This window comes from Nonomuraea aridisoli (genome assembly GCF_003236395.1).
Classification (GTDB): domain Bacteria; phylum Actinomycetota; class Actinomycetes; order Streptosporangiales; family Streptosporangiaceae; genus Nonomuraea; species Nonomuraea aridisoli.
Genome location: NZ_POUD01000034.1, coordinates 1 through 47,782, shown reverse-complemented (window position 1 = coordinate 47,782; position 47,782 = coordinate 1). Strand labels below are relative to the sequence as shown.

Annotated in this window: 43 protein-coding genes, 6 tRNA genes and 1 riboswitch; of the genes, 25 read left to right on the top strand and 24 right to left on the bottom strand. The window is 72.1% G+C overall.

The window, feature by feature from the left end; genetic code table 11:
* The 3 genes from C1J01_RS11335 to C1J01_RS52025 all read right to left on the bottom strand — a co-directional run.
* A partial coding sequence (locus C1J01_RS11335) for a DUF4132 domain-containing protein (protein WP_146615558.1) occupies positions 1–1,641 on the bottom strand: 1,641 nt, incomplete at its 3' end.
* Between the two features lie 79 nt (positions 1,642–1,720).
* A complete protein-coding gene (locus C1J01_RS11330) occupies positions 1,721–2,872 on the bottom strand; it encodes a DUF4132 domain-containing protein (protein WP_146615557.1) in 1,152 nt (383 codons plus the stop codon).
* The gene (locus C1J01_RS52025) at positions 2,857–4,137 is read right to left on the bottom strand and encodes a hypothetical protein (RefSeq protein ID WP_146615556.1); all 1,281 of its coding nucleotides are present in this window, start codon (positions 4,135–4,137) and stop codon (positions 2,857–2,859) included. The genes C1J01_RS11330 and C1J01_RS52025 overlap by 16 nt, the downstream gene beginning before the upstream one ends.
* A 173-nt stretch (positions 4,138–4,310) precedes the next feature.
* Here C1J01_RS52025 and C1J01_RS11320 point away from each other — a divergent pair, with 173 nt between their 5' ends.
* Positions 4,311–5,060, top strand: a complete 750-nt coding sequence (locus C1J01_RS11320; protein ID WP_111178884.1) for a crotonase/enoyl-CoA hydratase family protein — start codon at positions 4,311–4,313, stop codon at positions 5,058–5,060.
* Positions 5,061–5,280: 220 nt separating this feature from the next.
* A complete protein-coding gene (gene ligD, locus C1J01_RS11315; protein ID WP_111178883.1) occupies positions 5,281–6,465 on the top strand; it encodes a non-homologous end-joining DNA ligase in 1,185 nt (394 codons plus the stop codon).
* A 95-nt stretch (positions 6,466–6,560) separates the two neighbouring features.
* Here the strand turns inward: ligD and C1J01_RS11310 are convergent, their stop codons facing one another.
* Together C1J01_RS11310 and C1J01_RS11305 are read right to left on the bottom strand one after the other, a co-directional pair.
* On the bottom strand, positions 6,561–7,991 hold the full coding sequence (locus C1J01_RS11310; protein ID WP_111178882.1) for an NAD(P)/FAD-dependent oxidoreductase: 1,431 nt from the start codon (positions 7,989–7,991) through the stop codon (positions 6,561–6,563).
* A gap of 60 nt (positions 7,992–8,051) precedes the next feature.
* Complete coding sequence (locus tag C1J01_RS11305; protein WP_111178881.1) at positions 8,052–8,948, bottom strand: SDR family oxidoreductase; 897 nt, start codon at positions 8,946–8,948, stop codon at positions 8,052–8,054.
* Positions 8,949–9,035: 87 nt separating this feature from the next.
* Between C1J01_RS11305 and C1J01_RS11300 the strand changes: the two genes are divergently transcribed.
* On the top strand, positions 9,036–10,802 hold the full coding sequence (locus tag C1J01_RS11300) for a thiamine pyrophosphate-dependent enzyme (protein ID WP_111178880.1): 1,767 nt from the start codon (positions 9,036–9,038) through the stop codon (positions 10,800–10,802).
* On the opposite strand, the gene C1J01_RS11295 is transcribed toward C1J01_RS11300, so the two are convergent.
* Positions 10,771–11,544: an IclR family transcriptional regulator gene (locus C1J01_RS11295; protein ID WP_111178879.1), complete on the bottom strand. Its 774-nt coding sequence runs from the start codon at positions 11,542–11,544 to the stop codon at positions 10,771–10,773. The two genes, C1J01_RS11300 and C1J01_RS11295, sit on opposite strands and share 32 nt — an antisense overlap.
* Positions 11,545–11,614: 70 nt before the next feature.
* On the opposite strand from C1J01_RS11295, the gene pobA reads away from it, so the two are divergent.
* Both pobA and C1J01_RS11285 read left to right on the top strand, forming a co-directional pair.
* Positions 11,615–12,769, top strand: coding sequence for a 4-hydroxybenzoate 3-monooxygenase (gene pobA, locus C1J01_RS11290; RefSeq protein ID WP_111178878.1), 1,155 nt, complete (start codon positions 11,615–11,617; stop codon positions 12,767–12,769).
* 39 nt (positions 12,770–12,808) lie between these two features.
* A complete protein-coding gene (locus tag C1J01_RS11285; RefSeq protein WP_181448696.1) occupies positions 12,809–13,120 on the top strand; it encodes a DUF6401 family natural product biosynthesis protein in 312 nt (103 codons plus the stop codon).
* Between the two features lie 95 nt (positions 13,121–13,215).
* On the opposite strand, the gene C1J01_RS11280 is transcribed toward C1J01_RS11285, so the two are convergent.
* Entirely contained in the window at positions 13,216–14,049 is an 834-nt protein-coding gene (locus C1J01_RS11280) for a mechanosensitive ion channel family protein (RefSeq protein ID WP_111178891.1), read from the bottom strand.
* Positions 14,050–14,210: 161 nt separating this feature from the next.
* Here C1J01_RS11280 and C1J01_RS11275 point away from each other — a divergent pair, with 161 nt between their 5' ends.
* Positions 14,211–14,594 carry a VOC family protein gene (locus C1J01_RS11275; RefSeq protein WP_111178890.1) on the top strand — a complete coding sequence of 128 codons (384 nt, stop codon included), beginning with the start codon at positions 14,211–14,213 and terminating at the stop codon, positions 14,592–14,594.
* Between the two features lie 5 nt (positions 14,595–14,599).
* On the opposite strand, the gene C1J01_RS11270 is transcribed toward C1J01_RS11275, so the two are convergent.
* The 7 genes from C1J01_RS11270 to C1J01_RS11245 all read right to left on the bottom strand — a co-directional run bounded on the left by C1J01_RS11270 (position 14,600) and on the right by C1J01_RS11245 (position 18,007).
* A complete protein-coding gene (locus C1J01_RS11270) occupies positions 14,600–14,809 on the bottom strand; it encodes a GNAT family N-acetyltransferase (RefSeq protein WP_220039853.1) in 210 nt (69 codons plus the stop codon).
* A gap of 264 nt (positions 14,810–15,073) precedes the next feature.
* Positions 15,074–15,259, bottom strand: coding sequence for a hypothetical protein (locus C1J01_RS49065; RefSeq protein ID WP_146615555.1), 186 nt, complete (start codon positions 15,257–15,259; stop codon positions 15,074–15,076).
* A 256-nt stretch (positions 15,260–15,515) separates the two neighbouring features.
* Positions 15,516–15,590: transfer RNA gene (locus tag C1J01_RS11265), tRNA-Val, on the bottom strand.
* Between the two features lie 19 nt (positions 15,591–15,609).
* Positions 15,610–15,681: transfer RNA gene (locus C1J01_RS11260), tRNA-Gly, on the bottom strand.
* 49 nt (positions 15,682–15,730) lie between these two features.
* A tRNA-Cys gene (locus C1J01_RS11255) sits at positions 15,731–15,801 on the bottom strand.
* Between the two features lie 15 nt (positions 15,802–15,816).
* Positions 15,817–15,888, bottom strand: a tRNA-Gly gene (locus C1J01_RS11250).
* Between the two features lie 94 nt (positions 15,889–15,982).
* Positions 15,983–18,007, bottom strand: a complete 2,025-nt coding sequence (locus C1J01_RS11245) for an N-acetylmuramoyl-L-alanine amidase (protein WP_235854378.1) — start codon at positions 18,005–18,007, stop codon at positions 15,983–15,985.
* A gap of 220 nt (positions 18,008–18,227) precedes the next feature.
* Here C1J01_RS11245 and C1J01_RS11240 point away from each other — a divergent pair, with 220 nt between their 5' ends.
* The 9 genes from C1J01_RS11240 to C1J01_RS11200 all read left to right on the top strand — a co-directional run bounded on the left by C1J01_RS11240 (position 18,228) and on the right by C1J01_RS11200 (position 27,356).
* The gene (locus C1J01_RS11240; RefSeq protein ID WP_111178876.1) at positions 18,228–18,503 is read left to right on the top strand and encodes a hypothetical protein; all 276 of its coding nucleotides are present in this window, start codon (positions 18,228–18,230) and stop codon (positions 18,501–18,503) included.
* 10 nt (positions 18,504–18,513) lie between these two features.
* Positions 18,514–20,334: a glutamine--fructose-6-phosphate transaminase (isomerizing) gene (gene glmS / locus C1J01_RS11235; RefSeq protein ID WP_111178875.1), complete on the top strand. Its 1,821-nt coding sequence runs from the start codon at positions 18,514–18,516 to the stop codon at positions 20,332–20,334.
* A 69-nt stretch (positions 20,335–20,403) separates the two neighbouring features.
* Complete coding sequence (locus tag C1J01_RS11230) at positions 20,404–21,225, top strand: SAM-dependent methyltransferase (protein ID WP_235854377.1); 822 nt, start codon at positions 20,404–20,406, stop codon at positions 21,223–21,225.
* Between the two features lie 97 nt (positions 21,226–21,322).
* Positions 21,323–22,294 carry a Bug family tripartite tricarboxylate transporter substrate binding protein gene (locus tag C1J01_RS11225; RefSeq protein WP_111178874.1) on the top strand — a complete coding sequence of 324 codons (972 nt, stop codon included), beginning with the start codon at positions 21,323–21,325 and terminating at the stop codon, positions 22,292–22,294.
* 4 nt (positions 22,295–22,298) lie between these two features.
* A riboswitch (cobalamin riboswitch) is annotated at positions 22,299–22,496 on the top strand.
* A 121-nt stretch (positions 22,497–22,617) separates the two neighbouring features.
* The gene (locus C1J01_RS11220; RefSeq protein WP_111178873.1) at positions 22,618–24,786 is read left to right on the top strand and encodes a ribonucleoside-diphosphate reductase subunit alpha; all 2,169 of its coding nucleotides are present in this window, start codon (positions 22,618–22,620) and stop codon (positions 24,784–24,786) included.
* Positions 24,787–24,799: 13 nt separating this feature from the next.
* Positions 24,800–25,795, top strand: a complete 996-nt coding sequence (locus C1J01_RS11215) for a ribonucleotide-diphosphate reductase subunit beta (protein WP_111178872.1) — start codon at positions 24,800–24,802, stop codon at positions 25,793–25,795.
* Positions 25,796–25,807: 12 nt separating this feature from the next.
* Positions 25,808–26,893 (top strand): mechanosensitive ion channel family protein, encoded by a 1,086-nt coding sequence (locus tag C1J01_RS11210; RefSeq protein WP_111178871.1) that lies wholly within the window; start codon positions 25,808–25,810, stop codon positions 26,891–26,893.
* Positions 26,894–27,086: 193 nt separating this feature from the next.
* Positions 27,087–27,162 (top strand) — tRNA-Pro (locus tag C1J01_RS11205).
* A 120-nt stretch (positions 27,163–27,282) separates the two neighbouring features.
* A tRNA-Leu gene (locus C1J01_RS11200) sits at positions 27,283–27,356 on the top strand.
* A gap of 1 nt (position 27,357) precedes the next feature.
* Here the strand turns inward: C1J01_RS11200 and C1J01_RS11195 are convergent.
* Both C1J01_RS11195 and C1J01_RS11190 read right to left on the bottom strand, forming a co-directional pair.
* Complete coding sequence (locus C1J01_RS11195) at positions 27,358–27,999, bottom strand: LysE family translocator (RefSeq protein WP_181448695.1); 642 nt, start codon at positions 27,997–27,999, stop codon at positions 27,358–27,360.
* Between the two features lie 163 nt (positions 28,000–28,162).
* Positions 28,163–29,659 carry an alkaline phosphatase PhoX gene (locus C1J01_RS11190; protein ID WP_111178869.1) on the bottom strand — a complete coding sequence of 499 codons (1,497 nt, stop codon included), beginning with the start codon at positions 29,657–29,659 and terminating at the stop codon, positions 28,163–28,165.
* A 231-nt stretch (positions 29,660–29,890) separates the two neighbouring features.
* Between C1J01_RS11190 and C1J01_RS11185 the strand changes: the two genes are divergently transcribed.
* A complete protein-coding gene (locus C1J01_RS11185; protein ID WP_111178868.1) occupies positions 29,891–31,243 on the top strand; it encodes a TrkH family potassium uptake protein in 1,353 nt (450 codons plus the stop codon).
* On the opposite strand, the gene C1J01_RS11180 is transcribed toward C1J01_RS11185, so the two are convergent.
* Complete coding sequence (locus tag C1J01_RS11180) at positions 31,230–31,898, bottom strand: SdpI family protein (protein ID WP_111178867.1); 669 nt, start codon at positions 31,896–31,898, stop codon at positions 31,230–31,232. The genes C1J01_RS11185 and C1J01_RS11180 overlap by 14 nt on opposite strands.
* 150 nt (positions 31,899–32,048) lie before the next feature.
* Between C1J01_RS11180 and C1J01_RS11175 the strand changes: the two genes are divergently transcribed.
* Entirely contained in the window at positions 32,049–33,269 is a 1,221-nt protein-coding gene (locus C1J01_RS11175) for a sensor histidine kinase (protein WP_111178866.1), read from the top strand.
* A complete protein-coding gene (locus C1J01_RS11170; RefSeq protein ID WP_111178887.1) occupies positions 33,269–33,916 on the top strand; it encodes a response regulator in 648 nt (215 codons plus the stop codon). Before C1J01_RS11175 ends, C1J01_RS11170 begins: the two co-directional genes overlap by 1 nt.
* Positions 33,917–33,945: 29 nt before the next feature.
* On the opposite strand, the gene C1J01_RS11165 is transcribed toward C1J01_RS11170, so the two are convergent.
* From C1J01_RS11165 to C1J01_RS11150, 4 genes are all read right to left on the bottom strand, one after another.
* The gene (locus tag C1J01_RS11165; protein ID WP_111178865.1) at positions 33,946–35,397 is read right to left on the bottom strand and encodes an oxygenase MpaB family protein; all 1,452 of its coding nucleotides are present in this window, start codon (positions 35,395–35,397) and stop codon (positions 33,946–33,948) included.
* Positions 35,394–36,131 carry a polyprenyl diphosphate synthase gene (uppS, locus tag C1J01_RS11160; protein WP_111178864.1) on the bottom strand — a complete coding sequence of 246 codons (738 nt, stop codon included), beginning with the start codon at positions 36,129–36,131 and terminating at the stop codon, positions 35,394–35,396. The genes C1J01_RS11165 and uppS overlap by 4 nt, the downstream gene beginning before the upstream one ends.
* A 71-nt stretch (positions 36,132–36,202) precedes the next feature.
* The gene (locus tag C1J01_RS11155) at positions 36,203–37,444 is read right to left on the bottom strand and encodes a cation:proton antiporter (protein WP_111178863.1); all 1,242 of its coding nucleotides are present in this window, start codon (positions 37,442–37,444) and stop codon (positions 36,203–36,205) included.
* 45 nt (positions 37,445–37,489) lie between these two features.
* Complete coding sequence (locus C1J01_RS11150; RefSeq protein WP_111178862.1) at positions 37,490–38,779, bottom strand: ArsB/NhaD family transporter; 1,290 nt, start codon at positions 38,777–38,779, stop codon at positions 37,490–37,492.
* Positions 38,780–38,975: 196 nt separating this feature from the next.
* On the opposite strand from C1J01_RS11150, the gene C1J01_RS11145 reads away from it, so the two are divergent.
* Both C1J01_RS11145 and C1J01_RS11140 read left to right on the top strand, forming a co-directional pair.
* Entirely contained in the window at positions 38,976–39,707 is a 732-nt protein-coding gene (locus tag C1J01_RS11145) for a class I SAM-dependent methyltransferase (protein WP_111178861.1), read from the top strand.
* 75 nt (positions 39,708–39,782) lie between these two features.
* Entirely contained in the window at positions 39,783–40,190 is a 408-nt protein-coding gene (locus C1J01_RS11140) for an archease (protein WP_111178860.1), read from the top strand.
* On the opposite strand, the gene C1J01_RS11135 is transcribed toward C1J01_RS11140, so the two are convergent.
* Positions 40,191–41,606: an RtcB family protein gene (locus C1J01_RS11135; protein ID WP_111178859.1), complete on the bottom strand. Its 1,416-nt coding sequence runs from the start codon at positions 41,604–41,606 to the stop codon at positions 40,191–40,193.
* 169 nt (positions 41,607–41,775) lie between these two features.
* Between C1J01_RS11135 and C1J01_RS11130 the strand changes: the two genes are divergently transcribed.
* The 5 genes from C1J01_RS11130 (at position 41,776) to C1J01_RS11110 (ending at position 45,949) form a co-directional block, all read left to right on the top strand.
* Positions 41,776–42,180 (top strand): hypothetical protein, encoded by a 405-nt coding sequence (locus tag C1J01_RS11130; RefSeq protein WP_111178858.1) that lies wholly within the window; start codon positions 41,776–41,778, stop codon positions 42,178–42,180.
* Between the two features lie 39 nt (positions 42,181–42,219).
* Complete coding sequence (secD, locus tag C1J01_RS11125; RefSeq protein ID WP_111178857.1) at positions 42,220–44,463, top strand: protein translocase subunit SecD; 2,244 nt, start codon at positions 42,220–42,222, stop codon at positions 44,461–44,463.
* A 77-nt stretch (positions 44,464–44,540) separates the two neighbouring features.
* Entirely contained in the window at positions 44,541–44,843 is a 303-nt protein-coding gene (locus C1J01_RS11120) for a GNAT family N-acetyltransferase (RefSeq protein WP_220039852.1), read from the top strand.
* Positions 44,803–45,189, top strand: coding sequence for a VOC family protein (locus C1J01_RS11115; RefSeq protein ID WP_111178856.1), 387 nt, complete (start codon positions 44,803–44,805; stop codon positions 45,187–45,189). Before C1J01_RS11120 ends, C1J01_RS11115 begins: the two co-directional genes overlap by 41 nt.
* A 76-nt stretch (positions 45,190–45,265) precedes the next feature.
* Positions 45,266–45,949, top strand: coding sequence for a response regulator transcription factor (locus tag C1J01_RS11110; RefSeq protein ID WP_111178855.1), 684 nt, complete (start codon positions 45,266–45,268; stop codon positions 45,947–45,949).
* Between the two features lie 3 nt (positions 45,950–45,952).
* On the opposite strand, the gene C1J01_RS11105 is transcribed toward C1J01_RS11110, so the two are convergent.
* Together C1J01_RS11105 and C1J01_RS11100 are read right to left on the bottom strand one after the other, a co-directional pair.
* Positions 45,953–46,714, bottom strand: coding sequence for an FHA domain-containing protein (locus tag C1J01_RS11105; RefSeq protein ID WP_111178854.1), 762 nt, complete (start codon positions 46,712–46,714; stop codon positions 45,953–45,955).
* Positions 46,715–46,720: 6 nt separating this feature from the next.
* A partial coding sequence (locus tag C1J01_RS11100) for a DUF3558 family protein (protein ID WP_146615553.1) occupies positions 46,721–47,782 on the bottom strand: 1,062 nt, incomplete at its 5' end.

Below are 47,782 nucleotides of genomic sequence, written 5' to 3'. Positions count from 1 at the left end.
GAGCGCTAGTCTCGTGGGCTCGGAGATGTGTATAAGAGAAAGGCCCGCCATGACGCGCTTGGCCTCCCCCTCGCCGCCGCCGTCCCACGGCCCGACGTAGTCGGCCTGCCAGCCGCGTTGCTTGAACAGCGCGTACAGCCTGGGGTAGTCGACCACGTGCCCCGCGAACCGGTTGGAGTGGACCTCGGTCGCCTCCTCGGCCGGCGTCAGCAGGTAGACCTCGCGGAAGGCCTGCTTGAACGGCTGGCGCAGCTCCTTGCCCTGCACGGCCTCGCGCCAGGCGTTCACCTCCTCCACCGAGGCGCGGGCCGGATGCCACAGCCGCACCGGCCCGTCGGGCACGCCGAGCCCCAGCTCGCTGCGCCACTGCCCGGGCGAGACCTCGAACTCCCAGATCAGCCGCTCGGCCGCCGGCTGGCCGGCGAGCTGGTGGTAGGGCGGCGTGACGTCGCTCGCGTAGCCGGCCTCCAGCGCCCTGACGAGGGTGGCCTGCTGCTGCCTGACCTGCTTGGCCAGCTCGCGCAGCCGCTTGACCTCGTCGCCGTGCTCACGCCTGACCGCCGCCGGGACCGCCTTCAGCCGCTTGTCGCCGTGCCACCACGACAGCTCGACCTCGCCCTCGGTGGAGATCACCGCAGTGTGCTCGCCGAGCTGCCGCCGCACCCGCCCGTCGGGCACCCGGAAGGCCACCTCGAGCCGGTTGGCCAGCGCCGCCTCGACGCGCTTGAGTATGCGGTCGAGCTGCTTGGGCACCCCGCCGTGCCGGGTCGCCGACCGCGCCGCCCGCAGCGCCGCGATGGCCTCGGGCGTCGGGTACGCCTCCACCGCGTGGGCGATCGCGAACAGCACGCCCTGCGACGGCAGCGTCTTCGCCTGGGTCGGCGCCACCACGACCTTGCGCAGCAGCGCGTCGAGCAGCTCGGGCAGCCATGGCTCGTCACGCAGGAGCGCCACCCTGGCGGCCAGGCCGATGGTGGACTTATCGGCGGCCTCGAACGCCTTGTCGGCGCGGTAGGGGATCTCCCCGGCGTGGATCGCGGTCAGGCGCGCCTCGGCGGCCTCCAGGGTCGCCCGGGCGAACTCGGCGTAACCGGGCACGTCGCCGAGCCGTTCCATGGCACCGGGCAGCGACGGGAACCCGTGGAACATCCGCTCCTCGGCGCACTCGGCGAACAGCGCCCGCCGCGTCGCGTCCCAGCCGAGCAGCAGCTCCACCTCGGCGACCGCGATCGGCCCGCGCCCGTCGCGGACCCGCTCGGCCACCTCGGCGTCGAGCCCGGCGAGCCCGGCCGCCGCCAGCAGCGAGAACGGGTGGGACAGCCGCTCCTGGCCGAGCACGAACCGCACCAGCGCGCGGGCCGGATCGGCCAGCCGCTCCGGCGGCGCCCCCTCGGGACAGCGCACCAGCGCCCCGGCCCCCAGGCACAGGTCGGCCCCGCGCCGTTTCTCCAGCCCCTCCGCCAGCGCGTGGAACAGGTCGACGCAGGCGTCGGGTGTGAACAGCGGCTGCCCGAACCTCGCCGAGCTGGTGTTGTCCCGCTCGCGGCCGCGCCGGTAGGCCGCCGGCAGGAGCGTGCCCATGTCGTACACCAGGCGGGTGGCCTCGGAACGCTCCTCGGCGCCGGTCGTCACATCGGGCACGTTCTGCTCCTGGGGGAAGTGGGGGGAGAGCCGACGAGCGAGATCATGCCGGACGCCACCGACAGAACCGCGGGGCCGCTCATCCCCGGATCTGCCGGGTGATCGTCGGGTCGCCGATGGCGGTGTCGGCGGCCAGCAGGAACGCCTTCGACAGGATGACCGAGAGCAGGCCGCCGTCCTCCTCGAAGGGCAGGAACACCTGGTCACGGCCGGGGCCGGGGACGATGCACAGGTAGGCGTCGTCGGGCTCCATGAGGATGTTGCCGGAGCCCAGATGGATCTTGTACGTGCGCAGGTCGCCCCGGACGACGAGGAACCGGTCGCTCAGCTCGCACCGGTCGGCGATGGACAGGCGGAGCAGCAGCCGGGCCACCGCGTCACGCCGCACCCGAGCACTCTCACCGAGATCACCGAAGCCGTACGACTCCCAGTAGGCGCCGTGGCCCGCCGGGTCGAGACCGGTGGAGGTGACGCCGACGGCCAGGTCGGCGTCGCGCAGCGTCTCCGACAGGACGAGCGGCGGCACCTCGCGCAGCGGCACCGGCCGCCCGCCGGCCGGCAGGAAGCGAAGCGCGTCGCTCACGCAGACGGAGGCGGTGGCGCCGTAGCCGTCGCGTTCGAAGGAGTGCTCGTCCAGAAAGAACGACCAGGTCGCGCGGAGCCCGCCGGGAAGCTCCCTGACGGCCTCGGCCTGCGACGACCCGCCGGCGGCGTCCCAGTGGCCCAGCGACAGGCCCGTCCAGCCGCGGCCGGTCAGCAGGGCCTTGGCCTGGCCGTAGCGGAGCAGGTGGTTCGCGAAGCGGAGCGAGTGGTCGTGCGTCTCCTCCTCGGCGGGGGTGAGCAGGTAGACCTCGCGGAAGGCCTGCTTGAACGGCTGGCGCAGGCCCGACGCCATCAGGTGGTCGCGCCAGGCGCGCACCTCCTCGGCGGTGTGCGCGATCGGATGCCACAGCGTGACCGCCGCGTCAGGACCGGGCCGGACGCGCCCGCCGTCGGGCCCGGCGAGCTCCCACGCGTCGCCCGCCCGCACGGGCAGCCCGGCGGGCCCGCCGGCGACCTGCCAGATCAGCGCACGGCCGAACGCCCCGGTGACCGGATGGTCGAGGTAGAACGCGCACACCTCGTGCCACTCCCAGACCCGCCCGGTGGCCAGGGCCCGCTCGACGCGGAACCGCTCGGCGGGCAGCGTCTTCCGCAGCTCCTTCGCCGTCGCCCTCAGCTCGGCGAGCAACTCCTTGTGCGCCTCGCGGACGGCCTTCGGGACGGTCTTGCGCGTGCCGTAGGTGATCGTGCCGTCGAGGGACAGCCGCAGGCCGTGCTCGGTGCGGGCGTCGTCGGGACCGAGCCCGACGTGGGCACCGTACGCTCCAGCAGCTGCTCGGGGGAGAGGCCGGTCCGCTCGGCCACCGCGTCGAGCGTCCGGGAGACCCTGGACAGGATGCTCTTCTTGCGGACCTTCGCCTGGACGCGGGCGAGGTGAGCGACCACCTCCAGGCCGCCGCGCCGGGCCAGCCCGCCGATCGCGGCGTTGGCCACCAGCTCGCTGCGGGAGTCGGCGCCCGACCCGCCGACACCGGTGCCGGCGGCCAGGGCGATGTCGCCCAGCAGCGGCACCACCCAGGGCTCGTCGACCAGGTCGAGGGTCCAGAGCATGCCGCGCAGCAGCACGGCCGTGCGCTCGTCGAGGTAGGTGACGACCCGGCGCTCGTAGCCGCCGTAGCGTTGGAGCACGACCGTCTCGCGGTGCGCCGGGAGCCGGCCGAGCACGTCCTTGATCAGGGCGGCGGCGCCGGGCGTGAGCAGCTCCGCGGCCCGCGCCGTCCACTTGGCGGACGGGTTGCCGGTCGTCGCGGTGACCCAGTGCCGCGCGAGCGGCAGCGACGCCGGGTCGCCGAGACGGCGGCCGTACTCCTCGCGCACCAGTGCGGCGAAGGCGTCGCCCTCGGGGACGAGGGAACGCGCGGCGTCGGCGGGGTCGCCGGTCGGGTGCTCGGTCAGCAGGCCGTCCAGCACCCGCTTGGCCTGCCAGGAGGAGGCGTAAGGCGTGCCGTCGAGCTCCCGCTGGGCCTGCCGCAGCAGCGCCAGCACCGGTTCGCGCTCACCCGGCGGCAGGTGTTGGACCGCGGAGACCGGGATCCGGTAGAGGAAGTCGGTGCGCCGCCGGCTTTCGGGTGCCCCGAGCGTCGTGGCCCACAGCAGGCGCAGCTCCTGCGGCGTCCACCGCAGCCTGCGCCGTGCCACCGCCATCGGCACCGACTGCACCAGCGGACTGCCGTCCGTCGTGCGCAGGCGCAGTTGCGTCCACAACCCCATGGTCCGCCACTCGGCGTCGCGCCACCTTCGCGCCCGCCTCCCCAGCGCGGTGTCGTCGGGGAAGACGTAGGACCCCACGGGGACGTACGTCTCGTCGAGCTCACGGAACGCCTCCAGCGTCGCTGGGTCGAGCTCGTCGAGCCACCCGCGGAGCCCGGCCGGAAGGCCGTCGAGAACGCCCATGTCAGGCCTCCGCCGGGGGAGGTGACGCGACAGATGTCATCGGAACGCCTGTTCTTCGAGGGGTCAGGTGATGGCCGAATCTCTACCAGGGCCGGACGACAAATCGACGGAGCGCTGCTGGCCGGGCCCGGCGGGCGAATGTACGCTCGGCACGTTTCCCCGAGGAGGGCCGCATGACCGTACGTGTCGAGCGCGAAGGACCCGTCACCACCGTCGTGATCAGCCGGCCGGAGGCCCGCAACGCGGTCGACCGCAAGACGGCCGAGGCGCTCGCCGACGCCTTCCGCGCCTTCGAGGCGTCCGACGCCGCCGTGGCGGTGTTGTGGGGCGCGGGCGGCACGTTCTGCGCGGGCGCCGACCTCAAGGCGCTCGACAACCACGTCGGCGAGGAGGGCGACGGCCCGATGGGCCCGACCCGGATGCGCCTCGGCAAGCCGGTCATCGCCGCCGTCGCCGGCCACGCCGTGGCGGGCGGCCTTGAGCTGGCCCTCTGGTGCGACCTGCGGGTGGCCGAGGAGGACGCGGTGTTCGGTGTCTTCTGCCGCAGGTGGGGCGTGCCGCTCATCGACGGCGGCACCGTACGGCTGCCGCGGCTCGTCGGCGCGTCCCGGGCGATGGACATGATCCTCACCGGCCGCGCCGTCGCGGCCCCCGAGGCGTACGCGTGGGGGCTGGCCAACCGGCTCGTCCCGAACGGCACCGCGCGGCGGCACGCCGAGAAGCTGGCGCGCGAGATCGCCCGTTTCCCGCAGCTGTGCCTGCGCGGCGACCGCATGTCGGCGCTGGAGCAGGAGGAGCTGACCGAGGCCGAGGCGATGCGGAACGAACTGCGCCACGGCCTGCTGTCGCTGCCCGACGCCATGGAGGGCGCCGCCCGCTTCGCCCGCGGCGCCGGCCGCCACGGCCGCTTCGACGACGCCTGACCCTTTACGGGGCGGGCCTCACACGGCCGCTTCGATGGCGTCTCACCCTTTACGGGCCCCGCGCCCGACGACGTTCGCCCCTTACGGGGCCGCTCTACGCTGCGACTTCGACGACGTCTGACCTTTACGGCACACGGCCGCTTCGCCCAGGCACGGCGGAGCGGGGATCGGCGTGGCGCGGGGGCCGGGGGTTGTCGGTGGGGCCACGTATCGTGACCGTATGCCTGACATCGAGGTCGCCGGCCGCGAGGTGCGCATCACCAGCCCCGACAAGGTCGTCTTCCCGCAGAGCGGCCACACCAAGCTCGACCTGGTCCGGTTCTACCAGGCCGTCGGCGAGGCGGCGCTGCGCGGCGTCCACGGGCGGCCGATGGTGCTCAAGCGGTTCCCGCACGGCATCGACGACGAGCCGTTCTTCCAGAAGCGGGCCCCGGCCAAGCGGCCCGACTGGATCGAGGTGGCCGAGCTGAAATACCGCTCGGGCCTCAGCGCGCAGGAGGTCGTCTGCACCGACCTGGCCCAGCTGCTGTGGGTGATCAACCTCAACTGCGTCGACCTCAACCCCCACCCGGTGCGCGCCGACGACCTCGCCAGGCCCGACGAACTGCGCATCGACCTCGACCCGGTGCCGGGCGTCCCGTGGGCGGACGTGCTCGCCACCGCCCAGGTCGCCCGCGAGGTGCTCGCCGACCACGGCCTGGTCGCCTGGCCCAAGACGTCCGGCTCGCGCGGCTTCCACGTCTACGCCCGCATCGAGCGGCGCTGGCCGTACGCGAAGGTGCGCAAGGCGGCCGAGACCGTGGCCCGCGAGGTCGAGCGGCGCGCGCCCGACCTGGCCACCAGCCGGTGGTGGAAGGAGGAGCGCCACGGCGTCTTCGTCGACTTCAACCAGAACGCCTACGACCGCACCGTGGCCTCCGCCTACTCCGTGCGCGCCGTGCCCGACGCCCGCGTGTCCACCCCGCTGACCTGGGACGAGGTGCCCGGGTGCCGGCCGGAGGCGTTCACCATCGAGACCGTGCCCAAGCGCCTGGCCGAGACCGGCGACCCGTGGGAGGACATGGATCTCCACCCGGGCGGCCTCGACGGCCTCCTGGAGCTGGCCGAGGAGCTCGGGCCCGCGCCCAAGCCGCCCAAGGGCGCCGGGCGCAGGCAGCAGACCAAGCCGCTCATCGAGATCGCCAGAGCCGAGCACAAGGACGAGGCGATGGCCGGGTTCGAGCGGTGGAAGGCCCGCCATCCCGAGGTCGCCGCCCGCCTGGAGCCCGCCGACGTGCTGGTCGACGGCATGCGCGGGCGCAGCAGCCTGTGGTATCGCATCCGCGTCAACCTCCAGCACGTTCCGGAGGCCGAACGGCCCCCGCAGGAGCCGCTCGAAGTCGACTACGACCCCTGGCGAGGCTGACCCACCGCCCAGGGCCGGCCCCGGCGGACCGGGGCGATGCCGCTCACGGCCGGGTCCGGAGGACGTGGTTCACGGTCGGGGCAGGTGGGCGGCGTTCATCGGCCGGAGATCAGGTCGGCCAGGTGTGCGTAGGCCGAGGTCCTGGTGCCGCGTTCGTTCTCGCGCCGGTCGGCGGCCCGGTAGAGCGCGTAGATCAGCTGCACGCCCGTCCAGCGCAGCGGCTCGGGCTCCCACTGCCGCACCTGCCGCCCGACCCACGGCAGCCCGGTCAGCGGGGTGTCGCGGCGCAGCACGAGGTCGCGCAGCGTGCGCCCGGCCAGGTTCGTCGTGGTGACGCCGCTGCCCACGTAGCCGCCCGCCCAGCCGAGCCCGCTGGCGTGGTCGAGGTGCACGGTCGAGCACCAGTCGCGCGGCACCCCGAGCACCCCGCACCACGCGTGCTGCACCCGCACGTCGGCCGCCGCGGGGAAGAGCTTGACGAGCATGCGCCACAACAACGCCACCGTCTGCCGCTGCGTGGCCCCCCGCCGGTCCGTGCGCGACCCGAACCGGTACGGCACGCCCCGGCCGCCGATCGCGATCCGGTCGTCGGCCGTCCGCTGCGCGTAGACGTACGCGTGCGCGTTGTCCTCCAGCAGCTCGTTGCCCTGCCAGCCGATGTGCTTCCACACCTCGGCGGGCAGCGGCTCGGTGACGATCATCGAGCTGTTCATCGGCAGCCACTGCCGGTGCTGCCCGGCCAGGCCGGCGGTGAAGCCCTCGGTGGCGCGGATGACGTACTCGGCCGAGACGGCGCCGCGCGGGGTGACGGCCGTGGCCTTGGCGCTGCCCGAGCGGGGCAGGATCGCCGTCACGGTCGTGTCCTCGAAGATGTCGACGCCCATCCCGGCCACCGCCCGCGCCAGCCCGACGGCCAGCTTGGCCGGCTGGATGCGGGCGCCGTGCGGCGAGTACGACGCCTCCAGCGCCCCGGCCACCTGCAGCCGCTCCTGCTGCTCGTCCCGGTCGAGCAGCCGCATGTCCTGCTCGCCGTACCCCCAGGCGCGCAGGTCGGCCACGCCCGCGCGCAGGCGCCGCCGCTGGGCGGGGTTCGTCGCGACGTGCAGCAGGCCGCCCTTGTGGATGTCGGCGTCGATGCCCTCCGCCTGGGCCACCGCGATGACCTCGTCCACCGAACGGAACATCGCGTGCTGCAGGTCGATCATCGCCTGCCGGCCGCGCGCCTTGGCGTGCCGCTTACGCGACCCGGCGAACTCGGCGGACAACCAGCCGCCGTTGCGCCCTGACGCGCCGAACCCGGCGAACTCCTTCTCCAGGATCGCGACGCGCAGGCCGGGGTCGGCCTGCTTGAGGTAGTACGCGGTCCACAGGCCGGTGTAGCCGCCGCCGACGATGGCGACGTCGTAGTCACGCGGCCCGGGCAGGGACGGCCGCCGGGCGGGCAGGCCGATCTGCCGGTACCAGAAGGAGACGTCGCCGTTGGCGAAGTCGGAGGTCAGCGGGATGCCTTGGTTCACCGAACACATTGTCTAGTAGCGCCTGGGGCTCCAACAAGTGGACGAAGTGTAACAAAACGGGACACCGGCCTAGCTTCGTGTCGGACGCTCGTACCCTTCGTCGCCGCCGTATACGTGCAGGTCAGGGTCGTTCTCCGGCTGCGTGGCCGGGCTGGTGGGCGAGGCGGTGTGCTCGGAGGCGAAGTCGTCGTCGAGCGCGGGGGCGGGTCGCGGCAGCAGATAGTCGTGCCAGGTGATCCCGCCCTTGGGCATGGCGTCGGTGAGCAGGGCGCCGGCGCGCTGGGCGGCGTGCAGACGGCCGGGGTAGCGGACGGACGGGCAGAGACGGCGCAGGCCCTCCGCTCGCAGCCACGTGCCGACCAGCTCGCCGGTGTCGATCACCTGCGGTCCGCCGAAGTCGACCGCCGTGCCGGTCGGGCCGGCGGCGAGCAACTCGGCCACGCGCGCGGCGACCTCGCCGGTGTGCACCGGCTGCCAGCGCAGCGAGCGGTCCACCGGCAGCACGGGCAGCGACCGGTAGCCGCGCAGCCTGGCGTGCAGCCACTGGTGGAACGGGGTGGCGCGCAGGATCGTCCAGCCGAGGCCGCTCGCGGCGACCACGCCCTCGGCCTCCAGCTTGTGCTTCAGGTAGCCGTGGGGCGCCCGGTCGGCGCCGACGACCGAGGTCAGCAACAGGTGCGGCACCCCGGCCTCGCGGGCCAGGATCGCCAGCGTGCGGGTGCCGGGGATGTCCACGGCGCCGCGTCCCTTGCGGCCGCTCGTGGCCAGGTGGGCGATGGCGTCCACGTCCCGTACGGCCTCCGCGACGCCGTCGCCCGAGATGAGGTCGCCCCACCTCCAGTCGACGTTCCCGCTGCCGTCCCGCCGGGAACGGCTCAGCGCCCGTACCTCATGACCCGCCCGCAGCAGCGCGGGGACCATGGCCGAGCCCAGCGTGCCGGTGGCTCCCGTGACCAAAATGCGCATACGGGCCCCCTACCCGCCAATTTTTGGAAATGTCAACGAATCTGGGCCTAGCGTCTGAGCGCGGCCCTCAGGGGTAGGGCGGCACGCATGGCTCGCATCGCATCGGAATCCCTGATCGAACGGCTTGCGGCGTGGGGGGTCGACACGGTCTTCGGCCTGCCGGGCGACGGCATCAACGGCATCATGGAGGGCCTGCGGCGCCACCGTGACCGGGTGCGTTTCGTCCTCGTCCACCACGAGGAGGCCGCGGCCTTCATGGCCACCGGTTACGCCAAGGCCACCGGCCGCGTCGGCGTCTGCCTGGCCACCTCGGGCCCCGGCGGCATCCACCTGCTCAACGGCCTCTACGACGCCAAGCTCGACCACGTCCCCGTGCTCGCCATCACCGGCATGCAGGAGACGTCCGTGCTGGGCACCGGCTACCAGCAGGAGGTCCACCTGGACAAGCTGTTCGCCGACGTGGCCGAGTACAACATGATGATCAGCAACCCGGGACAGCTGCCCTCCCTGGTGGACCTGGCGATCAGGACGTCGTACGCCCGCCGCGGCGTCTCCCACCTGACGCTGCCGAACGACATCCAGGTGGCCGAGGCCGGGGCCGACCCTTACGAGCACGTGGCCCCGGCCCGGGTGCCGCAGACGTCGCCGGTGTTCCTGCAGCCGTCCGGCATCCCCCGGCAGGAGGACCTGGAGTGGGCGGCCGAGGTGCTCAACAAGGCCGAGCGGCCGGCCATGCTGGTCGGGCAGGGCGCGCTGCACGCCCGCGACGAGGTGCTCGCGGTGGCCGAGGCGCTCGGGGCGCCCGTGGTCAAGACCTTGCCCGGCAAGGCGGTCATCCCGGACGACTCGCCGTACACGACCGGGGGGATCGGGCTGCTCGGCACGCGGCCGAGCGAGGAGCTGATGGACGAGACCGACGTGCTGTTCATGGTGGGCACGAACTTCCCGTACTCGAAGTTCCTCCCCGACCCGGGCCGGACACGGGTGGTGCAGTTCGAGGCGGACCCGACGCGGGCCGGGGCCCGCGTGCCGACCGACGTGCCGGTGGTGTGCGACGCCAAGGAGGGGCTGCGGGCGCTGCTGCCGCTGCTGAAGCGGCAGAACGGAAACGCCCATCTGACGAAATATCAGAAAATGATGGCTAAGTGGCGGTCCGACATGGACTCCCTGGAGAACCCCGACCGCGACCCCATCGCCCCCCAGTACGCCGCGTCCGTCCTCGACGACCTCGCCGCCGACGACGCCATCCTGACCTGCGACAGCGGCACCATCGCCACCTGGGCCGCACGCCACTGGACGATCCGCGGCGACCGCCGTTTCTACCTGTCCGGCACGCTCGCCTCGATGGCCAACGGCCTGCCGTACGCCATCGCCATCCAGCACGCCTTCCCTGGCCGCCAGGTCATCGCCTACGTCGGGGACGGCGGCTTCTCGATGCTCATGGCCGAGTTCCTCACCGCCGTCCAGCAGCGGTTGCCGGTCAAGGTGGTGATCAACAACAACAACTCGCTCGGCCAGATCCTGTGGGAGCAGATGGTGCTCGGCTACCCCGAGCACGGCGTCCGGTACGCCGCCCCCGAGGCCGACTTCTCGGCCTGGGCCCGCTCGTGCGGCGGGTACGGGGCCAAGGTCACGAAGGCCGGCGAGGTGACGACGGCGATCAGCGAGGCACTGGCCCACGACGGCCCGGCGCTGGTGGACATCGACGTCAACCCGAACGAGCCGCCCATGCCCGGCAAGGTCTCCTACGACCAGGCCAAGAGCTTCGCCCAGGCGTTCCTGAAGGGCCAGCCGCACCGGGCCGCGATCGCGACCACGCTGTTCAGGGACCGGATCCAGAAGCTGGGGGACTGACGTACGCCGCCGCGATGCCCGCGGCGGCGCTGAGCAGCGGCTCCACCAGACGCGGCAGCTCGCGGGCGCGCCGCGAGGAGACCACGATGCCGAGCGCCGCCACCGGCCGCCCGCCGGCCAGGACCGGCGCCGCCGCCGAGCACGACCCGAGCGTCATCTCCTCGTACGTCAGCGCGTACCCCTGAGCCCGCACCGCCGCCAGCTCCCTGGCCAGCCGCCCGGGCTCGGTGATCGTGTGCGGGGTGGGGCGTTCGAGCTTGCGGGCCAGGTACGACCTGACGAACCACTCCGGCTCGAACGCCAGCAGCGCCTTGCCCACGCCCGTCGGGTGCATCGGCAGCCGGGCGCCGGTCCGCGAGACGATCGGCACCGCCCGCCTGCCGTACACCTTGTCGACGTAGAGCACCTCCAGGCCGTCCCGGACCGCGAGGTGCACGTTCTCGCCGGTCGAGGCGAACAGCTCCTGCAGCCACGGATGGCCGAACTCCCGCACCCGGTTGGGCGCGAGCTGTCCCAGCTCCCACAGCCGCAGCCCGATCCGCAGCCGCCCGTCGGGGTCGCGGCCGAGCGCCTGCCACCGCTCCAGCTCGCCGACCAGCCGGTGCGCCGTGCTCAGCGGCACGCCGCTGCGCCGCGCCAGCTCGGTCAGCGTGAGCCGGGGGTGCGCCGCGTCGAACGCCCCCAGCAGCGCCAGCACCTTGGACGTCACCGACCGTCCCGGCTCCTGCGATCCACCTGCCATGAGCCTCATCCTTCCACTCAGTGGAAGCCTCGACTCGGCGGGAGGCCGCTGGAAGCAGGATGCTTCCTTCATGCGAACTCAGGTAGCGATCATCGGAGCGGGTCCCGCCGGCCTGCTCCTGTCCCATCTGCTCCACCTGCGCGGCATCTCCTCCGTGGTGCTGGAGAAGCGCAGCCGCGACTACGTCGAGCGGCGCGTGCGGGCCGGCGTGCTGGAGCAGGGCACGGTGGACACGCTGATCGAGGCCGGCGTCGGCGAGCGGATGTCGCGCGAGGGCCTGCCGCACCACGGCATCGAGCTCCGGTACGGCGGCGCGGGCCACCGCATCCCGTTCGAGAAGCTCGTCCCGGGCAGGTCCATCACCGTGTACGGCCAGCAGGAGGTGGTCAAGGACCTGATCGCCGCCAGGCTCGCGGCGGGCGGCGACATCCGCTTCGAGGTCGAGGACGTCGCGCTGCACGCGCTGGAGTCGGAGCCGTACGTGACGTTCGGCGGCGAGCGGCTCGACTGCGACGTGATCGCCGGCTGCGACGGGTTCCACGGCGTGTCCAGGCCGGCGATTCCCGAGGGCGTGCTGACCGTCTTCGAGAAGGACTATCCGTTCGCCTGGCTCGGCATCCTGGCCAAGGTGGCGCCGTCCTCCGAGGAGCTGATCTACACCAGGACCGAGCGCGGCTTCGCCCTGCACAGCATGCGCTCGCCCTCCGTCAGCCGCTTCTACCTGCAGGTCCCGGCCGACGCCCGGCTGGAGGACTGGCCGGACGAGCGGATCTGGGACGAGCTGAGGACCCGGCTGGAAAGCGTGCCCGGCTTCACCCTGGCCACCGGCGAGATCGTGGAGCGCGGCATCACGCCCATGCGGGCCTTCGTGGCCGAGCCGATGCAGTACGGCCGGCTCTACCTCGCCGGAGACGCCGCCCACATCGTGCCGCCCACTGGCGCCAAGGGGCTCAACCTGGCCGTCGCCGACGTGCGGGTGCTCACCGACGCGCTCGCCGCCTACTTCGAGCACGGCTCGACCGACCTGCTCGACGGCTACTCGCAGGCCTGCCTCAAGCGGGTGTGGCGGGCGCAGCACTTCTCGTGGTGGATGACGACGCTGCTGCACACGTTCGACGACGACGACGCGTACGCCCGCCGGCTCCAGCTGTCGTACCTCGACTACGTCACCTCGTCGGAGGCGGCCGCGACCACCCTCGCCGAGAACTACGTCGGGCTGCCCTGAAAGGGCTGCTGTCCTTGGGAAGTGCTTTAGCATTGTTTGGTGGTCTTTGAGGAGGGATGGGCGACTTCGCCCCTGCGCTGGCTGATGAACGCCCTCGGCGACGCCCAGCTCCAGCGGATGGCCGGCGACCCGGGTCTGGTGGCCGCGGTGGACCAGCACGCGGCCTGGCTCCGTGACGCGATCCCGCTCGACCGCGAGACCCTGGGCGACTACCTGCTGGGCTTCCTGGACGAGCTGCGGCACCTCGGCTGGTCCTTCACCGGCGAGCCCGACGCGCCGTCCCTGCGCCTGACCGCCGTCTGTTACCTGACCCGCGAGCTCGGCCTCCTCGACGAGGGCCGCACCGCCTGACGGACCCGCCGCACACGGCGGCGCCCCGGCCGGTCCCGCCTGGTGGTGCGGGCCGTGGGCCGGGGCGCCGGTCCTTCCTGTCGTGAGCCGCCGGGTCAGCCCGGAGGCATGTCCGAACGAGTGGAGCCGCCGCCGGTCGTGGGACCGGACGTTCCGGTGGCAGGCCCGGACGTGCCGGTCGGGGGAGTCGTCCGGATGGGAGTCGTCTCCTCCGCCGCCATCGCGCGGGCGTCCTCACGCCCTCGCTGGTACGCCTCCGCGTGCGCCCTGGCCTGCGGGGCCTCCTGCTCCATCCGCCCCAGCCAGCGCTCCCAGCGCTGCTGCATCGGCCGGATGAGGCCGCCCCCGACGCCGATCGCCGCGATCGCGCCGACCGTGGCGAGCACCGTGACGAGCACCGGCGTCGTGACCGTCGTGGCCACGCCGATCTGGTTCAGCGCGGCGATGATGCCGAGCGCCCAGATGAACACCGAAGCCGCGGCCGCCAGCCAACGCCCGTACGACAGGCCGCCGAGCATTCCGCTCACGATGTCGTGCACGCCCTTGGCCACGGCACCGGCCACCACGATGATCACGATGGCGACGATGGCCCTGGGCAGCCAGGCCACCACGCCGGTCAGCAGCGCCGAGATCGGGTTGGGCCCGAAGACGCTGAACGCAATCTGCAGGGTGACCAGCAGGATGGCGTAGTAAACGATCTTGGCGAGCAGGTCGCTGGCGTCGTACTTGCTGCGCTCCAGCATGCGCCGCACGCCACTGCGCTCGACGGCCCGGTCGAAACCGACCCGTTCGAGCACTTTGTTGACGATCTTGGCCAGCAGTTTGGCCACGATCCACCCGATGACGAGAATCACCAGGAACGCGACCAGCTTCGGAACGAACGTCGCTATTTGCCGGAGTACGTCCGTAAGTGCTTGGCCGATGTTGATGTCCACGGTTTCCTCCTCCGAGGAGCCAATGCCACGGCGCTACCCGTACCGAAACCGTGTATGCACACAGAGCCACCAAAACTTCTCACAAGGCGACAATTCGCCGGGAGTCATCATTAGGTAGGTAGCCAGCGGAAAGTTGCCCGGTTAGGGTGATCGTCGTGCATCGCAGCCGCCTGTACGCCCTCCTCATCGACACCCCGTCAGCCGAGGCCGACGCGGCGGCGGCCTTCTGGTCGGCGGCGCTCGGCGCGACCGCCCGTCCGCTGCCCGGCTACGAGCAGTTCGTCTCCCTGCACGGCGCCTTCCCCGGCCTCGCGGTCGCCGTGCAGGCGGTCGGCGACGACGCCCCCCGCTTCCACGTGGACATCGAGACCGACGACGTCGGGGCCGAGACCCGCCGCCTGGTCGCGCTGGGCGCGCGCGAGGTGACGCGCTGGCAGGAGTGCCGCATCCTGCGCGCACCGGGAGGCCACCTGATGGGCGTTCTCCCTGTCGAGAGCGACCCCGGGCTCTTCGAGTCCGAGGCCACCACCTGGCCCTGACGCCGTCAGCCGCGCCGCAGCCGTGCCTCCAGCCGCGACCGGCATTCCGGCCACTCCCGCGCGATGATCGAGAACATCGCGGAATCACGCAGCCGGCCCTCCTCGCCGGGAGCCCACGACTGCGACCAGTTCCGCAGCACGCCCTCGAACCGCGCTCCCGTCTTCGCGATCGCCGCGCGGGAACGCTCGTTGCGCGCGTCCGTCTTCAGATCCACCCGCGCCACCCCCCAGGTGTCGAACGCATGGCGAGGGGAGAGTGGACGCCACAACGGGCAAGGGAATTACGCGCACGGGGGAGGGAGGGGACCTTTCACATGGCGCGAGCCGTCTCGACGGGGAACGATTTCCCGGAGCCGTCGTCCGCCCCTGATCGAAGCCCTCACCGGATCACCGGTGAGGGCTGCTGGTGTTTTCGGGTGGGGAGTTTCGCAAATCGGTCATATTCGCTCGATTGCCATCGCTTTCGCCATGTTCGAGGGTCAAGCCCTCTTGCGCAGGATGGTGAGGATGGAGAGCCCGATGGTGGCGAGGCCGCAGAACGCCACGCCACCCGTCTTGAAGGCCTCCAGAGGATGGGCGCCCATCACGCCGACCGCGAGTCCACAGACCACGCCCGCGATCGCAGCGACGCATAGCGTCACCAGGACGTAGACCACGTCATTCACTGTTGCTCCCTCCCCGCGAAGATCTACGGACTGATAGGGGAGCAATGTAAGCGAACAGAAGTCTCAGGCGCCACGCCAACCGGCCTGACGTCGTTTCATAACTTCCTAAAATCTCTTCTTGGGGTCTGCGTGACCATCGCGGCCCGTCGCCTAAGAAGCCGCAAAGTCCCGGCGGCGCGAAGGATTTTCGGATAGGGACCGCAACGACGACAAAGCCCCAGCCGCTGGTGGACGCCAACGCTGGGGCTTTGTCAGGTGGTGGACGATACTGGGATTGAACCAGTGACCTCTTCCGTGTCAGGGAAGCGCTCTCCCGCTGAGCTAATCGTCCGTATGGAGTTGTTCCTCAGAGCGGAAGACGGGATTCGAACCCGCGACCCTCACCTTGGCAAGGTGATGCTCTACCCCTGAGCCACTTCCGCATGGCGCTGTTCTTACTTTACCGGATCCCGGAGGGTCCGATGGTCGCCGAGGTGGAGACGGGATTTGAACCCGTGTAGACGGCTTTGCAGGCCGCTGCCTCGCCTCTCGGCCACTCCACCAGGAGTCGTGCTCCGAGCGGAAGACGGGATTCGAACCCGCGACCCTCACCTTGGCAAGGTGATGCTCTACCCCTGAGCCACTTCCGCGTGACGCCCCGGACGCTCGTGCGCCGGGCCACGGGAAAACCATATCGTCTCCCGGGAGTGCCCGTGCGCACAGAGCGTCCGGCGGCGGCCGAATTCAGCGGATCAATCGCACGTCCTTCGCCATGACGAACATCACCCGATGGCCCAGCTGGATCTGGTGGTAGCGGGTGGTGCCGGCGGTGGTGACGTGCCTGGCGGGATTGAACGCGTTCGCGGCGTAGTAGGAACCGGTGACGGTGTCGCCCACGGTGTAGCGCTGACCGGGCGCGATCCGGTACTTCAGCGGCGTCAGCCGCTGGTAGGCGGCGCTGGTGTACGCCGACCGCTCCGGATACGCGCGCCCGTACACCTTCACGTCCGCCGACAACGGCGTGATCATCGGGCCCCTGGCGGGGACGGCGGTCGGCTTGCTCGCCGGGTTGTGGAACCACGCCTTCTGGCCGAGATACCAGATGGCCGTCCAGTCGCCCCGCCGCTCGGCGACCGCGAAACGCTGGCCGGTGGAGGCGCGGGCGCTGTGGTCGTACACGCTGTACGTGCTCGGCCTGCCGCCGCGCTTGCCGATGTCGAGCACGAGGGGGGCCCTGTGGCTGGGCGACTTGTGCAGCCACACCGTGGAGGCCCCGTGCGGGGGGCAGCGTTTCGCGGCGTCGCCGCTCACGCAGCCGGTGAAGCGCGGCCGGTGGGAGTTGTACGACGGCCGGATGAGGACGGAGTCGCCGCCCTTGGCCGCCCGGAACGGCTTGCCCATGAGGTCGAAGTAGTGGGCCCAGTCCCAGTAGGGCCCGGGGTCCTCGTGCATGCCGGCGACGGTGTCCGGCGTCGTGCCGGGCACGTTGTCGTGGCCGAGGATGTGGGCCCGGTCGAGCGGGATGTCGTACTTGTCGGCCAGGTATTTCACCAGCCTGGCCGACGACCGGTACATCGCCTCGGTGTACCAGGTCCCGCCCTTGGCCAGGTAGCCCTCGTGCTCGATGCCGATCGACCGGGTGTTGACGTCCCAGTTGCCCGCGTGCCAGGCGATGTCCTTCGTCGGCACGTGCTGGGCGACATGTCCGTCACGGGAGCGGATCGTGTAGTGCCAGCTCACGTACTTCGGGTTGCGCACCATCGACGGGATGCCCTGGTAGGTGCCCTCGGTGTCGTGGACGACGATGTAGTCGATCTCGCGCTCGCGGATCAGCCGGTCGTGGTTGCCGTAGTCACGATCGCCCTTCTTGCCCCACCGCTTGTACGCGGCCGGCATCCACTCGCAGTCGAGCGATGACGGGCACTCGGCCCTGCCGCCCGCGGCCTTCGTGCCCCCGCCCTTCGTCCCCGCGGCCGACCGGGGGCTGCCGGCCTCGGGCGCCCGGCCGTGGTCGGCGGTCTCCCCGGCCCACCAGTCCTCCTCCGCCGGTTCGCCGCCGGGCAGGCCGGGCACGGGGTCGAGCCGGACGAGGTGGCCGTCGTCGGTGCGGCGCTCCACCCCCTCGCGCATCACCGAGTAGACCTCGTCGGCGAACGCCCGGGAGGCGTCGGGGTCGTCGGTGCCCGCGTACTTCGCCACGGCGTCGTACCAGTCGGACGGGTCGGAGCTGGGGCGCCGCTGGTAGGAGGCGAGCAGGGCGGCGCCGGCACGGATGTTCGCGGACGGGTCGTCGCGCAGGCGGGCGGGCGTCACGCCGGTCAGCCGGCTCGCCTCGGGCAGCGTGGTGCGGTGGGAGGGCGCCGCGATGCGCATCGCGGAGGAGGGCGGCGGTCCGCCGGGCGTGATCGTCATCGGACGGGCGTCGTCGCCGCGCGGGTCGCCGTGGGCGTCGCCGATCCCGTCGGTGACCTCGGCGGGGAACGCGTCCACCAGGTGCATCGGGCCGTAGCCGCCGGCCGTGCTGGGCCGCCCGCCGTTGGCGTCCCACCGCGACTCCAGGTACGCGACGCCGAGCAGCACGCTCTCCGGCACCCCGTACTCGCGGGCGGCGGCGGCGAAGTCGGCCTGCCGCCCTTCGGCGCGCGCGGCGCCCGCGGGGGACCGCGCGCCGGAGTCCCGCCGTTCGGCCTCGGCGGGTGCGGTGAGTACGCCGGCCGCCAGGACGGCGGCGAGCCAGAGCTGCATGAACATCTCCCCCAGGAACGTCACAGTATGACTACGCTCCGTAACCGTTCCCCGGAAAAGGATGTGTCAGACGGGGCGGATGTTACGGATGTGACTCGAAGAAGATCGGGTGCTTTGCCCCGGTTTGTGGGGGTATGACCGGAGAATCCCTCGCCATCTCGCCGGACGCCGTTCAGCGTTAATCCTGCCCGATTTCGGGCAGAATGTTGCCGTGTCTCGATCCAGAGCCGTAAGGTCCTCGTCTGTGTCTGCGGCCCGGCATCCGTACGAAGATCTCGTCGCCCACCTCACGAGCACGACGCCGCTCGGCGAGGGGGAGGCGGCTCGTGTGGTGGCCGACGTGCTGGCGTACTTCTCCGAGACCGCCGAAGAGTTCGTCCGTCGCCGTCACGGGGAGTTGAAGCGGCACGGCTTCACCAACGACGAGATCTTCCCGAGGATCGCCGCCGAATTAGGTGCGCGCCGGGTGGCCGCCCCCGAGCTGTCGCTCAGACAACTACGCCGGATCATCTACGGATAGAGGAGACCCGATGTGCGGAATCGTGGCCTATGTCGGCCCCAAGGACGCCGCGCCCATCCTGCTGGAGGGCCTGCAGCGGCTCGAGTACCGGGGCTACGACTCGGCCGGTGTCGTGGTGTCCAACAAGGGCCTGAAGGTACGCAAGGTCAAGGGCAGGGTGGCCGACCTGGCCAAGGTGGTCCCGGCCCGGTTCAAGGGCGGCCTCGGCATCGGCCACACCCGATGGGCCACGCACGGCGTCCCGAGTGACGTCAACGCCCACCCTCACCTGTCCGCCGACGAGCGCATCGCGGTCGTGCACAACGGCATCATCGAGAACGCCGCCGAGCTGCGCGCCAAGCTGGAGGCCGACGGCGTGGTGTTCGCCTCCGAGACCGACACCGAGGTGCTCGCCCACCTGATCGCCCACGCGGCCGACGAGAACGAGACGCTGGAGGAGGCGGTCAGGAAGACCCTCAAGAGCGTCGTCGGCACGTACGGCATCGCCGTCATCGACGCCGAGCGGCCCGGCGAGGTGGTAGTGGCGCGCAACGGCAGCCCGATCGTGCTCGGCATCGGCGAGAAGGAGATGTTCGCCGCCTCCGACGTGGCCGCCCTCGTCCGCTACACCCGCCAGGTCGTGCACCTGGAGGACGGCGAGCTGGCCGTGCTCAAGGCCGACGGCTTCCACACCTTCGCCAGCGACGCCCGCGAGACGGCCAAGGAGCCGCTGACCGTCGACTGGGACGCCGGCCACTACGACACCGGCGGCTACGAGCACTACCTGCTCAAGGAGATCTCCGAGCAGCCCGAGACGGTCACCCGCACCATGAGCGGCCGGCTCGACGAGCGGTTCCACGTCGCCCACCTCGGCGGGCTCAACATGGACGCCCGCGAGACCCGCTCGTTCCGCCGGGTGAAGATCATCGGCTGCGGGTCGGCGTACTACTCGGGGCAGATCGGGGCGCAGCTCATCGAGGAGCTGGCGCGCATCCCGTCCGACGCCGAGCCGGCCAGCGAGTTCCGCTACCGCAACCCGGTCGTCGACCCCGACACGCTCTACGTCGCCATCAGCCAGTCGGGGGAGACCTACGACACGCTCGCCGCCGTGCAGGAGCTCAAGCGCAAGGGCGGCCGGGTCATCGGCATCGTCAACGCGGTCGGCAGCGCCATCGCCCGCGAGGTCGACGGCGGCATCTACCTGCACGCGGGCCCCGAGGTCTCGGTGGCCTCGACCAAGGCGTTCACCTCGACCGCGGTGGCGTTCGCGCTGCTCGCGCTGCACCTCGGACGGGTGCGCGACCTGTCGCCCGCCGACGGGCGGCGCATCGTGGAGGGCCTGCGCCGGCTGCCCGGGCAGATCGGGGAGATCCTCGCCCAGAGCGACAAGATCGCCGAACTCGCCAAGAAGTACGCAGGCCATGCGGGCATGATGTTCGTCGGCCGCGTGCGCGGCTACCCGGTCGCCCGCGAGGGCGCCCAGAAGCTCAAGGAGATCTCGTACGTGCACGCCGAGGCGTATCCGGCGAGCGAGCTCAAGCACGGGCCGCTCGCGCTGATCGGCCCGGACATGCCGACGGTCGCGATCGTCCCCGACGACGAACTGCTCGACAAGAACCTCACCACGCTCGGCGAGATCCGCGCCCGCGGTGGGCAGGTGCTCATGGTCGGTCACCGCGAGCCCTCCGCCAAGCTGGCCGACGACGCGATCGTCATCCCGAAGAACGAGATCGAGCTCGACCCGATCCTGCTGACGATCCCGCTGCAGCTCTTCGCGTACTACGCCGCGGTGGCGCTCGGCCGCGACGTGGACAAGCCGCGCAATCTAGCCAAGAGCGTTACAGTTGAGTAATTAACTCTATTTCAGCAACAATCATCCCAGGGTAGTGTTATTCCGCTGCTGACGACATAAATTCGATATGTGCGGCAGTTCGATCAGCAGCGGCCTCATCCCGCCCGCATGTACGACTACATGCTCGGCGGGAAGGACAACTACGCGGTCGATCGCCAGGCCATCGATCAGCTCGCCGAGCTGATCCCGGAGGCGGTCCCGCTGGCCCGCGCGAACCGGGCCTTCCTGCAGCGTGCCGTACGCTACGTGGCCCGCGCCGGAGTCCGGCAGTTCCTCGACCTCGGCAGCGGGCTGCCGACCCAGGGCAGCGCGCACGAGGTCGCGCCCGAGGCCCGGGTCGTCTACGTCGACAACGATCCGGTGGTCGCCGAGCACGCGCAGGGCCTGCTCCGGCGCCCCGGGCCGGGCCGGACGGAGTCGGCCAGGTTCGTCCTGGCCGACCTGCTCGATCCGGAGGACGTGCTGGCCAGGGCCGGGGAGTTCCTCGACCTGGACGAGCCGGTCGGCGTGCTGCTGGTGTCGATCCTGCACTTCCTGCCCGACTCCGCCGACCCGCTGGGGGCGGTCGCGGTGCTGCGGGAGCGCATGGCGCCGGGCGGGTTCCTGGTGATCTCCCACGTGACGACGCGGACCACGACGCGGACCACGACGCGTACCACGACGGTGGCGCGCGCCCAGGAACGCGAACGCCCCGAGCGCCCCCGCCGGGCCTCCGGCGGGGGCGGGGCCGACCGGACGCCGGCCGAGATCCGCGCGTTCTTCGGCGACTTCCCGCTGGAGCCGCCCGGGCTCGTCCAGGCCACCGACTGGCGTCCGGACCGGCCCAAACTGGTCGGCGACTGGTCGCTGCCGTCCTCCCTCATGGCCGGTGTCGGGAAGAAAGCCGAGTAAACCCAAATATCACGAAAAATCGCCAAGAATAGCGATTCTGAGTGTTGACCAGGGCCCGGGTGTACAGCCATGCGTAATGGGTTAATAACCATGGGTAATGGACGGTTCGCGACACACGCGCATGCCCCGCAGGCGGTTCATCGCCTGTGGGCTCGGCGCGATAGCGGCCGCGGCCGGATGCGGCACGGAGCGCGCCTCCAACGGCGCGGCGGCCCTGCGTACGGCGTTCTCGGTCAATCCCGGCGGGCAGCAGTGGGCGCACGTCGCCCGGGCGTTCGGCGGCGTGGCCCGCTCGGCCGGGTTCCGGACCGGCGCCGGCACCCCCATCACCGTGGTCGGCCTGCCCGCGCTGTGCGCCGCCGAGCTCAACGACGGCCAGGGCCTGGCCGGCGTCACCACGCCCCTCGCCAGGCTCAGCGGCGAGGTCGAGGTCGTCGTCGTGCCCGCCGCCTCCCACCTGAAGGACTTCCACGACTTCGGCGCCCACCTGCTCGCCCAGCCGGACCAGACGCCGGTGACCGGCGGGCCGCAGGGCGAGCCCGACCACCTGCTCTTCGGCCTGATCGCCAAGGGCCTCGGCGCCGACACCCGCCAGGTCACCTACACCGGCTACCCCAGTGGCACCGAGGCCGCCACCGCGCTGCTGGCCGGCAAGGCCGTGGCCGCGGCCGGGCCGCTGTCGCAGTGGCGGTTCAACCTCGGCAGGGGCCGGGTGCGGGCCCTGGCCGTGTCGTCCGCGCAGCGGCTCCCCGGCCTCGACGCGCCGACCCTGCTGGAGTCCGGCGTACGGGTCGATTTCACCAACTGGGTGGCCGCCTTCGGGCCCGACGGCATGGGCGAGGAGAGCCGCGAGCAGGCGCTGCGCATGTGCGACGACGTGCTCTGGACACCCGGCTGGCAGGCGGCCTGCCGGGCGGCCGGCTGGTTGTCGCTGCCGCTCGTCGGCGACGACTTCGAGCGCTGGCTCGGCTCCGAGGTCGCCCGCACACGCGCCGTACTGCGCGATCTTGGACTGATCAACTCCACCCGAGCCACAACATGCTGGGGTAGTTGCGGGAACGGCCACTAGATGTAGGATCCTCGTCGTCGCTGGTTCGCCTCCCCTGGAGGCGGAGCAAAAGGGAACCCGGTGTGATTCCGGGGCTGCCCCGCAGCGGTGAGCGGGAACGACCGCCGTCATGTGCACTGGAGCGGATCCGGGAAGCGACGGCCAGTAGGCGCCATGGAGCACGCCCGCGAGCCCGAAGACCTGCCAGCGGCTCCGGGCCGCGTGCCCGGAGGCAATGTTCAGGGCCTCGAGGGTGGGCTGAGGGCGTGACGCGGCCGGGTGCTCCGGTGTCGCGGTGCTCCGGCATGCCCTCACGGGGATGACTTCGCGAGGAGAAAGAGCACGTGACTCAGATCGTTGGGGTTGACCGCCGCCTGGCCATCGAGGAGGCCGCCGCCCGGGTGATCGCCGACCCGGCCAACTCCCGGGTCGCCGCCCGGCTGCTGGCCGAGGAGATCGCCGAGGAGACCGCGGCGCACGGCGTGCGGTCGTTCTCGGAGTCCATCGCGGCCACCCACGCGGCCGGGCTGATCCAGGACGGGCTCGCGGAGTTCGTGGCCGCGCACGCGGCCGAGCTGGACGCGCTGATCTCGCAGGAGGCGGACGACCGGTTCGAGTACTTCGGGCTGCGCACCGTCTACGACCGCTACCTGCTGCGCCATCCGCAGACCCGGCGGGTGCTGGAGCGGCCGCAGCACTTCTTCCTGCGGGTGGCCTGCGGGCTGTCGGAGACGGTCGCCGAGGCCGCCGAGCTGTACGCGCTGATGTCGACGCTGTCGTACCTGCCGAGCTCGCCGACGCTGTTCAACTCGGGGGCGCGCCGCCCGCAGCTGTCGTCCTGCTTCCTGCTCGACTCGCCGCGCGACGAGCTGGAGGCCATCTACGACCGCTACGGCCAGGTCGCCCGCCTGTCCAAGTACGCCGGCGGCATCGGCGTCTCCTGGACCCGGGTGCGCTCGCGCGGCTCCCTCATCCGGGGCACGAACGGCCTGTCCAACGGCATCGTCCCCTGGCTGCGCACGCTCGACGCCTCCGTGGCGGCCGTCAACCAGGGCGGCCGGCGCAAGGGCGCGGCCTGCGTCTACCTGGAGACCTGGCACGCCGACATCGAGGAGTTCCTGGAACTGCGCGACAACACCGGCGAGGACGCCCGCCGCACCCACAACCTCAACCTGGCCAACTGGGTGCCCGACGAGTTCATGCGCCGCGTCGAGGCCGACGAGACCTGGTCGCTCTTCGACCCGAAGGACGTGCCCGACCTGACCGACCTGTACGGCGAGGCGTTCACCGCCGCCTACCGCGCGTACGAGGCCGAGGGCCGGTTCGTCCGCCAGATCCCCGCGAGGACCCTGTACGGCCGGATGATGCGCACGCTCGCCCAGACCGGCAACGGCTGGATGACCTTCAAGGACGCCGCCAACCGCACCTCCAACCAGACCGCCCGCCCCGAGAACGTCATCCACCTGTCGAACCTCTGCACCGAGATCCTCGAGGTCACCAGCGACGCCGAGACGGCCGTGTGCAACCTCGGCTCGGTCAACCTGGCGGCGCACCTCACCGGACACCTAGACGGCGGTGACCTCGACTGGGAGCGGCTGCGTCGGACCGTGCGCACCGCCGTGCGCTTCCTCGACCGCACCATCGACCTCGGCTTCTACCCGACGCCCGAGGCCGAGGCGGCCAACAAGCGGTGGCGGCCGATGGGGCTCGGCGTGATGGGCCTGGCGGACGTGTTCTTCACGCTGCGGCTGCCGTTCGACTCGCCGCGGGCGCTGGAGCTGTCCACCCGGATCGCCGAGGAGATCGCGCTGGCCGCGTACGACACCTCGGCCGACCTGGCGGCCGAGCGCGGCCGGCACCCGTCGTACGACGAGACCAGGGCGGCCGGGGGAGTGCTGCATCCCGACCACTACGGGGTGGGCTCGCCGCGCTGGGAGGCGCTCCGGGAGAAGATCGCCGTGACCGGGCTGCGGAACTCGCTCATGATCGCCATCGCGCCGACCGCGACGATCGCCTCCATCGCCGGCTGCTACGAGTGCATCGAGCCGCAGGTGTCCAACGTGTTCAAGCGCGAGACGTTGTCGGGCGAGTTCCTCCAGGTCAACCGCTACCTGGTGGCCGACCTGCGGGCGCGCGGGCTGTGGACGCAGGAGATGCGCGACGCGATCAAGCGGGCCGACGGCTCGGTGCAGACGGTGCCCGGCATCCCCGACGACCTCAAGCTGCTCTACCGCACGGCCTGGGAGCTGCCGCAGAAGGCGCTCATCGACCTGGCCGCGGCGCGGCAGCCGTACGTCGACCAGGCGCAGTCGCTCAACCTCTTCATGGCCAGCCCGACCATCGGCAAGCTCTCCTCGATGTACGCCTACGCCTGGAAGAGCGGCCTGAAGACGACGTACTACCTGCGCTCACGCCCGGCGACCCGGATCGCCCAGACGACGGTCGCCCAGCCCGTCGCCGACGTGATCGCCTGCTCCCTCGAGAACCCCGAGACCTGCGAAGCCTGCCAGTGAAGGAAACCTTGTGATGTTGCTCGACCCCGGCATGGACCTGACGCTGCGCCCGATGCGCTACCCCGCCTTCTACGAGCGGTTCCGCGCGGCCATCCGCAACACGTGGACCGTCGAGGAGGTGGACCTGCACACCGACCTCGCCGACCTGGCCAAGATGACGCCGCAGGAGCGGCACCTGATCAACCGCCTGGTGGCGTTCTTCGCGACCGGCGACTCCATCGTGGCCAACAACCTCGTGCTCAACCTCTACCAGCACGTCAACGCCCCCGAGGCGCGCCTGTACCTGAGCAGGCAGCTGTTCGAGGAGGCCGTGCACGTGCAGTTCTACCTGACGTTGCTCGACACGTACCTGCCGGACCCGGACGAGCGGGTCAAGGCGTTCGCCGCGATCGAGCACATCCCGTCGATCCGCGACAAGGCGGAGTTCTGCTTCAGGTGGATCGACTCGATCGACGGCCTGCGACGGCTGGAGACCGCGGCGGAGCGCCGGCAGTTCCTGCTCAACCTCATCTGCTTCGCCGCCTGCATCGAGGGGCTGTTCTTCTACGGTGCCTTCGCCTACGTCTACTGGTTCCGCTCCCGGGGGCTGCTCGGCGGGCTGGCCACCGGGACGAACTGGGTGTTCCGGGATGAGTCCATGCACATGGAGTTCGCGTTCAGCGTCGTGGACACGGTCAGGGCCGAGGAGCCGGAGCTGTTCGACGACGAGCTCGGCAAGCAGGTCACCGAGATGCTGGAGGAGGCGGTCGCCGCCGAGCTGGCCTTCGCCGAGGACCTGTGCGGCGACGGCATGCCGGGCATGGGCGTCGCCGAGATGCGTCAGTACCTGGAGTACGTCGCCGACCAGCGGCTGGCCCGGCTCGGCCTGCCCCGGCGGTACGGCTCGGCGAACCCGTTCGCGTTCATGGAGTTGCAGGACGTGCAGGAACTGGCCAACTTCTTCGAAAGACGGGTTTCGGCTTACCAGGTGGCTGTAGAGGGCAATGTGACCTTTGACGAGACGTTCTAAGACATTGGGGGCATGAACGTGCAGTCTCCAGCGGACTGGCCGATCCTCGTGATCGCGGTGATCGGCTCGATCCTCCTGGTGGAAGTCGTCCGGCGGGTGCTGTGCAGGATGGGGCGCAAGATCGAGTTCGCCCGGCATCTCGTGGAGCACTGCACGTGGCCCGCGTTCACCGTGGCCGTGGTGGTGGCGACCAACGTGGCGTTCCGGCCTGGGATGTTCGGCGACGGCCCGGCCGAACGCGAGGCGGCGGCCACGGTGGACCGCTTTCTCGGACTGGGCACGATCGGCACCGTCACCTGGTTGATCGTCCAGGCCACATATGCGCTGACGGACGTCGTGCTCGACCGGCTGGTGCGGGTCGAGGGCGAGCGCAACCGGCGGGCGCGGCGCATCAGGACGCAGATCGCCCTCGTGCGCCGCATCGCCGCGGCCGTCATCATCGTCGTGGCGCTCGGCGCGATGCTCTTCTCGTTCCCGCAGGTGCGCGCCCTCGGAGCCGGGCTGCTGGCCTCCGCGGGCATCGCGGGCGCGGTCGTCGGCATCGCCGCCCAGCCGACGCTCGGCAACATGCTCGCCGGGCTCCAGCTCGCCTTCAGCGACGCGCTCCGCCTGGACGACGTGGTCGTGGTCGAGGAGGAGTGGGGGCGCATCGAGGAGCTCACCCTCACGTACGTGGTGCTGCGGCTGTGGGACGAGCGCCGGCTCGTCCTGCCGGTGTCGTACTTCACGCAGAACCCGTTCGAGAACTGGACCCGGCACGGCAGCCGGGTGCTGGCCGTGGTGTATCTGCGGGTGGACTGGTCGGTGCCGGTGGGCAAACTGCGCGAGGCCCTGTACACGTTCCTGCAGGGCAACCCGCTGTGGGACCAGAAGGACTGGACGCTCCAGGTCACCGACGTGCTGCCGAACGGCCTGGTGGAACTGCGGGCGCTGATGAGCGCCGCCGACTCGCCGTCGTCATGGGATCTCAAATGCGACGTGCGCGAATTCCTCGTCGACTTCGTCCGCGACAACCATCCGGACGCCCTTCCCCGTTTTCGCGTCGAATCTCCGGAGACCAGGGCCGGCGCGAAATGGGACCTGGATCCGTCCTCATAAATGTGTGGCACACGCCCGGATCATCGGTTTACCGTGGACAACGTCGAACGGCGGCGGAGACAGGGAAGGGAGATCGCGACGTGAACGACCTGCGACCGGCCCTCCCCGGGCTGCGCCGGAGGCTTTCCGGATAATTCTTCACGGAATTCCACAGAAAGCCGCCTCGCCGAAATCCGGGGCGGCTTTCTTTTCACCGAGTGTGGGGCAGTTTGGTCAGCCCGCCTGCCTTGGGAGCAGGAGCACCGCAGGTTCGAATCCTGCCACTCGGACGACGGCCCTGAAAGGAAAGGGCCGTGGGCACGGCCTGGCCGGCGGGAATGGCGACCCCCGGCCGGACCACGCCCTCGCCCCGGGCCGGCCCACGCCAGCCCGAGCCCGGGGCCCATCCGGCCGCTCTGGCCCAACAGGCAGAGGCGCCGTCTTCAGGAGGCGGAGGTTCGGGGTTCGAATCCCCGGAGCGGCACTCAGTGAGCGGTGACGTCGTCCGCGGCGAGCAGCGCGGCCAGGCCCAGGAAGATCACGCCGCTGCCGAGGTCGACCTTGCGCATGGTCGCCGCCGGGATGCCGGTGGCGCCGATGCCGTTGCCGACGGCGATGTAGCCGAGGCCCACGATGAGCTCGACGGCCAGGTACGCCGCCCCGAGCACGGCGATCTGGACGCCGGCGTCCGCCTGCGACCCGCCGGTGAACTGGGGGAGCAGCGCGGCGAAGAGCAGCAGGGCCTTCGGGTTGCTCAGCGCCACCAGGAACTCGTTGAGCAGCAGCGGCCGCAGCCCGTTCTTCGTGGGGGCGGCATGGGCCGCATGGGCCGAGGCGGCGGAGGTCCGCCGCGCCCGGCGCAGGCAGGAGATCCCGATCCAGGCCAGGTAGACGACGCCCACCCACTTGACCGCCGTCAGCCAGGCGGCCGACGTCGCCAGCACCGCGCCGAGCCCCGCCACGACCAGGCCGATGAGGATGACGAAGGCGACCAGCCGCGCGAAGATCCCGGCCAGCGCGTACGTCAGTCCGTGCCGTACGGCGTTGTTCAGGCCGAGGAGCTGGTTGGCCCCCGGGATGAGCGACACGAGGAAGGCGGCGGGGATGAAACCGGCCCAATTGATCATTGCTACACCTTGATCCGATGCCTCGGGGCGGGAGCCGGCACGCCGGTGGCGTTCGTTCCGCCGGACCAACGGAATGCCCACATTAGCGGCACCCCGGCACGAATCAGGCACAGGGCCGCCGGCGCGGACGGACGCGTCGGCGGCCCTCCACATGCCACGGGACCTACAGCGGCCCGCGCCGCCAGGGGCCGCGGATGGCGTACGTGCGGCCGGGCGGGTCCAGCGAGGCCGTCTCGCCGAGCTGGTTGACGAACATGACCGAGCCGTCCGGGCTGAAGCACGCCCCGGCGAACTCGCTGTCGTCGGCGATGTTGACCGCGAACTCGAACGGCTGCCCGCGCCGCGGGTCCAGCCCGATCAGCCGGTTGACGTTGACCAGCCCGGGCGCCAGCGGGTGCGGGTCGGCGTCGGCCGTGCCGGCGTCGTCCTCGCACAACACGATGCCGCCGCGGGGCGTGAACGTCAGGTTGTCGGGCGAGTCGAGCTCCCTGCGGCCGGGCGACTCGTACACGAGCACCAGCGTGCCGCCGCCGCGCCGGCCGGGGACGTACTGCCAGACCTGGCCGAAGCCCTCCCGGAAGCCGTCGGCCTCCGCCGGGTCGCCGTTCTTGGCGTCGCCGCCGCTGGTGGAGTTGAAGAAGATCGCGCCGTCGCCGTACCAGCAGCCCTCCAGGCGGTTGAACTTCGCGCCGCCCTTGGCCAGGCCCTGCTGGGTGCAGGTCGGGGCGCCGTTCTCCAGGTCGGGGTCCGGGTCGTCGATGGTCACCCACTCGACCGGCAGCCGGGCGCCCATGGTCTGGCCCTCGCGGCAGTCGTAGTTGTCGACGCCCCTGATCTTGAGCATCTCCAGCACGCCGCCGGCGGACAGGTCGCCTGGATTGCGCGGGCGGAAGCGGTAGAAGCCGTCGGGCTTGCCCGCGTCGTCCTCGGTCTCGTAGACGTAGCCGGTGCGCGGGTCCACCGCGACGGCCTCGTGGGAGAAGCGGCCCATCGCCGTCAGCGGCCGGGACGGCGACGGGCGGCCGGGCTCGGGCCCGTTCAGCGGCACCTCGAAGATGTAGCCGTGCTTGCGCTGCCAGCCCTGGGCCGGGCCGGCGGTGGTCTCCTCGCAGGTGAGCCAGCCGCGATCGTGCAGCATCCGGCCGCCCGCGCAGTTGACGATCGTGCCGTTGAGGCTGACGAAGTGCCGCAGCACCTCGCCGCTGCGCAGGTCGACCTCCAGGGTGGTGGTGCCGGCCACGCCCAGCTCGTCGTAGCGGCGGGAGCCCTCGACGTGCACGCGGCCGACGGGGGAGCCCGGTGTGGTGCGCACCTCGTGGTTGCGGATCAGGCGGACGGTGTGCCGGCGGGTGCCGGGGAAGGCCGCCATGCCGTCGTGGGCGATCGGCGTCGCGACGCCGTCGGTCATGGGGGTGCCGGTACGGCCCAGCACGACGTATGAGAAGCCGGCGGGCAGGGCGAGCAGTTCCTCGCCGGTGTTGTCGGAGGGGGTGCGGCGCAGCGGCCCGTACCCGGCCTGACGTGGGTCGGCGGCGGGACGGCCCGCGCTCGCCCAGGAGGCGTGGGCGGTGAGGGTCTCGATGGCGATGCCGCTGGCCAGCACACCGCCGGTGGTGGCGAGGCCGCGGCCGAGGAAGGAACGACGATCGAGCTCGGTCATGTGCTGCCCTTCGGGGGAAGGCATTGATGAACGAATGCTTTCGATAGGTTAAACGCCAGATTGCGCGCCGAGAGGGCCCATTTATGCTGTTCGTCCGGCCGTGCTGGGTTCCTCGTTGGCGGTCGCACCGGCCCTGCGCTACGGTGTGGCGCGGTGTGCCGGGAAGTCTGGTCGGCGGCGTCCTCGGCCGTATGACTCACCGGAGGCCCCTGTGACCCGTGACGACGCCGTATGACGCGTCATCGCCCCGCCCTGCCCGGCCGCATCGGGCATCCGGCCGTGGTCATCGCCACCGGGTTCGGCACCGCGGTGCTGATCGGCACGCTCCTGCTCGCCACCCCGCTGGCGACCGCCGAGGGCGAGGCCACCCACTGGCTCACCGCCCTGTTCACCGCCACCTCCGCCGTCTGCGTGACCGGCCTGGTCGTGGTCGACACCGAGACCCACTGGTCGGTCTTCGGCGAAGTCGTCATCGCCCTGCTCATCCAGGCGGGCGGCCTCGGCATCATGACGCTCGCCACGCTGGCCACCGTCATCATCTCCGGTCGCCTGGGGCTGCGCGCCCGCCTGTCCGCGCAGCTGGAGACCAAGTCCGTGGTGGCCGCCGACCTGCGCCAGGTGCTGCGCCGGGTGGTGCTGTTCAGCCTGGTGTGCGAGGCGGCCGTGGCCGCCGTCCTCACCGGCCGCTTCTTCCTCGGGTACGGCGAGCCGTTCGGGCGCGCCGCCTACCTCGGGGCCTTCCACGCCGTGTCGGCGTTCAACAACGCGGGGTTCGCGCTGTGGCCCGACAACCTCATGCGCTTCGTCACCGACCCGTGGATCTGCCTCACCATCGCCCTGGCCGTGGTCGTCGGCGGCCTCGGCTTCCCCGTCGTCTTCGAGCTCCTGCGTACGTGGCGCAGGCCCCGGCGCTGGTCGCTGCTGACCCGGATCACGGTCGGGCTGACCCTCGTGCTGCTCGGCGGCGGCACGCTGGCGTTCCTGATGACCGAGTGGCGCAACCCCGCCACGATGGGTGCGCTCGACGACTCGGGCAAGCTGCTGGCGGCCTTCTTCACCGCCGTCATGCCGCGTTCCGGCGGCTTCAACACCCTCGACATCGGCCAGATGAACCCGTCGTCGTGGCTGGTCACCGACGTGCTGATGTTCATCGGCGGCGGCAGCGCGGGCACCGCGGGCGGCATCAAGGTCACCACGTTCGGGTTCCTGCTGTTCATGGTCTGGTCGGAGTTGCGCGGCGAGAACCACGTCAACATCGGTCACCGCCGGCTGCCCTCCGCCACCCAGCGCCAGGCGCTGTCGATCAGCCTGCTCGGCGTCGCCCTGGTCACGGTCTCGACCTGGATCATGCTGATCGTCACTCCGCACAGCCTCGACCAGGTGATGTTCGAGGTGATCTCGGCCTTCTCCACCAACGGCCTGTCCACGGGCATCACCGCCGACACCACGCTGGCCGGGCACGTGCTGCTCAGCCTGCTGATGTTCATCGGCCGTATCGGGCCGCTCACGCTGGGATCCGCGCTAGCCCTGAAACAGCGCATCCGCCGCTACGAGTTGCCCGAGGAACGCGTCATCGTCGGCTGAGACCCGCCAGCAGGGGGAGCAGGACCGTCCCCATCAGGATGCCGCCGGCCGCGAGGCAGCAGACCACCGCCACGGGTAACGGCGGGAGCACCAGCACACCGGCGGCGCACACCACGCCGAGGGCCACCAGGGCCCGGCCGCCCAGCCGCTGCGCCCGGTCCCAGCCGGGCGCCGGCACGGAGTGCCAGGCCGGCATGAGCGCCCGCTCGCGAAGGCGGGGCAGCGCGAGGCCGACACCGGCGACCAGGCAACCGAACGCGACGCCGACCGCCTGCTCCATGGGGAACGCGTGACCGGCGAGATCCAGCAGCACGCCCGTGTGGACGACGGTGAGCAACGGCGACAGCAGGATGAAGGCCATGTTCAGCCCCCGCCGCCGCGCGGCCGGCGTCGCCACGAACATCGGGTGCAGCCGGGGCCGCAGGCGCTCGCCGACGGCGGCGGCGCCCGCCACGATGGCGCCCATGACCACGAGCGTCATCGGCATCGCCGCCGCCATGACGAGCTTCGGCACGTGGACGGCGGGCCGGTCGGCGGTGGCCCGTCTGGTCTCGATGACGTCCGGCAGCACGTCCCACAACTGCCGGCCGACGGCGGTCATCGCGACGACCGCGAGCGCCGCGACGACGACGCCCGCCCACGGAACGTGTTTCATGGTGTCCTCCCGGGATGCCGCTGCTGCCGCGAACGTAGGTCCGCGCGGCCCGGCCGGGCATCCACCGTGGGGCACATGACCTGCGTCATCGTGGCGGACATGACCATCGGCACCCTGTGCCGCGCGGAAGTTGATCGTTATGCTCCGCATATGGGGCAGGTGGCATCAATCCGTGACATCAGCAGCTGGCTGAGGTTCTCCGGCGACCGTCCGCCCATGGTGTTCACCGTCTTCTGGGGAGCCGCCGCGCTCTGCACCGCGACCCTCGCCCACGGCCTCGCGATGTCCGGTTCCGAGCCTGGCTGGGAGTTGTACCCGGTGCTGCTGGCAGGGGGCGCCGTGGCGCTGCCGGTGGCGGCCGTCCTGTGGCACGTCCTGCCGTGGCGGGCGCCGGCGTCCCTCCCGCGCGGGACGGCGAGCGTGGCCTTCCTCGTGCTGACGCTCCTGCTCCTGCCTGCCGGGGCGGTTCCGGCCCTGCTCCTGGTGACCCTGGCGGTGGGGAACGCGCAGGTGGTCTTCGGGCGGCGCGGCGCTCTCGCCTACGCCGCGATCTCCGGCCTGTACGCCTTCTCGATCGCGATGCTCAACCCCACCAGGCAGCTCCTCACGGCGGTCGCCGACGGGGCGATCATGGTGCTGCTGTGCCTGCTGATCCTCGTGGTCGTCGTCGCGGCGGTCGAGTCGCACGGCCGCGCTGAGGAGACCCGCCGCGTGCTGGCCGAGCTCGAAGAGGCCCACGCCGAGCTGGAACGGTACGCCGCCCGCTCCCGCGAGCTGGCCGTCGCCGAGGAACGCGCCCGGCTGGCCCGTGACATGCACGACTCGGTGGGCCACTACCTCACCGTCATCAACGTGGGCCTGCAGAACGCCCAGCGCTACCGGACGATCCGCCCCGACGACGCCTGGGACGAGGTGCGCCAGGCCCAGGCGCTCACGCTCGAAGCGCTCACCGACACCCGCCGCTGGGTCCGCGCGCTCAAACCCCTGCGCATGGACGGCCGCGCCGGCGTCGCCGGCCTGCGCGCCCTGGCCGAGTCGTTCGGCTCGGCCGACGCCGGCGTGGTCTTCACCGTCACCGGAGCCTGGCCGCAGGTGGACGAGGCCAGGGAGCTGGTCTGCTACCGGGTCGTCCAGGAGGGCCTGACCAACGCCCTGCGCCACGCCCGCGCCCGCCGCATCGAGGTCGCGCTCGACTGCACGCCCGAACGGGTGCGGGTGACGGTCTGCGACGACGGCGAGGGAGCGCCGCCGGGAGCGCTGGGCGGCGGGTCCGGGCTGCGCGGGCTGCGCGAACGCCTCGCGGCCGTGGACGGCGTGCTCGACGTCGTCCCGGCCCCCGGGTTCACCCTGCGGGCGACGGTGCCGGTGTGATCGGCGTGATCCGCGTCCTGCTGGTGGACGACCACATCCTCATGCGCGAGGGCCTGCGCAAACTCCTGGAGATCGAGCCCGGCATCGAGATCGCCGCCACCGCCGCCGGCGGCGAGGACGCCCTCGCCTGGCTCGCCTCGGCCGCCGAGCCGCCCGAGGTCGCCCTCGTGGACGCCCGCATGCCCGGCATGGACGGCGTGGAGCTGGTCAAGCGGCTGCGCGCGATGTTCCCCGGGGTCGCGCCGGTGATCCTGACGACGTTCGACGACGACGACTACATCTTCGGCGGCCTGCGCGCGGGCGCGCGGGGCTACCTGCTGAAGGACACCCCGCCGGACGAGCTGGTGGACGCCATCAGGCGGGCCGCCCGGGGCGAGACCGTGCTGGGCCGCGCGGCCACCGAACGGCTGGTGAGCGCCCTGCGCGACCAGAGCGCCTCCGCGCCGGACCCGGGCCCGCCCTGCGGCCTGTCGGAACGCGAATACGAGATCGCGCTGCTCATCGGCTCGGGCGCGTCCAACCGGGAGATCGCGCGGCGGCTGCACATCACCGAGGGCACCGCGAAGAACCACATCTCCAGCTGCCTGCGCAAACTCGGCCTGCGCGACCGCACCCAGCTCGCGGTCTGGGTCTCCCGGAACTCCTAGCCCTCCGCGGGCCGGCCCTTGACGTCCGCTCACGCCTGGGAGAGGAGCATGTGGTAGGCGGTCGAGTGCTGCCGGCCGGACATGAACGACACGAACTGCCGGACGAAGGCGCTGCGTGAGTAGCCGGCGCCGCTGTCGGCCAGGTCGCGGTGGAAGGCCGTGCGGAACAGGTTCTGGTATTCGATGGCGTCGATCTCCTCGTCGTCGTCGGTGTCGGTGACGTCGAACAGCACGTCGGCGATCTTGATGAGGCCGGAGCTCGGCAGGGCGGCGGCCGAGGCGGCGTACTCCTGGCGGGTGACCCGCCCGTCGCCGTCGCCGTCGAGGGCCGACTGAAGCTCTCGCCACCAGGCGGCGTACGCGGTGTACAGCCGCTCCTCGTCGTGCTCGCCCAGGTCGAGCCGGGTGGCGATCTCCCGTGCCATGGCGGCCAGATCGGGCCAGTCGAGGTGGCCGTTGCCGGTCTGGTCGAGGACTTCGGCGAAGAACCGGTCGGCCGAGCGTGTCGCGTCGTCGTCGTGCTCGTCGTGGTCGTCGTGGTCGTCGTGCCTGTCGGGGGCCGGCGTGATGAGGCGCAGCAGCGCCGCGGCCCGGCCGGCCTGGCGGCGCACGGCCTCCCACGGTGCTGCGCCACCGCCGTGGGCGGGATCGAGCAGGCTCAAGACGGAGCCGGCCTGGAACCAGCCTTCCGGAAGCAGGCGGGCGGCGGCTCCCGCTGCCAGGTACGCGCCGTGCATGAGCACCCCCGCTCCCGGCAGGTCCGGCAGGCCCACCCGGCGGCAGAACGACTCGGGCAGCGACGCGATCGTGACCGCGGCGGCCACGGGGCCCGCCATGGCCCGGCCCGCCGCCCACACCACGGGCTGCCCGCGCAGCACCGGCGGCGCCGGCACGTTGGCGAAGAGCCGGAAGAGGATGACCCGCACCGCCTCGGTGTTCTCCAGCCGGTGCTCGATCATGTCGTCGTAGTACGCCCAGAACTCCGTCAGCGTCGCGGGGAGCCGGTCGGCGTCGCCCTCCAGCAGGGCCAGGAAGGTGCGGCACTCGCCGTAGAGCCGTTCCATCGTGGGGCCGTCGAGCGACTCGCCGCTCAGCCGGCACATCGTCACCGTCGACTCGAAGAGGGTCGCCACCACCCAGGCGCGCGCCTCCGCGTCGGTCGCGTCGTAGCCGCGGCCTCGCGGGTCGGTGCCGGAGATGCGGGCGTGCAGGCGGTTGAGCCGGGCCGCCTCACGGTCGCGTACGCGCGGGTCGGGGTCGAGCATCCGCTGCGTGCTCACCAAGGTGTTGCGCAGGCGCCGCCACGGATGCGTGACGAACGTGGAGTTCTCCATCAACGCCGCGCCGATCTGCGGATGCGCGGCCTCCAGCACCGTGGCGCGGGTGACGGCGAGTCCCCAGCGCGCCTCGTTGACCAGGCGGCGCAGGACCGAGTCGGGCCCGAAGACGTCGACGGCCTCCGCTGCGGTGGTCTGGCTCATCCAAGCCCCTCTCTCACGATGGTGGTGGGTCGGCGGACGTCGCCGAACCGGCGCTGCCGCCTCCGGTAGGCGTCGAGGCACTCCCAGAAGTGGGTCGCGCGGAAATCGGGCCACAGCACCTCGGGGAAGACCCATTCGGCGTAGGCCACCTGCCAGAGCATGAAGTTGGAGATCCGCTGCTCTCCGGACGTGCGGATGACCAGGTCGACGTCGGGTGTGTCGGGGTACGGCAGATGCCGGGCGAACCCGGCCTCCGTGACCTGGTCGGCCGGCACGGCGGAGCGGATCAGCGAACGGGCCGCCTCCACGATGTCGCGGCGGCCACCGTGGTCGAACGCCACGGTGAGCGTCATGCGGCGGTTGCCGCTGGTGAGCGTGACCAGATCGGTGATGTCGCGGACCAGCGGCGGCGGGATCCGCGGATCGGACATGCCGAGGAACCTGCACCGCACGCCCCGCGCGTGCAGCATCGGCGCGTGCTTGCGGATGGCCCGCCGCACGAGCCTCATCAGCACCTCGACCTCGCCCACCGGCCGCCGCCAGTTCTCCGTCGAGAACGCGTACAGGCTCAGCCACTCGACACCGGCCGACCGCGCCGCCTCGATGACGTCGATCACGGCCGATTCGGCGGCCTCGTGCCCCGCCGTACGCGGCAACGCCCGCTGCACGGCCCACCGGCCGTTGCCGTCCATCACGCATGCCACATGCCGCGGCAGCCATTTGGTCGTCTCCATGACTATGTGCGACCGTATCATTACCCAGCGTATCGACGGGAGTGGCTCGCGGTACGGATCTCCAGGGACAGCTAGTTCTCGGCGCGGTTCTCGGCGCGGTTCTCCGGGCCGCGGCGCAGCCGGCGGGCGAGGCCGTACCAGGCCGGCATCTCGCGCTCGTCGTCGAACCAGCGGGCGACCACGATGTCGGTCGAGGAGTGCAGCAGGATCGACAACACGATCGTCACCGCGACGATCTGGAAGACCTGCTGCCCGGCCGCGATGCCGGAGGCCAGCACGATCAGCCCGTACACGACCGAGGCGAACCCCTTCGGGCCGAACCACGCCACCGCCGCCTGCTCGCGTACCGACAGCCCGGAGCCGAGGAAGGACAGCCAGATCGCCAGCGGGCGGGCCAGCACGAGGGCGAGGACCGCGAACGCCCAGCCCTGCCAGCCCACCGAGCCGAGCAGCGACGGCGTGATCAGCGCGCCGAACAGCAGCAGCGCCGCCAGCTTGAACAGCTCGGCGATCAGCTCGCCGAAATGCTCGAACGACTCGCGCTGCCGCGCCCCGAACGTGGCCACCGTGATGCCCGCCGAGAACGCCGCCAGGAACAGGTTGCCGTGCGTGGCCTTGCCCAGCGCCAGCACGAGCAGCCCGATCGCCAGGGCGTTGAGCGGCTCGTACTGGGTGGAGGCGGAGAACAGCCGGGTCTGCTCAAGCTTGATCGCCAGCCACGGCACCGCGACGCCGATCAGCACGCCGAGGCCCAGCTCCAGCCCGAGCGCGCCCAGGTGGAGATCGTCGGAGCCGGCCGCGACGGCCAGGAACACCATCACGAACGGCAACGCCAGGCCGTCGTTGACGCCCGACTCGACGTTCAGCAGCTGCCGCAGCCGCGGCGGCACCTTCTCGTTGCCGACCAGCGCCGAGGCGAAGACCGGGTCGGTCGGCGCCAGGATCGCGCCGACCAGCAGCGACTCCACCCAGCCGAGGCCGAGCAGGAAGTGCGCGCCGGCGGCGGTGACCGCCAGCGTCAGCGGCAGCCCCCAGCCCAGGGCCCGGCCCGGCAGCCGCCACGCGGTGCGCAGGTCCGCCCAGCCGACGCGCATGCCGTCGGTGAACAACACCGCGAACAGCGCCAGCTCGGCCAGCGTGCCCACCAGCTCGTCGCCGGGCCGTACCGACAGCACGCCGAGCGCGCCGTCGCCCAGCACGAACCCGGCCACCAGGAACAGCGCCGCGGTGGACAGGATCGTACGGTTGGCGAGGCTGGAGACGAGCACGGCGAGCAGCAGCACGCTCGCGAAGGCCGTCAGCAGGGTGGCCACAGGGGGAGCCTCCTCCTCGACCCGCCAGGTCGGCGGGTGACGGGATCACAGGTAACGCAGCCAGAGGTACGGCACGCACAACGCGATCGTGACCGCGGCGACGACCAGGCCGTACTTGGTGAACTGCCAGAAGCTGATCGGCGTGCCGTTGCGGGCCGCGATGCCGAGCACGACGACGTTGGCCGCCGCGCCCACGGCCGTGGCGTTGCCGCCCAGGTCGGCGCCGAAGGCCAGCGCCCACCACAACACCTGCGCCGCGTCGTTGCCGCCGTTGGCCTGGACGAGGTCGGCGACGATCGGGCTCATCGTGGCGACGTACGGGATGTTGTCCACGATGGCCGACAGGACGCCGGACGCGCCGAGCAGCAGCATCGTGGTCAGCCCCAGCTGCCCCTGCGTGGCGTTCGCGGCCGCCTGCGAGATCTGCCCGATGACGCCGGTCTCGACCAGGGCGCCGACCATGACGAACAGGCCGCCGAAGAACACCAGCGTCGGCCACTCGACCTCGCGCAGGGCGTCCTGTGTCGTCACCTTCGTGGCCGCGACCAGCACCCCGGCGCCCAGCAGGGCCACCACGGAGGGCTCGTAGTGCAGCACCGGGTGCAGCACGAACGCCGCCATGACGAGCGCCAGCACGGCCAGCGACTGCCACAGCAGCCGCCGGTCGGCGATGGCCTCGCGCTCGTTCAGCGCCATGACCTCCGCGGCCCGCTCGGGGTCGTACCGGAACGACTTGCGGAACAGCCACCGGCACATCCCGATGAACACCACCATCAGGATGATGACCATCGGCGCCATGTGGATGAGGAAGTCGTTGAAGCTCAGCCCGGCGCGGCTGGCGATGATGATGTTCGGCGGGTCGCCGACCAGCGTCGCCGCGCCGCCGATGTTGGAGGCCAGCGCCTCGGCGATGAGGAACGGCGCCGCGGGCAGCGCCAGCCGTTCGCACACCAGGAACGTCACCGGCGCGATGAGCAGCACGGTCGTGACGTTGTCCAGCAGCGCCGAGGCGGACGCCGTGATGACCACCAGCAGCACCATGAGCCGGTAGGGATGCCCCTTGGCGCGTTTGGCGGCCCAGATCGCCAGATACTCGAACACTCCGGTCTGCTTCAGCACGCCGACGATGACCATCATGCCGAGCAGCAGGAAGATGACGTTCCAGTCGATGCCGGAGTGCTCGTTGAAGAACGCCGCGCCCGCGTCGGTGGCGTGGATCAGCAGCATGATCCCCGCTCCGCCGAGGGCCGCCGCGACGCGGTGCACCTTCTCCGTGGCGATCAGGGCGTACGCCGCCAGGAAGACCGCCACCGCGATCCACGCGGTGACCGTCACGGGCTCACCACCCGGCGGGGCGCGGCCAGGAGAGCGGGAACGGGCACAGGGAAGCGAGCACACATGGCGGGGGCCTCTTTCAAGATCGACAACAGGGACCGCCGACCAGACTTCCCGGCACACCTGTCAACAACCTATCAATGATCGTCAAAACGCCCAATGGCCGCATCGATCCCACGGGTCGTATCGTGACCCCATGGCTGACGCGATCTTCGAACATCCTCGCCTCGCGGCCGTCTACGACCCGCTCGACCCCGACCGCGGCGACCTGGAGGTGTACGCGGCCATCGCCGAGGAGCTGGGCGCGCGCAGCGTGCTGGACGTCGGCTGCGGCACGGGCACGTTCGCGCTGATGCTGACCGCGCGTGGCATCGAGGTGACGGGGGTCGACCCGGCGCGGGCCTCGCTCGACGTCGCCCGGGCCAAGCCGGGCGCGGAGCGGGTGCGCTGGATCCACGGCGACGCGCGTGACCTGCCCTCCCTGCGGGTCGATCTCGCCACCATGACCGCGAACGTGGCCCAGGCCATCGTCGAGCCGGACGACTGGCGGGCCACGCTGGGCGGTGTCCGCGACGCGCTGCGGCCCGGCGGGCACCTGGTGTTCGAGACCCGCGTCCCGGCCCGCCGCGCCTGGCTGGAGTGGAACCGGGACAACACCTACCAGGTCACGGACCTGCCCGGCGTCGGCCGGGTGGAGACCTGGACCGATCTGCTCGACGTCCGCCTGCCGCTGGTGACCTTCCGCGGCACGTGGGTGTTCGCCTCCGACGGCCAGGTGCTGACGTCGGAGTCCACGCTGCGCTTCCGGGAGCGGGACGAGGTCGAGGCGGACCTGGCGGCGCACGGCTACGTCCTGCGCGAGGTCCGCGAGGCCCCCGATCGGCCCGGCCGCGAGTTCGTCTTCCTCGCCGCCCGCCCCGAGGAGTAATGCGTACCGGGCCTTTGGGGCGTCTTGGCGGCCGGGGGCTTCCCGCGCGGCGCCGGTCGCTGGTGGAGTGGCCCCATGAGCAGAGGCCACCGTACGGTTCCGCACACCGCCGACATCGCGCTCGAGGCGTGGGCCGACAGCCGCGAGGACTGCCTCGCCGAGGTCGTCAAGGCGCTGGTGGAGAGCTTCGCCGACGCCGGCTCGGCGGCGCCCGGTGAGACCGTCGACTTCACCGCCCCGGAGGAGGACGACGAGGAGCTGCTCGCCGCCCTCCTGGAAGAGGTGATCTACCAGCTGGAGGTGCACGGCCGCCTGGCCGTGGACGTGATCGCCGGCCCTTCGGGGACCGGGCTGCGGCTGGTCACCGTCCCGGCCGAGGCCGCCGAACAGGTCGGCGCCACCCCCAAGGCCGTCACCGCGCACGACGTCCGCTTCGGCCAGGACAACGGCCGCTGGCACGCCCGCGTCGTCGTGGACGTCTGATCAGCCCTTGACCACGCCGATGGGGGCCAGCCGCGCCACCTTGCGGGCCAGACCGGCCTGGTGGCACGCCTCCACCACCGCCCCCACGTCCTTGTACGCCTGCGGCGTCTCCTCCGTCAGCCCCCGTGCCGAGGCGCCACGCACCGCGATCCCGGCCCGCTCCATCTCCTTGCGCAGCGCCGCCGCCGAGGTGGTCTTGACGGCCTGGTGCCGGCTCAGCCGCCGCCCGGCCCCGTGGCAGGCCGACGCGAACGCCGGCGCCCCCGGCACCCCCGCCAGCACGTACGACCCGACGCCCATCGACCCCGGCACCAGCACCGGCTGCCCCACCGGGCGCAGGTCGGGCGGCAGGTCCTCGTGGCCGGGCGGCAGCGCCGGGGTGGCGCCCTTGCGGTGCACGCACAGGCGGCGCTCGCGCCCGTCCACCCGATGGGTCTCGATCTTGGCCAGGTTGTGCGAGACGTCGTACAGCAGGGCCAGGTCTCCGTCGCCCGCGGCCCGCTCGAAGGCGCGGCGGGCCGCCTCGCCGAGCAGCTGCCGGTTGGCCCGCCCGTAGTTCGCCGCGGCGGCCATCGCCCTCAGGTACGCCCGCCCCTCCGGTGAGCCGACGGGCGCGCAGGCCAGCTGCCGATCGGGGACGCTGATGCCGTACCGGCTCATGGCCGCCCGCATGGTCCGCACCGCGTCCGTGCACACCTGGTGGCCCAGCCCCCGGGACCCGGTGTGGATGAGCACGCACACCCGTCCCGGCCACAGCCCGTACGCCCGCGCCGCCTCCTCGTCGTACACCTCGGCGACCGCCTCCACCTCCAGGAAGTGGTTGCCGGAGCCGAGGCTGCCGACCTGGCCGAGGCCGCGTTCCCTGGCCCGCTCGCCGATCACGGCCGGGTCGGCGTCGGCGACGGCGCCACGGTCCTCGCAGCGTTCCAGGTCACGGAGCTCGCCGTGGCCGCGCTCGACCGCGTACCTCGCGCCGCCCGAAAGGATCTGCTCCAGCTCGTCCCGGCCGTGCAGCCGCCACACCGCGCCCTTGCTCATGCCGCGCGGGACGGCCGCGTCGAGGGCGTCCATGAGGCGGTGCAGGCACGGCCGCAGCCGCTCGACGTCCAGCCCGGACATCAGCAGCCGGACGCCGCACGAGATGTCGAACCCCACCCCGCCCGGCGACACCACCCCGTCCTCCTCGACGTCGGTGGCCGCCACCCCGCCGATGGGAAACCCGTAACCCCAGTGCATGTCCGGCATCGCGTACGACGCCTCGACGATCCCCGGCAGCGTGGCCACCGCCGCGACCTGGCCGAGCGCCTGGTCCTCGCCCAGCAGCTCCCGGCTCGCGAACACGACCCCGGGCACCCGCATCGCCCCTTCCGGCTCGATCCGCCACCGGTAGGGACTCTCCTCGACCAGCTTCGTCATCCCCCTCAGCCACCTCTCGCCCTCCGCCTACCCCACCCACCCGCACCGAATCCGGAGCGCGGACGCGCCGGAACGCCGCAGGACGTGCGGTGGGGGGCCGGCGGCGTCTAGGGTCTCGGGAAAGGCCGCTGCTCGCCGGGCGGCCGCAGTCGGGCGGGAGGAGGGTGACGTGCGGGCTCGGTGGTCTGCCGCGTTCCTGCTCGTCCTGTCCTGGTTCCTGCCGGTCGGCGCGCAGGCCCAGGTCGTCCCGCAGGTCGTCCGCCAGGTCTCCACCGCGCAGGCCGGGCCGCAGACCGTCGTGCGGCCGACGCCGCAGACCGCCGGGGCGCCGGACGCCCCCCGGCAGCAGGCGCACTCCGGGGTGCGGCAGGTGCCGCACCAGGCGCCCGACGCCCGCGCCTGGGCCGGCGCGTACGGGCTCGCCGGGCCTGCGGCGGCGGGGGTGCTCGGCGGCGGGGTCGCCGGGTACCGGGCGCCGTGGGCGGTGGTCGTACCGGCGGCGGCCGGTGAGGGGCCGACCGTGCGGGCGCCCTCTGCGGCCGCGGCGCGCGCTCCTCCCTCCACAGGGTTCTGACGACTCTTCTCGCACGTCCCAGCCTGTGGAGGCTTTTCCATGTTCCGTGCGCCCTTTTGGCGTGCGGTGGCGGCGTGTGCCGTCACCGCGATATCGATCATCGCGACCCTTTCCGCCGCTCCCCGGCTCGGTCTTGACCTGCGGGGCGGCACCGAGCTCGTCTTCGAGACGAGAGACTCGCCGACCGTCAAGGCCGACGCGGCCGCCACCGACCGCGCCCTCGGCGTGCTGCGCCAGCGGGCGGACGCCCTCGGCGTGGTCGATCCCACCCTGGCCCGCTCCGGCGAGCGGCGGATCATCGTCCAGCTGCCCGGCGTGCTCGACCCGCGGCAGGCGGCCGAGGTCATCGGCCGTACCGCGCAGCTCGCGTTCCACCCCGTGCTCGGCGCCGCCAGGCAAGGGGAGGAGGGCGCACTGCCCGACGACATGGGCGGGTGGCTGCGGCTCGGCCCGGCGGCCATCACCGGCGACGGCGTCCGCGACGCCGCCGAACGCAGCGACCCGCAGCGCGGTCCCGGCTGGTTCGTCGGGCTCGACTTCCGCGAGGAAGGGCCCTGGCGGAAGCTCACCGCCGAGGCGGCCTGCCACCCGTACGACGACCCGCGCCGCCGCGTCGTCATCGTGCTCGACCAGGAGATCATCTCCTCGCCGCCGGTCGACTCGTCCATCGCCTGCGGCAGCGGGATCCCGGGCGGCAGCTCCGAGATCACCGGCTCCTTCACCCACCAGGAGGCCCGCGACCTGGCGGTGCTGATCAAGGGCGGCGCGCTGCCGGTGCCGCTCGACCTGGTCTCGCAGCGCACGGTCGGCCCGACCCTGGGTGAGGAGGCCATCGAGGCCAGCGCCAAGGCGGCGGTCGCGGGGCTGATCCTGACCGCCGTGTTCATCGTCGCCGTCTACCGCCTGGCCGGGCTGCTGTCGGTGGTCGCGCTCGTCTGCTACGGCCTCATCTCGTACGCGGCCCTGGTGGCCATGGGCGCGACGTTCACGTTGCCGGGACTGGCCGGGTTCGTGCTGGCGATCGGCATGGCGATCGACGCCAACGTCCTGGTCTTCGAACGCACCAGGGAAGAGTACGGAAAGGCGCCCCGGCGCGGCCTGCGGGCGGCGCTCGGCCAGGGGTTCAGGAAGGCGTGGAGCGCCGTCGCGGACTCCAACGTCACCACCCTGATCGCGGCCGGGCTGCTGTTCTGGCTGGCGTCCGGGCCGGTCAAGGGGTTCGGCGTGACGCTGGCCGTCGGTGTGCTGGCCTCGCTCGTGTCGGCCATGCTGATCACCCGGGTGCTCACGCACGCCGTCATGGGCCGGGTGGGGCCGCGCCTGTCCGGCCTCGCCTCGACCGGGACCGTCCGGACGTGGCTCGCGCGCAGGAACCCGCAGCTCATGCGGCGCCGCACGCTGTGGCTGGCGGTCGCCGGCGGGCTGGCCGCGGTCGCCGTGGCCGGCCTGCTCGTCCGCGGGCTGAACTTCGGCGTCGAGTTCACCGGCGGGCGGCTCGTGGAGTTCGGCACCGCACGGCCCGTCGCCGCCGACGTCGCGAGCCAGGCGGTCACGCGGGCCGGAGTGCCGGCGGCGGTCGTGCAGTCCACCGGCGACGTGGTCTCCGTACGCGCCGCCGGCGTCGGGCTGGAGGAGGTGGCCAGGATCGAGCAGGAGCTCGAACGCCAGGCGGGTGAGGTGACGAAGCAGCGTGAGGAGTTCATCGGCCCCACCCTCGGCGAGGAGCTGCGCCGCAACGCGCTCATCGCGCTCGGCGTGGCGGTGGCGATGCAGCTGCTCTACCTGGCCGTGCGCTTCCGGTGGACGTTCGGCGCGGCGGCGGTGCTCGCGCTCGTCGTGGACGCGTCGCTGGTCGTGGGGCTGTTCGCCTGGCTGGGCAAGCCCGTCGACGGGGTGTTCCTGGCCGCGATGCTGACCGTCATCGGTTACTCGGTCAACGACAAGGTGGTGGTCTTCGACCGGGTCAGGGAGCTGTGGGCGGCCCGCCGCCGGGAGCCGTTCGCGGCGGCGGTGAACGGCGCGATCCTGGAGACCATGCCGCGGACCGTCAACACCGGTCTCGGGGCGCTGTTCATCCTGATGGCGCTGACCGTGTTCGGCGGCGACTCGTTGCGCGACTTCGCGATCGCGCTGGTGGCGGGCATCGTGTTCGGGACGTTGTCGTCGGCGTTCGTGGCCGGTCCGCTGGCGATCGTGCTCGCCCGCTTCGACCGCCGCCCGCCGCCCGAGCCCGCCCGGCCCCGTACCGCCCGGGCTCCTCGCGGCACGGGCGCGGTCGTGTGACGTCGCGACCGGTCGTGTGACGTCGCGGCCGGTCGATCGCCGTCCTTGCGGCGATCGGCCGGCCGCGGTACCTCTGCATGGTGATCACCTGGCGCAGGGCCCGCGAGACGGACTTCCCGCTGCTGCGGACGTGGCTGGAGCAACCGCACGTGGCGCGGTGGTGGAACCACGAGACCTCGGCGGAGGCGGTGGCGCGCGACTTCGGGCCGGCCGCCAGGGGCGAGGAACCGTCGGAGGACTTCCTCGCCCTCCTCGACGGTGAGCCGCTCGGCCTGGTGCAGCGACCGCGTCGACCGGCCCCGCTGATTCCCCGGCGCGGGGCCGGGGAACAGGTCCGGCATGGAAGTCCTGAGCAGCCGCGTGCTGCTGCGTCCCCGTGACCCGGCGCGCAGCCGCCGCTTCTACGCCGACACGCTGGGCCTCGCCGTCTACCGCGAGTTCGGGCCGCCCGATCAGCCCGGCGTGGTCTTCTTCCTCGGGCACGGGTTCCTGGAGCTGTCCGGCCGGTCCGACGACGGCCCCGCCGCCGCGGTGGCGCTCTGGCTGCAGGTACGCGACGTCTCCGCCGAGGAGGAACGGCTCACCAAGGCCGGCGTCACCGTGCTGCGCGAGGCCCGCACGGAGCCGTGGGGCCTGGTGGAGCTCTGGATCGCCGACCCCGACGGCCATCGCATCGTCCTCGTCCAGATCCCGGACGACCACCCCCTGCGCCGCGACACCCGATGAACCCGGCAGGCTGATCGACTTACAATCCCCATGAGTCGGACATAGTGCGGCCGTGCCGCCGCCTGAGGAGCCCGCCATGACCGCGTACCGGATCCTCGCCGTGGACGACGACCAGACGATCCAGCGGGCCTTGTGGCGCGGGCTGCGGCTGGAGGGCTTCGCCGTCGACACCGCCGGGTCCGGGCCGCGCGCTCTGGAGAGCTTCGACCGGGTACGGCCGGACGCGTTCGTGCTGGACCTCTCGATGCCCGGCATGTCGGGCGTCGAGGTCTGCCGGCGATTACGCGCGGCCGGCACGCAGGCGCCGGTCCTCGTGCTGTCCGACCGCGACGAGGTGGAGGAACGCGCCGCCGCGCTCGCCGCCGGCGCCGACGACTTCGTGGTCAAACCGTTCGACCTGTACGAGCTGGCCCTGCGCCTGCGCGCCCTCCTGCGCCGCAACGGCCCCGCCTCCGGCGCCGCGGTCAGCGTCGGGCCGCTGACCGTCGACCCCGCCGCCCGCCGGGTCACCCTCGACGGCCGGGAGATCGAGGTGACGCGGCGGGAGTTCCGCCTGCTGGAGGAGCTGGCGCGCAATACCGGCATCGTGATGTCCCGGCCGCTGCTGCTGGAACGCGTGTGGGGCTACGACTTCGAGGTCACCGCGAACGCCGTGGACGCGCTCGCCGTCCATCTGCGGCGCAAGCTGGAGGCCGGCGGGCGGCCGCGCATGTTGCACGCCGTACGCGGGGCCGGGTTCGTGCTGCGCGAGCCGGCCTGAGCGTCATGGGCCGTCCTCCAGCAGTTCGAGGTCGGGCGGGACGAGCGTGGTCGACTCCACCAGCCCCCGCAGCAGGTTGTGCAGCAGGTCGCCGGAGGGGCCGCCCGCCGACTTGTCGTGCGTCAGCGGGTACGGGAAGCCGCCGGCGTGCAGGCGGCGGCGCACGCACTCGATCCGGTGCTCGATCCGGCGCTCCCGCCAGTCGTCGCCGGGCCTGAGGTAGGCGAGCTGCTCGGTGGCCTGCCGGTACGACAGCGGGCGCGGCACCTCCTCGTACAGCAGGTAGCGCTGGCCGAGGACCACCAGCAGGAGGCGTTCGTCGTCGTCGAGCGGCCACCTGCGCGGCGGGAGCGTGACGGCGCGCCGGCGCGGGACGCGTTGGTCGTCGTGGCCCGTGACGTACAGCTCGACCAGGTGCTCCCGGAAGCCCGAGCCGCGCACGAACACCGGCGTGTACCCCTCGGCCAGCGGCACCGGCTCGGTCGTCGCGTGCATCAGCCGGCCGCGCGGCAGGCGCAGGAGCTGGCGGCCGGTGTTCCGCAGCCACCAGCGGCGCCTGCGGTGGAAAAGCTCGCCGTGCCTGCGGCTCACCCACAGGTCGTCCTCGCCCACGCACACGTCCACGCCGGGCCGCCCGCCGCGCCCGAACCTGACCGTCGCGCCGGGCTCCGGGGGCGCCTCGACGCCGCCGTAGACCGTGCGCACGTGCAGGGTGCCCGCGGGGGCGGGCGCGGCGCCACGGGCGAGGCTGTCAGGGCCGGTCATCGTCGCTCACGGGCGGGGCAGCCGGGCGGCGGCCGAACCGGCCAGGCCGGCGGCCATCCGGCACAGCTCATCCTCCGGCAGCGAACCGCTCGTCACCAGGCGCAGCGACTCGGCCGCGGTCTGGCCCGCGCGTCCCGCGTACGAACGGTAGGGCACCTCCACCAGGCACGTCTCGTCTCCGTCGCCGTCCGGGCGGACGAAAGCGCGAAAGCCGTTGACCTGCGTGGACGCGCCGCCCGCCGCGTCGGGCGGCGGCCCCCGGTGGAACCCGAGGGTGACCCGGACGTCGCCGGTGGTGCTCGCCCAGCCGCAGCCCCACCCGCCGAAGCCGCGGTCCGGGGCGGCGGCGTCGACGCCGGGGACGACCTCGAGGGACTGCGCGTCGAGCAGGGTGCAGGCGTCCCGGTGCGCCAGCGAGTGGGCCGGGGGAGCGGGGCGGCGGGCGATCACGCCCTGGTCGAGCGCGTTCGCGGCGTCGCCGGTCGCCGCGTCGGCGATCTCGCACAGGGGGGCGGTGCCCGATCCGTCGCGTTCCGCCGTGATGGTGATGGTGGCGCCGGTGACGCCGGCCACGGTGAGCGTCCGGGTGCAGGCGTGACTCTGGGCGGGGCCCTCGACGACGGCGACGTCGCCCGTCACCCGTTTCGGGGGCGCCTGCTCGGGCGGAGGGTCGAGGTCGAAGCCGACCTCGACGTCCACGACCGGGCCGTCCGGGGGGCGGATGAGAACGTGACAGCGGTCGAAGTTGCCGAGGTCGGGGTCGAGCCCGGCGGGGCCGAACCTGCCCAGCGTGACAGGTCTCAGCAGGGCGCACGGGTCGGCCGTACGCCGGTCGCCGATCACGTCGGCGTGGCGGGTCCCGTCGCTCGGCGGCGCCGTCCGCTCGCGGTAGCCGTCCTCCCAGGCGAACAGCGGGTCTCCTTCCTCGGCGGTGGCGAAGCCGCCGTCGCCCCAGCTCGGCATGGGGCCGCTGCCGTCCCAGGCCGCGGTGGTGCCCTCGTCCCGCCACGCCACCAGTCCCAGGGGGACGAGGACGGCCAGCACCACGACCGTGCCCACCACCACGGC

What these genes read in the sequence shown, in the direction of transcription:
- uppS (WP_111178864.1), bottom strand. Translation starts at nt 36,131, where the DNA reads ATGGAGACGACCAAATGGCTGCCGCGGCATGTGGCATGCGTGATGGAC.
- C1J01_RS11310 (WP_111178882.1), bottom strand. Translation starts at nt 7,991, where the DNA reads ATGTGTTCGGTGAACCAAGGCATCCCGCTGACCTCCGACTTCGCCAAC.
- C1J01_RS11225 (WP_111178874.1), top strand. Translation starts at nt 21,323, where the DNA reads ATGGACGGTTCGCGACACACGCGCATGCCCCGCAGGCGGTTCATCGCC.
- ligD (WP_111178883.1), top strand. Translation starts at nt 5,281, where the DNA reads ATGCCTGACATCGAGGTCGCCGGCCGCGAGGTGCGCATCACCAGCCCC.
- C1J01_RS11300 (WP_111178880.1), top strand. Translation starts at nt 9,036, where the DNA reads ATGGCTCGCATCGCATCGGAATCCCTGATCGAACGGCTTGCGGCGTGG.
- C1J01_RS11140 (WP_111178860.1), top strand. Translation starts at nt 39,783, where the DNA reads ATGAGCAGAGGCCACCGTACGGTTCCGCACACCGCCGACATCGCGCTC.
- C1J01_RS52025 (WP_146615556.1), bottom strand. Translation starts at nt 4,137, where the DNA reads ATGGGCGTTCTCGACGGCCTTCCGGCCGGGCTCCGCGGGTGGCTCGAC.
- C1J01_RS11185 (WP_111178868.1), top strand. Translation starts at nt 29,891, where the DNA reads ATGACGCGTCATCGCCCCGCCCTGCCCGGCCGCATCGGGCATCCGGCC.
- C1J01_RS11215 (WP_111178872.1), top strand. Translation starts at nt 24,800, where the DNA reads ATGTTGCTCGACCCCGGCATGGACCTGACGCTGCGCCCGATGCGCTAC.
- C1J01_RS11165 (WP_111178865.1), bottom strand. Translation starts at nt 35,397, where the DNA reads ATGAGCCAGACCACCGCAGCGGAGGCCGTCGACGTCTTCGGGCCCGAC.
- C1J01_RS11115 (WP_111178856.1), top strand. Translation starts at nt 44,803, where the DNA reads ATGGAAGTCCTGAGCAGCCGCGTGCTGCTGCGTCCCCGTGACCCGGCG.
- C1J01_RS11105 (WP_111178854.1), bottom strand. Translation starts at nt 46,714, where the DNA reads ATGACCGGCCCTGACAGCCTCGCCCGTGGCGCCGCGCCCGCCCCCGCG.
- C1J01_RS11175 (WP_111178866.1), top strand. Translation starts at nt 32,049, where the DNA reads ATGGGGCAGGTGGCATCAATCCGTGACATCAGCAGCTGGCTGAGGTTC.
- glmS (WP_111178875.1), top strand. Translation starts at nt 18,514, where the DNA reads ATGTGCGGAATCGTGGCCTATGTCGGCCCCAAGGACGCCGCGCCCATC.
- C1J01_RS11190 (WP_111178869.1), bottom strand. Translation starts at nt 29,659, where the DNA reads ATGACCGAGCTCGATCGTCGTTCCTTCCTCGGCCGCGGCCTCGCCACC.
- C1J01_RS11110 (WP_111178855.1), top strand. Translation starts at nt 45,266, where the DNA reads ATGACCGCGTACCGGATCCTCGCCGTGGACGACGACCAGACGATCCAG.
- C1J01_RS11120 (WP_220039852.1), top strand. Translation starts at nt 44,541, where the DNA reads ATGGTGATCACCTGGCGCAGGGCCCGCGAGACGGACTTCCCGCTGCTG.
- C1J01_RS11210 (WP_111178871.1), top strand. Translation starts at nt 25,808, where the DNA reads ATGAACGTGCAGTCTCCAGCGGACTGGCCGATCCTCGTGATCGCGGTG.
- C1J01_RS11145 (WP_111178861.1), top strand. Translation starts at nt 38,976, where the DNA reads ATGGCTGACGCGATCTTCGAACATCCTCGCCTCGCGGCCGTCTACGAC.
- pobA (WP_111178878.1), top strand. Translation starts at nt 11,615, where the DNA reads ATGCGAACTCAGGTAGCGATCATCGGAGCGGGTCCCGCCGGCCTGCTC.
- C1J01_RS11135 (WP_111178859.1), bottom strand. Translation starts at nt 41,606, where the DNA reads ATGACGAAGCTGGTCGAGGAGAGTCCCTACCGGTGGCGGATCGAGCCG.
- C1J01_RS11195 (WP_181448695.1), bottom strand. Translation starts at nt 27,999, where the DNA reads ATGATCAATTGGGCCGGTTTCATCCCCGCCGCCTTCCTCGTGTCGCTC.
- C1J01_RS11320 (WP_111178884.1), top strand. Translation starts at nt 4,311, where the DNA reads ATGACCGTACGTGTCGAGCGCGAAGGACCCGTCACCACCGTCGTGATC.
- C1J01_RS11305 (WP_111178881.1), bottom strand. Translation starts at nt 8,948, where the DNA reads ATGCGCATTTTGGTCACGGGAGCCACCGGCACGCTGGGCTCGGCCATG.
- C1J01_RS11180 (WP_111178867.1), bottom strand. Translation starts at nt 31,898, where the DNA reads ATGAAACACGTTCCGTGGGCGGGCGTCGTCGTCGCGGCGCTCGCGGTC.
- secD (WP_111178857.1), top strand. Translation starts at nt 42,220, where the DNA reads ATGTTCCGTGCGCCCTTTTGGCGTGCGGTGGCGGCGTGTGCCGTCACC.
- C1J01_RS11295 (WP_111178879.1), bottom strand. Translation starts at nt 11,544, where the DNA reads ATGGCAGGTGGATCGCAGGAGCCGGGACGGTCGGTGACGTCCAAGGTG.